This is a genomic window from Hymenobacter sp. AT01-02 (assembly GCF_000961955.2).
Classification (GTDB): Bacteria; Bacteroidota; Bacteroidia; order Cytophagales; family Hymenobacteraceae; genus Hymenobacter; species Hymenobacter mucosus.
The window spans coordinates 57,672-115,150 of the sequence record NZ_JZIR02000025.1; the positions used below are offsets into that span (position 1 = coordinate 57,672).

Here is a 57,479-nt window from a genome sequence, read left to right on the forward strand (position 1 = left end):
GCCTTCTGGTAGGTGCAGTGAATCACGGCTCCGTCTTGAATGTTGGTCTGCTCTCCAATCCGGATGCTGTTCACGTCGCCCCTAATGACGGCATTGAACCACACCGTGCACTTGGCGCTGAGGGTCACATCACCTACAACGGTAGCATTATCAGCCAGAAAACAGTTGGGGCCTATTTGTGGGTAGTGGCCTTGAACAGACAGGATAAGAGCGGGCATATGAGTAAAAGTAAGCTGAGTTATGTATAGGTACTCGAACGGCACCTTGCGGGCCACTGCCCTTTGGACCGTATCAGCCGGTCAACATTCGTTTCCAAGTACCCTTTTCCCAGTTGTATTTCAGCGTACTAGGAAGGGCCTGCCAAAAGTACTTGCTGGTTTCTACCGCAAAGCTGGGCTGCATATAACAATTGATGGTACAACCCTCGCACTGCGGTAGGCGACCTTCTAACGCAGCTAGTTGCTGCACTTCTGCGGAGTTATATAGCTCGCGGAGGTTACCTGCAATGGGAAACTTACGTTCACCTAGGTGATAACAGGGTAGCACCAACTCATTGCTGGGCGAAATAACCAAGGTAGTACTAGCCGCCCGGCACACGGGAGCGGCCACGTGGTTGCCACCGTCGCGACGTAATTGAATGAAGGCTTCGTTGAGGTATACGCCGGGGCGCTTACCGAAGGCCGATAAGTAGTCGAGTTCCTCGGCCGTGAGTTGCTCCCCAGTTTCTACTGTATTGTACTCAAAGGCCGGGTTAAGGATTAGTACCAACTTATTGGGTTGGGTGATATCACGATACACGGCCTCCAGGTCTTTAAGATTTTCCCGAAAGACGGTGAACAAGATATCAGGTCGCTCGCCCAGTTCCCGGGCTACCCGGATGCTTTCCAGCACAAAATCGTAGCAGGCCACGCCCCGTCCCTTATCGTGCACTTCCTTTTCCGAAGCATCTAGGGAGAAGTGCAGCATATCTACTTTGCCCCGCAGCTTGGTAGCGTATTTGGGATACAGCAGGCAGTTGGTTGTAAGGGTCGTGATGAAACCCATATCGTGCGCCAAGCCTACAAACTCGTGAATCTGCCGGTGCAATAATGGTTCGCCACCCGTAAAATCAACTACCGATACGCCTAATCGTTTCAGGTCGCGCAGGTTCTGCTCCACATCAGCTAGCTGAATGTAGGGCGAAGGTTTTTCCCAGATGTCGCAAAACGAGCAGCGCGCATTACACCGGTACGTCACGTAGTAATTGCACAGAACCGGATGACGAACAAGGCGCATAACGTAGCGGGGTAAAGCAGATCGGACGGTTAACCCAGTCTAGAAGTTCGGGGCAAAGGTACGGCCCACCGCCGAGAGCTAACTACTTGCCTTTTCCTATGCCAAGAACTAGTGTGGCAAGGCACCCCAAGCCGTGTCCCACTTCTCGGGTGTGGCGGCAATGGCTTCGGCTGTGGCAGGGCCATAGTGCTCCAAATAATAGTTGCAGATGCCCTTTAGTGGACACTTGGCGCAATCGGGTTTGGTATACAGGCACACACGCTGCCCGTGCCAATAGTTGTGCTTATGAAAGTTGAGTAGCGCCAGCGAATCTTTCGGCAACTGTTCCAATAGCACCTGATGGGCTTTGTCGGCGGATGCTTTCGGTCCAATGAGTCCTACGCGCTGAGCAATACGGTGCACGTGTGTGTCAACGGGCAGCACCGGCTTGCGAAAGTTGAAGAGTAGTACCAGGGAGGCCGTTTTCAGTCCAATCCCAGGCATATCGTTCAGCCACTGCATTCCTTTTTCCGTTGGCCACTCCTCCAAAAAGTCGAGGCTGAATTCTCCTCGCTCGGCCTGAATGCGGCGCAGAATTTCCTGGATGCGCGGTGCTTGAGTATCGGGCCAGCGCGTCGTCCGAATAGCGTGGGCCAACTCAGCCGTGGGAGCAGCCAATACGCCCGCCCAGTCCCCAAACGCCTCCAGCATCCGGTCGTAGGCCAGTTCCTCGTCGGCGTGGGTAGTACGGTGAGAAAGTACCGTGGAAATCAGTTCCCGCATAGGTGAGCGGCGCGGCACATCTTGAGTAAGCGGCGGATAAAAACGGTTGAGAAGCAGGTGGTCCTGCCAGGTTTTTTGGGCGGCAGGCAGGTCGTATACTATGGGCAGGTCGGTCATGTGCGGTTGTACCGCCTGCGGCAGCGGCGGGTTGCACACTGCCGAGCAAAGAATGCGGGCACAAAAAAGCCGGCGGCACCTAGTGGTACCGCCGGCTTGCTATACAGGGCTAGCGCTGGGCGCCGTTTCCTTAGATGGTGCCTTTTTCAGCAGCCTTCTTCAGCTTCTCGTTGGCGAAAATGGCAACCTCTACGCGACGGTTGGCAGCGCGGCCAGCTTCCGTAGTGTTGTCAGCAATGGGCTGACGTGAGCCGTAGCCCGTTACGGTAAAGCGCGAAGCATCTACCCTTGCTGCTGAGCATAGTTAGCTACAGCCTGAGCACGGCGCTGCGAAAGCGGATTGTTGATGGCGTCGTTGCCGCTGGTATCGGTATGGCCTTCTACTACTACGTTGGTGTCACCGTATTTCACCAGGGTTTTAGCAAGCTCCTGAATATTTTCCTGAGCTGAAGCCGTCAGAGCCGAGGAGTTTTTCGTGAAGAGCAGGCCCGAATCGAACGTGATTTTAATGCCTTCCCCTACGCGCTCTACTTTGGCACCAGCCATCTCCTTGCGCAACTCAGCTGCCTGCTTGTCCATACGACGGCCGATAAGAGCGCCACCAGCACCACCCACGGCGGCACCAATGATAGCACCACCCGCAGTGCTGTTCTTACCACCAATTACGCGGCCCAGTACGCCACCTACTACGGCGCCACCACCTGCCCCAATCAGACCACCTTTAGCGGTTTTGCTCCAAGGCTTCTTAGCAGTGGTAGTAGTGGTTTGCGCTTCGGCGTAGTTGCTACCCAACAGCAGCACGGCCAGGAGTAATGCAAATAATGAACGAAGAGATTTCATGGGAAGAAATTTGGGTGTTGGTGTGTTGAACGTGTGAAGAGAATCTCGCTGGATTTCGGTGCAAATCTATACCGAATGTTCCAACCGTATTAGGCATTTTGCAACCACCTTGCCAAAAACGAAAGGAAGCGGAAAAAATTGTTTAAAATTCACTTTCTAGCTGACTAAGCCACTATTGGCCTTGGGCGAAAATAGATTTAACCCCCCAGTAGGCCATCACCTACCATCTATGCCGTCTTGTTAGTAGCTCGGTATAATCCTTTTTAACCCGACCAGAATACCCGAAAAACTGTGTATCCGTAGCACACCTTTACCAGCTTTTACTCTGAGTTTACTGATAGGCTTCCACCCAAACAAAAAGGGCGACCTAGTGGGTCGCCCTTTTTGTTTGCTTGAAACAAGTCGATTACAGCGTGCCGTTTTCAGCAGCCTTCTTCATTTTTTCGTTGGCGAAGATGGCAACCTCTACGCGACGGTTAGCCTGCTTGCCTTCCATGGTAGTGTTGTCAGCAATAGGCTGAGTAGAGCCATAGCCTTTGGTCGTTACGCGCGCAGCATCTACTCCTTGCGAAATCGTGTAGGTAGCTACTGACTGAGCGCGGCGCTCCGACAAGGGTTGGTTGATAGCATCCGAACCGGTATTATCGGTGTGGCCTTCTACCAATACGTTGGTGTCGGGGTACTTTTTCAGTACGTCAGCCATTTTCTGAATTTCGGTCATCGAAGCCTGACGTAGGTCAGCCTTGTTGGTGTCGAAGAGGATACCCGAGTCGAAGGTGATTTTTATACCCTCGCCTACGCGCTCTACCCGAGCGTTCTGCATGTCTTTCTGCAGTTCCTCGGCCTGCTTGTCCATTTTACGGCCAATCAGAGCACCACCGGCACCGCCCACGGTAGCACCAATAATAGCACCGGCTGCCGTGCCCGACTTGCCACCAATTACGCGACCTAGTACGGCACCGGCTACGGCACCACCGCCAGCACCCAGCAAACCTCCTTTAGTGGTTTTGCTCATGCCCGTTTTGCGCGGACCGGTGCCGTTTGTATCAGCTTCGGGGATATTGGGGTTACGTGTGCTAGTGCTGGCACAGGAGCTCATGAACAGCACCAAGGCCATGAATAGAGACAGAAGAGAGTTGCGAGATGTCATTGGAATGGAACTTAGTGGAAGGGTGAAACAGAATAGGGAGTAAGCGTCTGTTGATGGGCTTTACTGCACTTTCGGGAAAAATGTTTGCACAGATAGACCAAGCGCTATATCTATCCGAGGCACGTTGTTTGTCCTCGCTCGGTGGCAATAAGAAAAGCCCGTCAAACGCGCCGAATGCACGTCTAACGGGCTTTTTTCAAAAAGCTTGCCGAAAATATTAGGTATTTCTTTTAGTGCGCTGCCGTGCGCGACGTAGTCTTTTCAGTAGCAGGTACTTCGGCAGGACGTAGCATAGTAAGCAGATCCGTGAGCTTTTGCTTCAATTCCTTCCGATCCACAATGAAGTCGAGGAACCCATGCTCCTGCACAAACTCCGCGCTCTGGAAGCCTTTGGGCAGGTCTTTTCCAATTGTTTCTTTGATAACCCGCGGACCGGCAAAGCCAATAAGTGCGCCAGGCTCGGCAATGTTAAAGTCACCGAGCATAGCGAAAGATGCCGTAACGCCGCCCGTGGTGGGGTCCGTCAGCAGGGAAATGTAGGGAATACCTGCCTCTGAAAGCAGTGCCAGCTTAGCCGATGTTTTGGCCATTTGCATCAGAGAATAGCCGGCTTCCATCATGCGGGCACCACCAGAGCGCGAAATCATGAGGAAAGGCACCCGGTGCTGACGGGCGTAGTCAATAGCACGGGCAATCTTCTCCCCTACTACTGAGCCCATAGAGCCCCCAATAAACTTAAAGTCCATAGCGGCTACTACCAGTTCCACCCCATTCATGTGGCCGTGGGCCGAGCGCACTGCGTCCTTCAGGCCCGTATTTTTCTCGGTAGCGGCTACGCGCTGGGGGTAGGCTTTGGTATCTACAAAGCTGAGTGGATCGGCGGACCGCAAGTCGGCGTCCAGCTCCTGATACTCGTGGTTGTCGAATAGGAAGTCGAAGTAGTCGGCGGCATCAATCCGGTCGTGGTGGTTGCACTTGCCGCAAGTAGATAGCAGGCGCTTGTGCTCCGCCATCGTAGCTACCGTCTTGCACTCAGGACACTTGTACCACAAGCCGTCGGGCGTCTCTTTCTTCTGCTCCGTCGGCGTGACGATGCCTTTCTCTACGCGCTTAAACCAGGACATAATATATACTTAGAGGGGTCGTGAGAGGAGTTGAAAAGCAGGCACCGGCCAGACAAAGAAGGAGGCGGTTGCGCTTTTCTATGATGCAAGTTAGCGCAGAATACAGAAGTGCGAAATGGAAAGCCACCGAACTCAAACCGGAAGTATACGGCCGGGACCTACTTATAGTGCACGAAACGCTGCTCTGGGCATGCTATATCAAGCTGAATGGAGTAGCTCTTAAGGCACTCGTGCTACTGTTCAGTTAGCCTTTGCTACCAGATTGCAGGCCTCTCGTTGCTGGCGTGGCTGTTTTTACGCTTTTTAGTACACCAACCCTACTCACAGCCACCGCTTAGCCAATGTAATGCCATTTTAGTTTTGCCATCAAAAAGTATGGGGAGCAGCAAGCAGAAGAAAAGAACGGCAGGTAAGCACTACTTTAATAGACAGACGGTGCGGCTTAGGAAGGCAGCAGTAGCAATGCAAGATCCGGCTTGAGGCCGTACCTTACCGCCGGGAAGTTAGGTTCTTCACTTAACTTCTCAAATGTGGTACTCCAACGTGTCTTTTTTGTGAAAAACCTTTCTGCACTAGCTTTCTGCGCATTGCTAGCAGCCACGGCACTACCGGGCTGCGTGGCCTCCAAAAAATACGATGACCTGAAAGCCCGCCAAGCGGCCACCGAACAAGCCCGCGCCGACATAGAGCGCCAGCAGCGCCAAGCGGTAGCCGAGCTTAAGAAAGCCTCGGATGAACTGGCCCAACTACGTCTGGAAACCCGCCGCCTCATCGACGACTCCACCGAAACTGGCCGCAGCCTGCGCCGTACTCGTCAGCTCAACACCCAACTCACCGACAGCTACGATAAGCTTTTGAAGAACTCCGACCGCGCGATGTCGGACAAGAATGCTGATTACAATAAGGTAGCCAAGGACTTGGCCCGCCGCGAAGCTGAACTAGGAGAGCTGGATACCAACCTGAAAAAGAGCCGGGCCGATATCGACAAGCTTACTGCCGACCTTACGGCCCGCGAAGCCCGCATGGCCGAGTTGCAGAAAGCCCTGGCTCAGAAGGACAAGGCCGTGAATGACTTGAGAAACAGCGTAAGCAACGCCTTGCGCGGCTTCAAAGGCACTGATCTGGAAGTAAAGACGAAGGATGGAAAGGTGTACGTTTCGCTCTCGGAGCAACTCCTTTTCAAGACGGGTTCCACCAAAGTAGACCCCAAAGGCCAGGAGGCCCTGAAACAGCTAGCTGCCGCGCTTCAAAATCAGCCCGACGTGAATGTAGTGGTAGAAGGCCACACCGACAATGTAGCCTTCACAAGGCCTACGGCAGCAATGCAAGACAATTGGGACTTGAGTGTACTGCGTGCTACAGAAATTGCGCGGTTGCTTACCACTGGTGGTATTCAGCCCCAACGGGTAACGGCATCGGGCCGCTCTCAGTATGTGCCCGTGGCCCCCAACGATTCGCCAGCCAACAAAGCCTTGAACCGCCGCACGGAAATCATCTTGACCCCAAAGCTCGACGAGCTATTCAAGATTCTGGACACGAACTCATCAGGCGGCCAGTAAGCATTTGAATAGCAAATTTTTACCAAGCCCTCTTTAAGTGCTACGTTGACTTGCTCGACGTAGCACTTTTAGTGTCTTCCCATCGCAGCACTTCATGCTATGTACTTATGAAAAAATTAATATTTTACGCTACACCTTTTTACTCGGCTGGCTATTGATAACGGCTGATAATGATTGTCCTATTAATGCTAGCGAAGTTCGCACCATTACCTTTTTAGTTACCAACCAAGTACTAGCTACTTCCCAGCGGCGGCCGCTCTATCTACCTGCCAGCCCTAATCCATTCCGCGAGGAAGCATCATTCCGGTTAGCTTCGCCCCAGTCTGTCCTGATAATAGATGGCCTGGGCCGAACAGTGGAACACCTCACTAGCCACCCCGATGGTACCGTGACGTGGAAGCCTGCCGCTACTGTATCCCCTGGCCTATACGTTGGGCGCACCGCCGACGGCCGCCAACTCATACGCTTAGTTCGCGAATAACCAAGCCAGGTAACACAAAGGGCCGCTCCATCAGGAGCCGGCCCTTTGTGTTGGGATACTACTTCCAATTAGTTGGATGAAGTAGGCAGGTCGAGCACAAGACGAGCGAAGTAAAAGCCCCCATTGTAGCCAAACTGGTTAGGGTTATACACGATGCGTCCGCGGTTAGTATTGTCGAGCGAAGAGCTAAAGCTCAGGTTTGGATCGACGGAGAAGTTATTGGGGTTATTGCGCGGATTTGTGCGAAACCGATCCGGATACACGTCGAAGATGTTGTTGACGCCAACAAAAACAGTGGCAAATTTAGCTACCTGAGCACTCAGCGTCAGGTCGGTTACCCACTTAGCCGAGAAGGTCTGGTCGATAAAGGAACGCGTGGGGTCAGCATCCTTATACTGCACCTGGCCAAACCGAACCGTACGAACCTCCACGTTGAAGATACGGTAGCCGTAGTTGGCCGTCAGGTTAATCTTGCTGCGAGGTTGCCCGGCCTCAATGCGGGCCCGCTGTTGGCGGTCAAAGAGGGTATTTTGCAGGCTAGGGTCGTTTTCGATAGTAGGGGCCGTGTTGATCTGGCGTACCTTGGTCTCGTTGAAGTTGGCGGCCACAGTTAGGCCTAGGCGGCTTTCGCCTACGGATAGGCGCTCGTTCACCACAATGTCGATACCACGCGTGCGGGTGTCAATGGCATTGGCAAAAAACTGTACCCGGCCAATTTCAGGGTAGGAAGCAAGAATTTGGTCTACCGTGCCGGTAGCCACACCGCTCCGCGCGAACTGCGACGTGAGCACAATCCGGTCTCGGATGTCAATCTGGTAGGCGTCTACCGTCACCGTCATCGTTTTCAGCACGCGGCCGGTTACGCCCACGCTATAGTTAGTCGATTTCTCCTGCTTTAGTGAGGGCACGCCAAACCCTTTCACGGCATCGGTGAACTGGTTGCGCACAATAGGGTTGTCGTTGTTGACGGTGAGCACCTGCTGGGGCACTCCACTCACAAACTGGGTGCTGGTGTTAGTGAAGTAGCGCTGCTGCAAGGACGGCGCCCGGAACCCGTTGCCAATGGTGCCACGCACTGCTACATCTTCCAGAATGCTATAGCGGGCGGCTAGCTGGCCGCTCACGTTGTTTCCGAAGTCGCTGTAGCGCTCGGCCCGACCGGCGGCCCGCACAAGCAGCTTTTCCGTCAAGTCGCTTTCCAGGTCTAGATAGCCCGCCGTGTTGGTGCGGGAGCGGTTTAGTTCGTCGGTAGGACGATACCCTGGGAATACCTGCGCACCTGAGGCCGTGGGCGCGCCGGCCGCGGTTGTACGCCCGAAGTTGTCCCAAGAGCCTCGTTCGCCAGCCGCAATGCTGTAGTTGTCGCGCCGGTACTCGCCCCCAAAAGCTACGTTCAGAGTAGCGAGGCCCAGTATATCAGTAAAATGACGCGAGAAGTTGAGGTTGCTGGTGTTTTGCTGGAAGGCAATCGTGCCCGCATAAAACTCCCGTGGGCTAAGACCTAGGGGGTAAGATGCGTTCAACGTATTGGTAATATCGAAACGAATGTCGTTGCGGCCGAAGGTATTACTTAAATCAGCCTCGAAGCCCAGCACCTTGGCTCGCACTCCCGCTAGTACCGACTGGTCATTAATTGTGGTATTGATGAATGGTAGAAAGCCATTGGGGTAAATAGTTAGGTCGCTCTGAGTGAGCTGGTTGGGCAGACGATAAAAACCGGCGGCTTTGCCCGTGCGGTGCGTCACCCCCGCCGTTACGTAGGCCTCAAGCCCGATGCTGGGTGCCAGCGTGAAGCCACTGTTGAGGAAGCCCCCAATGTTGCGCGACTCCGATTGCCCTACGCGCATGTTCCGGCGGTCGAAGCCATTTTGAGCTACTAGTGCATCATCCTGGGCTTTCAACTCGCGGCGCCGTTGTTCGGTATTGGCGGCAGCAGGATAGTTGCCGCTATTGCTGCCTAAGTACATTAGGGGCGCGGTGTCGTCGCCGCTACGGTTAGTATAGGCGCGGTTCTGAAATTGTCCGCTTAGGTTGAGAAAGCCACGCCCGCCAAGCCCAATGCCCACGCTGGCGTCGGCTTGGTAGGTGTCGCCGTCGCCCTCGTAGGTTTGGCCCACGGTGCTGCTGGCTTGCACGCCGGTAGTGTCGTCTTTTAGCTGGATGTTGATAACACCGGCAATGGCGTCGGAGCCATACTGGGCTGCCGCGCCTTCCCGCAGCACCTCAATGCGCTTGATGGAAGCATTGGGAATGGTGTTCAGATCGGTACCCACTGAGCCACGGCCTACCGTACCGTTGATGTTTACGAGAGCGGAGCTATGACGCCGCTTGCCGTTCACCAGCACCAGCACTTGGTCGGGGCCCAGGCCACGCAGAGAGGCGGGGTCTACGTGGTCAGTACCATCGGAAACGGCCTGCCGCGACGACTGAAATGAAGGCGCCGCGTACGTCAGGATCTGAGCAACATCTACCTGCGCAAACGCTTTAATTTCACGGGGCGAAATCACGTCCACGGGCGAGGTAGTAAGGATGTTGGACCGTCCCTCGGTAGCGCGTGAGCCCGTTACTACCACTTCATTCAGGTCGGTAGCGGCATCCTGCATACGCACTTCCAAGGTAGTGCGGCCGTTCAGCGGAATCTGTTGGGTAGCAGCTCCAATGGCCGATACAACCAGCGTAGCCGTTGGCGATACACTGAGAGTAAAGCGGCCACTGGCATCGGTGCTGGTACCATTGGAGGTGCCCCGTTCTAGCACTGTAACGCCCGGCTGGGCAATGCCTTTACTGTCGAGCACTCGGCCCGAAACGGAAACGGTTTGGGCCCAGGCGTGCGCCGGCACTAGCAAGGCAACGAGAGGAACAAGTAGTAGTTTTTTCATGCGTGCGCAGTAAACTGGTTATATAAAAGAGGGGAAAGCAAGCTCTACTCATTCAAACCGCTGTAGCCAGATCCGCCGGCGCAAGTCAACTACATAGTTGAGGTAATATAGATACAGAAATACAATATCAATTATGTAATTTGTTATAGGCTTATTCCTTGTCTGTCAACAAGCAATCTACTGGTAAGCAAAACAGTACTGCACAATACTTCCATTTGTGCTTCAACATCTAAGCGTTTCTGAGGTTAGCACTTGCTAGCGCCCCGCAACGGTGCGCCTCGGAGCCCGTCTTTCTCGTACTACCACTCTCTTCGCCTTTCCTTTTCTACTATGAATACTGAACCTGACAAGCCCACCGGCCACGACGAGGCCCGTCGGAATTTCCTTAAGCAGTCGTCGCTGCTCACGGCCTTTACATTCGTACCCGGCCCCGTAGTGCAAGCCGCCTCCGGCGAGCTAGACGAGAAGGTAGCGGCTGCCTTTGAGAAAGTCACGCTTAAGCTGGACGTAAACGGTGTGAAGCACAAGCTTTCCGTGGAGCCCCGCACCACCCTACTGGACCTACTACGCGAGCAGTTGCACCTCACGGGCACCAAAAAAGGCTGCGACTATGGCCAGTGTGGCGCCTGCACCGTGCACGTGGATGGACAGCGCGTAAATAGCTGCCTCAGCTTTGCGGTGATGCACGAAGGCAAGAAAATCACCACCATTGAGGGCTTAGCCGACGGGGACAAACTCCACCCCATGCAAGAGGCCTTCGTGAAACACGACGGCTTTCAGTGTGGCTACTGCACCCCCGGCCAGATTATGTCGGCGGTAGCGTGCGTGCGCGAGGGCCACGCCGGCTCCGAAGCAGAAATCCGGGAGTATATGAGCGGTAATATCTGCCGTTGCGGAGCCTACTCCAACATTGTAGCCGCCATTCAGGAGGTGAAAGACGGGGGACAAAAAGTATAAGTAGGAAGCCATGAACCAGTTCCAATACGTCCGCCCTACCAAACGACAGGCTGCCATTGATGCAGTAGCCAAGGATACCACGGCCAAGTTTATTGCCGGCGGTACCAACCTCGTTGACCTGATGAAGCGGGGCATCATGACCCCACAGAAGCTAGTTGACATCAACCGCCTGCCGCTCACCAAAATTGAGCGTGAAAATAACGGCCTGCGCATTGGTGCGCTGGCTCTGAACTCGACCGTAGCTGACGACAAGCAAGTGCGCGAAAAGCAGCCCTTGCTGTCCTTGGCGCTGAATGCCGGGGCCTCGGCGCAGTTGCGCAACATGGCTACAGTAGGCGGCAACATGTTGCAGCGCACCCGCTGCAGCTATTTCTACGACCTGGCCATGCCGTGCAACAAGCGGGAGCCAGGTACTGGCTGCGGCGCGCTGGAAGGCGTAAACCGCATGCACGCCATTTTCGGGTTTAGCGACAAGTGCATTGCCGTGCATCCTTCCGATATGAGCGTGGCCCTAGTAGCCCTAGATGCCACAGTACAAGTAAGCGGCCCTAGAGGCAACCGGAGCATTCCCTTTGCCGACTTTCACCGCTTACCCGGCGACACGCCGGAAAAAGATACTAACCTGGAGCCCGGCGAGCTAATTACGGCCGTAGTTGTACCCGATGGCCCCTTTACCAAGCACGTGCACTACCAAAAAGTACGCGAGCGAGCCAGCTACGCCTTCGCCCTATTATCGGTGGCGGCGGCGCTAGACATTGATGGTAACAACACCATTAAGGCGGCGCGGCTGGCTATGGGTGGCGTGGCGCACAAGCCCTGGCGCCTGACCGCCGCCGAGCAGGCCCTGGTGGGCAAGCCCGCCACCGAAGACACCTTCCGCCAAGCGGCTATCGTGGCCATGCAGGGCGCCAAAGCCTTCAAGTACAACGCGTACAAGCTCAAGCTCGGTCCCAACACCATTGTGCAAGCCCTTAAAACCGCTGCGGCGGCTTAATTCCCGACTTTGTTATGAAAGAGCAAGCACAAGACAAGCAAATCGGGGCGCCCATGAACCGGGTAGATGGCCGCCTGAAAGTAACTGGCGCGGCCAAGTACTCGGCCGAGTATGAGATACCCGGTATTACCTACGCCGTACTGGTTGGCAGCACTATTACCAAGGGGCGCCTTACTAGCATTGATACGCGCGCGGCCGAACGGGCTCCGGGCGTGCTGGCTGTTATCACCCACTTCAACTCGCCCAAGGTTCCGGGTTTCGACACGGCCGGCAAGGACCCCTCTCAGCCCGCTACCGTGGGTGGCCCGTTGAAGATCTTTAAAGATGATCTGATTCGCTTTAATGACCAACCTATTGCGCTGGTAGTAGCCGACAGCTGGGAGCGGGCCCGCTTTGCAGCGCGGCTGGTAAAGGCGCAGTACGCAAAGGAAAAGCATCAAACCAACTTGGAGGCCAACGCGGCGCAGGCGTTTCTACCGACCTCAGCTAAGAAGAACCCGAAGTCGCCGATGGCTGACTACCAGCGGGGTCAGGTGGATGCCTACAAAACCGGCGCTATCAAGCTGGAAAGCGAGTACGTGATTCCCACGGAGGTGCACCACCCCATGGAATTACAGTCGATTACGGCCCACTGGGAAGCGCCCGACCGCCTCACGCTCTACGACAAAACCCAGGGCACCCTGGCTACCCGCCGCGACTTTGCCCGGGAGTGGAATCTGCCGGAAGAAAATGTGAAGGTGATTGCCACCTTCGTAGGAGGCGCCTTCGGTAACGCCCTGCACAGTTGGCCGCATGAGTCGGCAGCCATTATTGCCGCCAAGGTGGTAAACCGCCCCGTAAAGCTCATGCTCACCCGAGAGCAGATGTTTACCATGGTGGGCTACCGGCCTTATACGTGGCAGAAGCTGGGCATGAGTGCCACGCCCGACGGTAAAATCACGGCTATTACGCACGAGAGTATCGGGCAGACTTCTACCTACGAGGAGTTTACCGAATCGACGCTGGCCCAGACGCGCATGATGTACCAGTCGCCGAACGTGACGACGCGCTACCGCCTGGCAGCCCTCGACATTGGCTCGCCTATATGGATGCGCGGTCCTGGCGAAGCTACCGGCGCCTTTGCCTTGGAATCGGCCATGGACGAAATGGCCCACTTGCTGAACCTGGACCCGCTGGAGTTTCGCCTTCGCAACTATACCGATCAGGACCCCGAGAAAAATAAGCCTTGGTCAACTAAGTTTCTGAAGGAATGCTACCAACTGGGTGCCGAACGCGTTGGCTGGAACAAGCGTCAGCTAAAGCCCGGCTCCCTCCGCGACGGTGACTGGCTTATTGGCTACGGCATGGGCGTAGGCACCTTTGGGGCCCACCGGGGGGCAGCCACCGTGGGCGCCCAGTTGCTACCCAACGGCACCGTGTTGCTTCAGTGTGCTACCACCGATATTGGACCAGGCACTGGCACGGTCATGACTCAAATTGCGGCCGAAACGCTGGGCCTTTCGCCTCAGAAAATCACGTTCGATCTGGGCAAATCCAGCTATCCTAAAGCGGGTACCAAGGTGGCTCCTCTACGGTAAACAGCGTAGGGCCAGCCGTACAGGAGGCCTGCCTGGCTCTGAAAGACAAGCTGCGCGGCATAGCCGCCAGCAGTAACGCCGCCTTTGCCTCGGCTAAGAAGGAAGACGTGACCCTCACGGATGGTTACCTCACGGTGGGCGGCAATGCGGCTACCCGCGTGGCCTACGCCGACCTGCTGCGCCAACCCGAGGCGGCAACTGCCGTGACGGTGGAAGCCAAGCCTGGTCCCGAGGGCCAGAAGTATTCCATGTACTCGTTTTCGGTACACTTTGCTGAGGTGCACGTGCACCAGCTAACGGGCGAGGTGCGCGTGAGCAAGCTGGTTTCTTGCGCCGATGCCGGTACCATTGTGAATGAGAAAACGGCCGGCAACCAGATGAAGGGCGGCGCCGTGGGAGGTATTGGTATGGCCCTGATGGAGCATGCTACCATCGACGACCGGTTTGGCCGCTACGTGACCAAGGACTTTGCCGACTACCACGTACCCGTGCATGCCGACTCGCCCGACGTGCAGGTAGCCTTTGTCAACCAGCCCGACCCCCACGTGAATGCACTAGGCACGAAAGGCATCGGCGAAATTGCCATTATTGGCGTGGCGCCAGCCATTGCCAACGCCGTATTCAACGCCACGGGTAAGCGCATTCGGGAGTTACCCATCACCCCGGACAAGTTGATTTAAGCATGTCATACAAAAAGGGCGGCACCTCAGGTGGAGCGAGGTGCCGCCCTTTTTTGTGCTCGTTCCGGCCATGGCAGCCTAGGCTTGCCCGCAAGTAATAACGACGCTATTTCCTACCAGACTGGTACAGGCCTAGGTGTTCAAGAACGGGTCGTGAAACTTCTCGGCAAAAAGTGAACGAAGAACTTCTGAGCTGGGCGCCGAGAAAATCATCTACTTTAGGTCAGCTACCCATCACCTCTTCACAACTTGCATGAAGAAACTTCTTCCCTTTATCTGCGTGCTGCTCCTACTGCTGGGAGGCTTTGCTCTTACCAGTTACCGCTCGGCGCCTACTCCGCATAGCCCATCGAAGCCCAAAGCGTTTCAGGTGGTTGAGACTACCATTGCCGACGTACACCAAGCCTTCAAGCAAGGCGACTGCAACTGCGAGCAGCTAGTAACGGCGTACTTGCAGCGCATTGAGGCCTACGACCAGCCGACCAAGCTGAACGCCATTGTGCTCACAAACCCGCAGGCCCTGGAAATTGCGCGCCAGCTAGATGCGGAATACCGCAGCACCAAGAAGCTGCGGCCCTTGCACTGCATCCCGCTCATTGTCAAGGACAATTACAACACCGCTGGTTTGCAAACCACTGCGGGCTCCTTAGCCCTTAAAGGGTTTGTGCCCCTGGAAGATGCTACCACAGTGAAAGCCCTGAAGGCAGCCGGCGCCATTGTACTGGCTAAGTCGAATATGGCGGAATGGGCGTTTAGCCCAATGGTTTCCATTAGCTCTTTAGCGGGGGAAACGCTGAACCCCTACAACTTGCTGCACGTGCCAGCAGGCTCTAGTGGCGGCACGGCCGCAGCCGTAGCAGCCAACCTTGGCACGGCGGGCCTGGGCACCGACACGGGTAACTCTATTCGCGGGCCCTCGTCGCACACGGCGCTGGTTGGGTTTCGGCCTACCTTAGGGCTAGTGAGCCGAGCAGGCATTGCGCCCCTCTACCTGCGCAACGATACCGGTGGCCCCATGACGCGCACCGTAGCCGATGCTACGCGCCTCCTGGAAGTGATGGCTGGCTTCGACCCCGCCGATCCGCTGACGAAGTACAGCGAAGGCAAAATCCCGAAAAGCTACCAGCAATTTCTTGATAAGAACGGCCTTAAAGGTGCCCGCATCGGGGTGCTCCGCACGCTTAGTGAGCGAAAGCCCGACCCACAAGTAAAGGCCCTGTTTGAGCGGGCTATTGCTGATTTGCAGAAGGCGGGAGCCATCATCGTTGACCCCGTAGAGATACCCAACTTCGCCAGCGTCAGCAAAGACCAGTGGTGCTCCGTATTTCAACACGACATCAACGACTACCTGGCGGCGCTGGGCCCCCAAGCCCCGGTAAAGAGTCTGAACGACATTGTGGCGTCCGGCAAGTTCGCGCCCTACATCGCCGAGAACCTTACGTATCACCAACAGCATACGGAAGGGGCCCAGGGTACTACCTGTACCGATGCCTACACCGATACCAAGCGCATTGCTTTTCGCAAAGCTATTACCGACGTGATGGACCGCTACCAAGTAAGCGCCCTTATCTACCCAACCTGGAACAACCCGCCCGCTAAGGTAGGCGACTTCAAGGGCTACAAAGGCGACAATAGCCAATTGATTGCCCCACACACCGGGCAGCCGGCCTTCACCGTTCCTATGGGTTTCACTTACGACAACCTACCCGCGGGCCTTCAATTCCTGGGCCGCCCCTTCGACGAGCCTACCCTTATTAAGTACACTTACGCCTACGAGCAAGCTACCAAGCACCGTAAAGCACCTGCGCTTTTCCCAGCATTACCAGCTAGCAAATAGCTGTCCTTATCCTGGCTCCTACTATCTAGAGCAAGTAGCCACTTTCAGCTTGGCAATACAGTAGCTAGGATGAGAAACTAACTGCATAGACTCCGGCTGACAACAGAAAACGCCACCTGCTCTCTGTAGAACGGATGGCGTTTTCTGTTGTCAGGCTGAGAATTTACACCGCGGCTACGGAATTATCTTTTCAGCTTTTAGTTGTTCAAACTGATTGCGGAAGGATTCGAAGCTGTCTACGTGCATTTCGTGAAAGCCCGCGCGGCGCAGCTTATTCACATCGAAAAAGGCGTCGGCTTCCACATTGAAGATGAAGTCGCCAAAGGGCCATTGCACTAGCTCGTCCAGGGTGTGCGACTTCAAGCCGTGTTTCTCAACCATGTGCTGCCACAGTTCGGCTTTATCGGCCATATAGTCTTGCAGCGGAAACGTGATGGGCTCGGCATAGGCTACCCCGAAATACTCGGCAAAGCGCGGCCACAACTGGCTCCACCGGAAAACGTCGCCGTTTGTGACGTTGTAAATCTCTTGACTACACTCCGGGCGCGTCGATACGTACTCCATGCCTTTCGCCAGAAGTGTGGCGTCCGTCACGTTTACCAGCACATCGTAGGCTTTCAAGCTGCCAGGGAAGCGGAAAGGCACATGCAGTTCTTTGCACAGGCTTGCGTACACAGCAATCAGGTTGGCCAAGTTCATGGGGTTGCCCACGGCAAAGCCTACCACAATATCGGGGCGCACGGCTGTCCACGTCCAGTTCTTGCCGGCGGAGTGCTCCCGTAGGAAATCTTCTTGGCTGTAGTAAAAGTTGGGCGGAAAGTGGCGCGGGTCGGTTTCCAGGGCAGGCGTTTTGTAGCGGCCCAAGTGAGCTCCGTAGGCCTTCCCACCCTGAATAAAGGTGAGGTGCTGAAAATTGGGCGCCACCTGCTCCAGCCCTACCACCAAGTTGCGAAGCAAGTCCAGGTTCACGTGCGTTTGGGCCGCCAGCGTTTTCCCTTCGATGTAAGCAGCGTACAGAACGTGGGTTACCTCGCGCAACTGCTCCGCCTGCTGGACCACAGCTTGGTTGTCAAGCAAGTTCAGTTGCACGTACTGGGCTGGGGTATCATAGTCCAGCTCCGACGCGAGGTGACTAGAACATTCCAGTTGCCAGTAGATTGAAGATAATCGGTAGCATTGCGGCCAATGATACCATTGCCACCTACCACCAGAATCGTGTTTGTGGACATAAGTTGAAGTAAAAAGCGCGGGTAGGCAGCTGTTACCACAACCACTTACCCGCGCGTGAAAAAAAGTGATGCTACCCAGCAGCCAGCAGAATTTCCAGACTCACAAACTTGCCCTCCTGAAAGGAGTACACCAGTTGGCTACCCGCCGGCCCTAGCACCAATTTGTCATCAGGCTGCACGGTTAGGGTAGTAATGCCGGGCTCCCCGTCCTGAGTTTGACAGGGCACCTGCAAGTCGTCGCGTAGCAATGCTTGAAGTTTTTCTAAGTCCGTCATGGAGCTGTGTTTTACCAGTTTCTCAAAGAAGAGCATCCTAGTTTGCCGCAGGTTCTTGCCCTAGAGCCTCCCACCTAGCAAGCCAGGGTAGCTCGCTGCTTATTCGTCGTCGGTGGTGGTATGGGTGGCGGGGTAGCCAGCGCGCTTCAACGCGTCCTTGATGGCTTCCCAGTCGGGCACCGAACCGGTAGCCGATGTTACCACGGCCTCCCCCGGTACTAGCCGGTCAACAATCAGGTTGTGGTCCATCAACTGGGCACGCACTTGCTCTAGGCTATCAGCATCCTGCATGGCTGGCAGTTGGATGTTGTAGCGCACAATTTGCGTGGCATTAGCGCCGAGGTTGGGGATAGGATTAGACATAACAGAAAGAACTACGTGGGTGTAATCGGAAAGAGCGTTACCTGTGCATACGCGAAATTCAGCGTGCAGGCCTAGTTCCGGCGTCGATACTCGCAGAAAATCCCCCAATTAGAAGGACACGTTCACGCGGCCAAAGTAGAAACCTCCACTGTAGCCAAACTGGTTGGAGCTATAAGGGAAGCGGCCCCGGTTGGTGGCGTCTAGCGTGGTATAGTTCAGGCTCTGCTCGTTGTTGTTGGGGTCTTGGTAAAGGCGGTCGGGGTACACGTCGAACAGGTTGTTTACGCCAATGCTCACGCCCACTTGCTTCAGTACCTGGGCGCTCAGCACCAGATCCGTCACCCACTTAGCCGAGAAGGTTTGGTCGATGTACGAACGGTCGGGGTTGGCATCTTTGGTTTGGATTTCCCCAAAGCGCACGGTGCGTAGGTTCACGCTAAAGATTTTGTAGCCGTAATCAGCACTCAGGTTGATTTTGCTGCGGGGCTGCCCGTTTTCAAGGCGGGCACGCTGGGCTCGGTCAAAGAGCGTATTCTGCAAGCTGGCGTTGTTGTCGATGAACTGTGAGCTGTTGAAGCTCCGCACGTTCGTCTCGTTGAAGTTGGCCGCGGCCGTCAGCGTCAGGCGGCTGTCAGCGCCCAAGGTTAGGCGCTCATTCGCTACTATATCTACGCCGCGGGTGCGGGTATTCACGGCATTGGCAAAAAATTGCACACCCTGCACCGGGTTTTGGTTGGGGCGCTGGTTGGCGTTGAGGATGTCGGCCACGGCAGCCGTACCCCGGCTGAACTGAGAGCTAAGCACAATCCGGTCATCAATATCAATCTGGTAGGCGTCTACCGTCAACGTGATGCTCCGCAATACTCGCGCCGTGAGGCCTAGGCTGTAGTTGTTCGAGGTTTCTTGCTTAAGCGAGCCAATACCGAAAGCCCGCGTAATGGGGTCGTCGTTGTTGGTAGTAAGCACGTCGCGCAGCTCACCGCTGGTAAACTGGGTGCTAGAGTTGGTGAAGTAGCGCTGCTGTAAGGATGGGGCCCGGAAACCGTTGCTGATGGCACCGCGCAGGGCTACGTCGGGTGTAAGGCTATAGCGAGCTGCTAGCTTGCCGCTCACATTGGAGCCAAAATCAGAGTAGCGCTCGGCGCGGCCAGCCACGCTTACCAGCAACTTCTCGGTAATGTCGCTTTCGAGGTCGATGTACCCAGCCACGTTGGTACGGGTGCGGTCGGTAGCATCGGCAGGCCGGTAGCCAGGAAAGCCCTGCGCCCCGAAGGCTGCCCGGGCACCGTTGACGGTGCGCGTTCCGGCGGCATACGACCCTTCTTCGCCAGCCTTAATCTGGAAGTTATCGGCCCGGAATTCACCCCCAAAGGCCACGTTCAGGGTGCTGATGACGGGTACGCTCAGGAATTTGCGCGAAAAGCCCAAGTTCACCGTGTTCTGCTGAAACACCAGCGTGCCAGCGTAGAACGAGGTAGGACTGTTTTGTAGAGAAGCATTCAGGGTGTTCTCCAGCTCGTAACGTAGGCTGTTGCGGCCATAGGTATTGCTCAAGTCAGCCGCAAAGCCCAATACCTTACCCCGGATGCCCGTGATGATGGAAGCATCGTCAACGGTGCTGTTGATGAAGGGCAGGAAGCCATTGGGGTAAATGCTGGGGTCGTTTTGGGTTGCTTGGCTGGGTAGGCGGTAGAGTGCCCCGGCGCGGCCAGTACGGCGCGTGAGTCCGCCGGCTACGTACGCTTCCAAGCCAATACTGGGCGCTAGTGTGTAGCCCGCATTCAGGAAGCTGCCGTAGGTGCGCACGTCGGAGCTACCCACCCGAATGTCGCGGCGGTTGAAGCCACGCTCTGCTACTAAAGCATCGTCCTGAGCTTTCAAGGCACGTTTTCGGTCATCAGACAAACCACTGGGGTAGTTGCCAGTACTGGTACCCAGGTAAATAAGCGGGGCCGTATCGAGGCCGCTCCGGTCTACGTAGGAGCGGTTACTAAACTGTCCGCTCAGGTCCAGAAAGCCACGCCCGCCAAGCCCAATGCCCACGTTGGCATCGGCCTGCACCAACTCACCATCGCCCTCGTAGGTTTGGCCTACCGTGCTGCTGGCCTGCACGCCGGTGGTGTCGTCTTTTAGCTGAATGTTGATAACACCGGCAATGGCGTCGGAGCCATACTGGGCTGCCGCGCCTTCCCGCAGCACCTCAATGCGCTTAATAGCGGCCGGCGGTATCACGTTCATATCGGTACCTACCGAGCCGCGGCCCGGTGTACCGTTGATGTTTACCAGCGCCGAAGTATGGCGGCGCTTGCCGTTCACCAGCACCAGCACTTGGTCGGGACCCAAGCCGCGCAACGTAGCGGGGTCCACAAAGTCGGTACCATCGGTTACGGTTTGGCGCGTGCTCTGAAACGAGGGGGCAATGTAGGTGAGGATCTGGGTGACGTCGGTTTGGGCGTAGGCTTTGATTTCGCGGGCCGAAATCACGTCTACCGGCGAGGTAGTAAGGATATTGGATCGGCCTTCAGCGGCCCGGGAGCCCGTTACTACTACCTCGTTCAGCGCCGTTTCATTGTCGGCCAAACGTACCTCCAAGGTGGTACGGCCGTTCAGCGGAATCTGCTGGGTAGTGGCTCCAATGGCCGATACAACCAGCGTAGCCGTTGGCGATACACTAAGGCTAAAACGCCCGTCGGCGTCGGTGCTGGTACCATTGGAGGTACCCCGTTCTAGCACTGTAACGCCCGGCTGGGTTTGGCCGGCGGCATTGGTCACGCGGCCCGTTACCGTAATATTTTGCGCAATGGCGGCTAGGCTAGTCAGCCACAGTGCCGCAGCCAACCCTACTTGAACAGAGAATACGTTCTTCATATAGACGAGAAAAAAGCTCAAAACAGCACCGACGCCGGGCTTCGTAGCCAGGTAGCGCTTCGGTGCGAAGCAGTGAAAAATGATGACCGTCCCGCCACCTTCCGCACCGGAAGGCAGGCAGGTCAGCCGGAGAAAATACTAGGATGCAAAACAGCTGGGGCAGCGCATTTCTGGCGCATACGCACGACGGAACCCTAACAGCTATTAGTGTTCAGCTACGCAAGCGTTTTACTAGGTAGCTACTCTCTTGTGTGACCATCCCAGGAGGTAGCCTACTGGCCTCAACAACAGCAACAACACCCACGACCGGCAGCAACTGCAGCTACCAGTGGGCGCGGGGTGGGCAAGGGAACGTAGACGGTAGTCAGCCGACTTTGCAAGGCAAGAGAAGCGGCTGAAGAAAAATAAGTCACGCGGCAAAAAGTAAGTAACGCACCAGACGAACTACTAGCGCTTCGTCCTGAAAGCACGAGCTTCCGCCACTTTGCGGGCACTTTTGCTTTCGGAAAATTCTGCTGGCACTACAAGCAACTAGGCTATTTGTTTTCAGCGGTGGGCGGGGCCACTGAGGTAAGCGTGCCACCAATACCCCGGCTGGGGGCCGGCAGCTACATCTATCCGCTGACCTGGAGCAGGTAGCAGTAACGGCACATCGGGGGCGGCGGCAGCCACCAGCCGGTCGGCAGGCTCGTGCCAGCTATGGAAAGCCAGGTTAAAAGTGGCCCAATGCAAGGGCAGAAAAGCACCGCCACCCAGTGCCCGGTGCGCGGCTAAGGCATGGTCGGGGCCCATGTGAATATCGGCCCACAGTTCATCGGAGGCGCCCACTTCCAGCATTACCAAGTCAAACGGCCCGTACGCCGCGCCTATTTCCTGAAAGCCCGCCTCAAATGGCCCAGAGTCGCCGCCGAAAAAGGCGCGGTGGGTAGGCCCGAGCACACACCAGGAAGCCCACAGCGTCGCGTCGCGGGTGAGGCCGCGGCCCGTGAAGTGGCGCGCTGGGGTAGCTACCAAGGTGTGCGTCTCTCCTACCTGCACTTCTTGCCACCAATCGAGCTCCGTAATTTGGGCGGCAGCAATGCCCCAGCGGCGCAGGTGCCCTCCTACCCCCAGCGGACAGAAAAACGCTACCCCCGTGCGGCCCAAGTTTCGGATGGCCTCTTTGTCAAGGTGGTCGTAGTGGTCATGGGAAAGCAGAACGCCATCAAGCATGGGTAGCTCGGCCAGCGGTAGCGGGGGAGCAAAGAAGCGCTTGGGCCCCAAGGCTACCGGCGAAGCTCGCAACCGCCACACTGGGTCAGTCAGGAAGCGCTTGCCATCTATTTCGATTAAGGTAGTAGAGTGCCCAAACCACGTAACGCGCAGGGCAGCGCTAGGTACTGGCTCGGCCAATACTGCCGCATCGGCCCGAAAGGCCCTAGCGGACGGCGCGGATTTCGCTCTTCTTTACCCAGCAGCCAGTTGCGCAACATACGCCCATAATTCCCCGACATGCTGGTGGGAATGCTATTAAGGTACTTTTTACCGTCGAAGCGGGAGGGAGTTTTCATAGAAATCTGATGCCTAGGATACGTGAGCCTAGGCTGACTGACGATGTTCCCTCACTTTTACTTTAACACGGCCGCGGAAATCTACTGACCAGGGGCTTTGCCGCCCGCTTCTACCTCACTCTAGCACTATTGGAGCAACTGCCGCATGATGGGCAAGGTCCGCAGGGCCCACTGCTGGCCCGAGTAGCGCAGGCCGTCGTTGGCAAACGGAGTAGGCTCGGCGGCGCGGGTCCGGTCGGTTATGTTCACGAAGGACACGGCGGCCAGTTGGCATTCTTCCTGAGCCACGGTATTGCACTGGTCAATTTTGGTGGCAATGCGGGCTGGGTCGTAGTTGCGGGCGTAGGGCGACTGTCCCCAGGCGGGAGTGGGAAGCATCACCACTCGCCCTGCACGCCCACCAGCAGAGGGCACGGCTAGGCGCAGCAGTTCGCGCAACTCGGGGCGGTAGGTGGCCAGTGGCAGGCCCTGGCACTGGTTGTTGACGCCAATCAGCAGAGACACTAGCTCATGGGTGCGAATATTGTTGCTAGCCTCAATGGCTCAGAGCAACTGGGTGGTGATGGAGTAACCGCAGTGGTACGTGGGGCTGGCTCGGCAGCAGGTTGGGCACGCCCATGCTCAGAAGTAGCAAAAAAAGAAGCAGAACCCGCATTAACCAGGCGACTTGCAATGAATGGAGCTGCCATGTAATGCTACTTAGACAACCGCAGATGGTGCCACCGCAGTCTACTCTAATTAGCACTATGGTAGTCACCGACACGACAACGCCGCCCGGCCTTCTCGGCCGGGCGGCGTTGTCGTGTCGGCAAGCACTTACTACGCTGACTGTAGCGCGTCGGCTAGGGACTGACCGTCAGCAAGCCGAAGAGTTGTGACTTGAACCCGTTAGCCAATGGCTTGCTGCAAGTCCTCCAGCAAGTCGTCAGCATCCTCAATGCCCACGCTCAAACGAATCAGCGAGTCGGAGAGGCCGGCTTTACGACGCTCCTCGGCCGGAATGCTGGCGTGCGTCATGGTAGCGGGGTGGCCAGAGAGGCTTTCCACGCCTCCTAAGCTTTCAGCCAGGGAGAAAAGCTGAAATTTCTCCAGGGTAGCAATGGCATCCTCCTTTCGGTCGCCTTTCAGCACGAAGGAAATCATAGCACCAAAGTCGCGCATCTGTTTGGCGGCAATGGCATGGTTTGGATGATCCTCGAAGCCAGGCCAGTACACTTTCTCCACTTTGGGATGCGCCTTGAGGAATTCGGCTACTTTGCGGCCATTTTCGCAGTGGCGTTGCATGCGCACGTGCAGGGTTTTGAGGCCGCGTAGTACTAGGAAGCAGTCTTGAGGGCCAGGCGTACCACCGCAGGCATTCTGGTAGAAGCTCAAGCGCTGGTGCAGCTCGTCGTCGTTTACAATGACAGCCCCCATCACAGTGTCGGAGTGGCCGCCCATGTACTTGGTCAGGGAGTACATTACCATATCAGCACCCAGCTCCAGCGGCGTTTGCAGGTAAGGCGTGGAGAAGGTATTGTCTACCACCAGCAGCGCGCCCGCCTTTTTAGCCACGGCCGAAGCCGCCGCAATGTCAATGACGTTCAGCAACGGGTTGGTAGGCGTTTCTACCCAAATCAGCTTGGTGCGCTCCGTTACGGCAGCCTCCACGGCCGTCATATCGTGCATGGGCACAAAGTGAAATTTGATGCCGTATGTGGCGTACACTTTTGTGAAGAGGCGGTAAGAGCCTCCGTACAGGTCGTTAGTGCTGATAACCTCGTCGCCGGGCTGCAGCAGCTTCACAATGCAGTCAATGGCAGCCATTCCGGTGGCGAAGGCCAGGCCATGCTTCCCGTTATCTAGCGCCGCTAGGGCATCTTGCAGTTGGGAGCGAGTTGGGTTATGGGTGCGCGAATACTCAAAGCCTTTGTGGTCGCCAGGAGAGCGTTGCACGTAGGTTGAGGTTTGATAAATGGGCGTCATGATGGCCCCGGTAGTGGGGTCAGGATGGACGCCAGCGTGGATAGCTTTGGTTCCGAATTTCATGCGAGAAACGGGTGATGTAGAAACGTGGGTAGGCCCCGCAAAGGTAGGAATGTAGGCGAAGCTTCACGGGTACCGCTGCATCAACCCTCCAACCGGAGAAAAGGGTTAGCAGCCAGCTATTTATTTTTTTGACCAGGCTTGATTGGGTGCAGTAGGTGGTTGGAAATGAGTCTATCTTAGCAACAAAATACTATTCATCATCTTTTCTTTATACGCTTGAAAAAACTTCTACTGCTTCTGACCTTCGCCTGGGCTCCTGTATTCAGCTATGCCGCTACCCCCGTTGATTCGGCGGCCCTCCGCAAAGCCCGAATCGACTCCGTTCATGCTACTCTGCATTACCAAACCGGGCGCGTTTCCCTACCCGACGGCGTGGGTGAAATCACCGTACCAACTGGCTTCCGCTACCTCAATGCCGAACAAAGCACCCGCGTGCTCACCACCTTCTGGGGCAACCCCGAGGGAGAATCACTGGGCATGCTCTTCCCCGCTACCAAAGGCCCCCTCGATGTAGATGGCTGGGCCTTTGTGGTGGAGTATGAGAAGATGGCTACGTAAAAGACGATGACGCCGAAGACATCGACTATAACGACCTACTCAAGGACATGCAGTCGGACATGCAGGAGTCGAACCAGGAACGCATCGATGCGGGCTATGACCCCGTCACCCTGGTAGGATGGGCTGCCAAGCCCTACTACGACAAAAACCTAAACGTGCTTCACTGGGCCAAGGAACTTAAGTTTGGCAATTCACCCGAAAACACGCTCAACTACAACGTGCGCCTGTTGGGCCGCAAAGGCGTGCTCAACCTCAATGCCGTGGGCTCGGTAGGCCAACTGGCCGAGGTGCGCACTACCATTCCGGCGGTTATCAAAAGCGTGAGCTTTAGCAAAGGCTTGCAATATGCCGACTTCGACCCAAAGCTAGACGACGTGGCGGCCTATGGCATTGGCGGCTTGATTGCGGGGAAGGTACTGGCGAAGGTGGGCTTCTTTGCGCTCATCCTCAAATTCTGGAAGATTCTCCTTGCTCTCGGTGCGGCCGCCTGGACGGCCGTGCGCCGCTTTTTTGGAGTCAAGACTACGGAGGAGCCGGCTATAGTGGGTGGCCCCTCCCCCGACCCCGAGCCGGAAGCGTAGCCTTCTGGGCTGCTTTTACGTTCTACCTTCGGGCCGGCCATAGAAGGCCGGCCCGTTTGTTTGCTGCGTATGGCGTTTCTCAAAGAGCTGTTTCATCAGAACACTTCCACCCTAGTTTCCTTACTGCTCCTCACGCTGCTGCCCCTAGCCGGCGACAGTTTGCTCGCGTGGGGATTACACGAAAACGCAAGCTGGCTGGAAAATCCCACGCTGCCCCAAATGCTGCTGTACTTCGCAGTGGTGGCCTTCACCATGACGTTTTCGCTGACGCATACGACCGTGGTGGTACTGGTCACTGCCTTTTTCTTCGATTGGGCCGGTTTTCCTGGCATGCTGCTTACCTATATCCTGGCCGCCCTGTTTGGTCACATGCTCGCAACATCCCTCGACCAAGGCAAACTTATTCGGCTCCTGGAGCGCTTCCCTAAGGCTCACGCCGTGATGCACGAGCTACGCGGCGACAGTTGGCGCCTAGTTTTGCTCACGCGCCTTTCGCCGGTATTGCCTTTCGCCCTCATCACGTTTATCCTAGCCGTAGTGGGCGTGCCGAGGCGGCAGTTTCTCACCGCCTCGGTAGTAGGTATGCTGCCGCGCACATTGTTTTTTTACTGGCTGGGCACAAAAGCGCAAGATGTGCTCGCCCTCATTCAAGACCCCGACACTGGCACTGCCGGCAAAGTACTCGTGGTGGTGCTGGTAGCAGTATCCATGTTCGGATTATACTTCCTTTTTACACGAGCTATGAAGCGAGCATTGCGTCGGGGCATCCAAGAGGAAGAAAAAATTTAGCTGAAATTCAGCCTCTTGCGTTTTTTTCAAGAAAAAACAGGCAGTAAATAGTTCTCGGGGCTTGCAAGAGCAGAAATTATGCTGCTATCTTTGCACAACCAAAACGGAGAAACGCTCCGCACACGGTAACAAAATGGTTGCGTAGCTCAATTGGATAGAGCATCTGACTACGAATCAGAAGGTTTGGGGTTCGACTCCCTACGTGACCACAAAAAGCCTCCCCGCACCTTGCGAGGAGGCTTTTTTATTTTCTATTGCCTTCTTAAAGATGCTGGGGCGCTATAGGTTTCCCCTAGCGCCCCAGCCGTGCTACTCTATTCAAAATTTAAAGCTAAGCAGTAGTACCACCGCAACTGGAACCGCTACCCGCCGTGCACCCGTAGCAGTGCTGATTGAGCACCACTTTTCGTTGGTTGAGGGTAGCTAGGTTGAAGTCGCGAATGTGCCGTACGGGACTAGCCACGTGCAAGTCTAGCATCTGGTTGAAGTCGCAGTCGTAGAGGCCGCCTTCCCAGCTCACCGATATTGTATTGCGGCACATTACTCCTTCAGCCGCCGCCGGATTGAAAGCCGTCACCAGCTTTTCCATGTAGCCCGCGTAGTTCCCCGATTCGATAAGGTAGTCGAGGTAACGGCTCACGGGGATGTTGGTAATGGCGTAGAGTTCATTGAAAACAATACCAAAATCCTTGTGTAGAGCCCGCTTAAACTGGTCTTGCAAGCCCTTCTGTGAGCCCGGCAGGAAGGCTCCGTTCGGGTTATACACCAAGTTCAGGCGCAAGCCCGTGCCTTCTTGGCCGTAGCCCACGGCGTTTAGCATCTTCAAGGCCTGTACCGAGTCCTCAAATACTCCATCTCCCCGCTGCCGGTCGGTGGTTTTGGCATTGTAGAAGGGTAACGAGCTAACCACTTCTACCCCATGCCGACGGAAGAATTCGGGCAGGTCGTAGTATTTCTTGTTGGCTACAATGATGGTTAGGTTGCAGCGCACAATGATATGGCGCCCCAGCTGGTGTATTTGCTCTACAAACCAGCGGAAATCGGGGTTCATCTCCGGAGCTCCGCCCGTTAGGTCCACGGTTCCAATCGACGTTTGAGCCAGCGCGTTCAGGCATAGCTGCATAGTTTCGCGGGTCATGATTTCCTTCCGGTCCGGACCAGCATCTACGTGGCAATGGCGGCATACCTGGTTGCACATTTTACCCACGTTGATTTGCAGCACAGTGGGCTCCAGCGGCGCCAGGGGAAACAAGCCCGCCGTAGACATCTTCTCGTGAAACAGCGGCAGATGCAGCGTATCGGCTACCTCCCGGCGCAATACGGTGAGTTGAAAGGCCGAGTCTGCAAAATCATGCCCGGTCGCTTTGAGGGATTTCATTGTATGCGCGGTAGTAAAGAGGGTAGGATAAAGAGAGCAGAACCACGTAGCCCAATGGCTTACACATAAACCACTAGCCTCTCCTTTTGGCCTTGCAGGCGCGAGATAGACTTACGAAAATATCCGTTGAGTCGATTTAGTTCACTATGAAAGTAGGCCCGACTGGTGAGCGGCACTAATAATAGACGGCGCGTTCTTGAGAGTGGCCAGCACAAAACGCTTGGCTGATTCCTTTACCTCGTCCCGGCTTACTTCCTTGGACTCTTCCTGCACAAACTCCGCCATGAGCATAAAGGCGTGGCTGATGGCTTGGCGCTTTGGCTGGTCGGAGTGCAACTGCGCCTGCACAATAGCTAACTGCGCCCGAATCTTGTCGCGCCGGGAGCTAAAAACAGAGTCGTTGGCTACGTGGGGCTTTATCCTTTCAATCAGTTCCAACAGAGGAAGCAGCTTGGTCGCCGTCGAGACGATAGTGCCGCTTAGCCTATCTCGCTTACTACCTCGGTGCGAGGAGCTTGGTTCATAAGGTCGGGGAAGCGAGTAGTTCTCGCTTGCTACGTGGCCCCGCAGGTTGTCTTCCACTAGTTCGTTTTGCTATAGTCCCGTGGCTTAGCTATATCCATCCAAGCTGAGCCTTTGCCAAGATACTTACAAACGCAACATATCTGCTAGTACCCGTGCCCTTACTGCTCATCGCCAAGGCCCCGACAGCTTAGGCCCACAAGTTGTTGCTTGGATAGCTTGACGCGGGCAACGTATGCAGCAATAGCTGCAGGCCGGTGCGCCCCATTTGCTCAAGCACGGCAGCAGAGAAACCACACCAATACAACCGTATTCGGGCCCGACGCGCCTCATTTTGCACTTCCAGAATTGCCCGTTGCCCGTGCCACGACAGTGATTCTAGCAGAAAACAGTTGACCCACAGAATGGGAACTTGCGTGGCAACAGCCTGCCGGATACTACGCTTTAACTCCTCGGCTTCGGTAGGCCCCGCGCAGCATCCCCGCAGCTGAATACCAGCTCCCTCACGGCAAGTCTCTATCTCGATAACCAGTTGTGATTCAGCCTCTGACACTTGAGAAAGTACACTTAGTAGTATCCTGCTAGCAAAACTACTTGTTGAGCTTACGGTTCGATCAGTAAGAAAACGGATTTCCTGTGGGTATTTATACTGAGTTTCTCCATCTGGGACAGCAGGCTGGTGCCTTACCGCAGGTTAGAAGGGTAGGAATAGGAGCTTTCCATCCTGAATCAAGTGTCTATTTATCAACTAATTATAGCTTACACAAACGAAGTACTAGGGTGCAGCTAGACTGTGCAGTATCTTCGGGGTCTGATGAATGATCCTGCTATCCGTGCCTTGTTGTATCCGCTGCTAACGGAAGGCGTGTACGTGGATGAGTTGCCTACCGGAACTACCCGCGCCGATGTAGTGCACATCACGCCAGCCTTCATGCATGGCTACGAAGTAAAGGGCGACGGCGACACTCTACAGCGGGTAGAAAACCAACTGCGCTGCTATGGTGGGGCCTACGATTTTGTAACCTTCGTGGTGACGGAAAAACACGTGCCGCGCCTGCTAGAGCTAGTACCGAATGGGTGGGCGTACTCGTTGCCTCGGAGCAAGGCCTTCACCCGCACCGCCCGGCCCAGTACAATGCTACCGTCGACCGGGCCGCGGTGGCAAGCTTGCTGCGGCTCGACGAAATCAAGGAGTTTCTAACGGCGAATGGTTTGGTGGGGCTAAGCAGCCTGCGGCGGCGGGAAGTGCTACAGTTCCTGCGTCAGGCCCACGCCGTGCCGCTTTCCCGCCTGGCCGCCTACGTGCGGGAGCGACTCACAAACCGCCTACCCCAGCGCTTACTCGACCGGGCCATGCGCAAAGCCGAACGGCAACAACGGCCCGCTCGCAAGCGCCGGAAGAAGCCCAGCACCCGCCGCCGCAAGCGAAGCAGCCGGCTGGGTGCCTAGCCGATTGTTTGTCTTGCTTCAGAAGCCTAGAACTAGCTGCTGACCTACCTTTTCCTCCCCGGTATCTAGGTTGGAAATGGCTACGCCCAACAGCCGCACTCCTTTCTCCAGCGGCTCTAAAGAGGCTACCAACTCTTGGCAGACTTGCAGCAACATCTCTTGCGTATGAATGTAGGCCCACCCTGTTCGGCTGCGCGTAATCTGTTGGAAGTCGCCGTATTTCACCTTCAGCGTAACGGTGCGGCCTTGCACCCGCGTCCGTTGGCTAGCCTCCCACACCGATGTAGCAATGGGCACCAAGGCGGTGGCAACTTCAGCCAGGGTTAGCAAGTCCCGGTCAAACGTAGTTTCCGACCCTAAGGATTTCCGTACCCGATCGGCCACCACGGGGCGGTGGTCCTGGGCTCGGGCAATGGCGTAGTAGTAGCCGCCGGCCTTGCCAAAGTGCTGACGCAGGAACGCTTCCGTTTGGTGGCGCAAATCGAGCCCGGTGAAAATACCGAGCTGGTTCATCTTAGCTGCCGTCACGTGCCCAATGCCGTGAAACTGGCCTACAGCAAGCCCCGCCACAAACTCTAGCCCTTGGTGAGGCTTAATCACAAACTGCCCGTTGGGCTTGCGGTAGTCGGAAGCTAGTTTAGCTAAGAACTTATTGTAGGAAATACCGGCGGAAGCCGTGAGCTGGGTTTGGTTGAAAATAGCTGACCGGATTTCCTCAGCAATTTGAGTAGCCGTAGCAATCTGCTTCAGATTAGTGGTCACGTCGAGGTAAGCCTCATCCAATGAGACAGGCTCGATCAGGGGCGTATGCTCGGCAAAGATGGCCCGGATCTGCCGCGACACTGCCTTATACACCTCAAAGCGTGGCTTCACAAAAACCAGGTCCGGGCACTTGCGCAGCGCTACCGTAGCGGCCATTGCCGAGCGCACTCCAAATTGCCGGGCTTCATAGCTAGCTGCCGCTACCACGCCGCGCTGCCGCGACCCTCCCACGGCCACGGGCCGCCCCCGCAACGCAGGATGGTCGCGCTGTTCTACGGAGGCATAAAAGGCATCCATGTCGAGGTGTATGATCTTCCGCTGTACGTCCGGCTCCACGGTTGCTACCCAGTAGTGGCCTACGAAGATACGCTCCCGTTCTCATTAGCCCACCTTCTGTCGTCGCAATGAGCCAACCTACATGACGACGCGCGACCGCGCGGTGGCGGCACCGAACATGGCGCCCAAGCTTAACAGTAGATGAACTGTGCCAAGGGCAGGCTGTGCCCTCCCAACCAGAGACTTCTGAATCTCAAGCAGGGACTTTTTTCCTAAACCGTACTGTTTACTTATCACGCCCCACCTTCTGCTATCCTATTGCACACCATCATCCATGCAACTTCTTGCCTATCGGCCTGAGTATCGAATTTACCTTGACCGCGTGCACAACCACATTGTTTATGAGCGCTTAGAGGTACAAACCTTAGTGCACCACATGCCGCACTTCCTACCCGACTGGCAACGGGTATTGGCCCAAGTAGAGCCGGGCTTTACTATGCTGCTCGACGTTACCAATACGTTAGGTCCCAATTTGCAACTGGTGCCGTTGTATTTGCGGCTGCGCCAACTGTTCCGGCAGGCCGGAGTAGGGGTCATTGCCGAGGTATTACCCACCAACCATAACATGGGCCAGCTTAGTAAGCTGCTCAATCAGTTGCAGTTTCTGCCCGTGTACCGTTTTGCGGAGCGCGCGGCAGCCGAGCAATTTTTGGCTTCTTATTCTCGTCCGTACATCGCTGCGGCTTGCTAGTGACCCGCCCGTGCGGAGTAGGGTGGGCTGGCTAGCGTTGCGTGCCTATCTTTGCGCCCGCAAGTAAGACCGGGTCCAACGTTTCAGGGGCCGGGCTGTTATGTCAGTAGGCCCTTGCCGCTGTTTGTCTGTTTTCACTTTTCGCTGATGAATTCTATTTCCACCGATATCTGCATTATCGGGGCCGGCCCAGTAGGCCTGTTCGCTGTATTCGAAGCTGGCCTGCTCAAATTGCGCTGCCACGTAGTTGACGCCCTACCCCAAGTAGGTGGGCAGCTTTCTGAAATCTATCCCAAGAAGCCTATCTACGACATTCCGGGCTACCCGGAAGTGTTGGCCGGCGACCTGGTACGCAACCTCATGCGTCAGATTGAGCCCTTCCACCCCACCTTCACGCTGGGCGAACGAGTAGAAGGTTACCAGAAGCTAGAAGACGGTTCTTTCCGTGTAACGACCATCGACGGCACCGAAATCCTGTGCAAGGCTATTGCTATTGCCGGCGGCCTGGGGTCGTTTGAGCCCCGCAAGCCTGCCATCGAAAGCCTTGAGTCGTTTGAATCGGGTAAGGGTGTGTACTATATGGTGCGCGACCCCGAAACCTTCCGCGACCAGCGCCTCGTCATTGCCGGTGGTGGCGACTCGGCTCTCGATTGGACTATCTTCTTGGCCGAAGTGGCGAAGGAAGTAACCCTGGTGCACCGTGGTACTACCTTCCGCGGCGCCGCCGACTCGGCGGAGAAAGTGAAGGACCTGCACGAGGCGGGCAAAGTGAACTTGGTGCTGAGCAGCAACGTGACCCACGTGCACGGCAACGGGCAGCTCAACGCTGTCACCATCACTGCCAACGATGGTACTGCAAACCAAGTAGAAGTCGATTCGTTTATTCCGCTGTTCGGCCTCACGCCTAAGCTCGGTCCTATCGGCGAGTGGGGACTGGAAATTGAGAACGACGCCGTGAAAGTGAATACGGTGGACTACTCTACTTCCGAGCCCGGCATCTACGCCATCGGCGACATCAACACGTATCCTGGCAAGCTGAAGCTAATCTTGTGTGGCTTCCATGAGGCAGCCCTCATGTGCCAGGGCGCCTACAAGTACATTTATCCCGATAAAAAGTACGTGCTCAAGTACACCACGGTGAACGGAGTGCCTACCCTATAATAGGAGCCCCGTACAGGCTGATTCTACCGGCGACAAGTGGGTAGGATCAGCCTGTATGGGGCAACTAGTAACTGCCTAGCATAATGACTGAAGAAGTACGCGTATACGTAGAGGAAGCGCCCGGCCAACGGCGCGAGATTGTGGCCCCCACCGACATGGGCCTGAGCATGATGGAAATCATGAAAGCCGATGGCTACGATATTCAGGCAACCTGCGGCGGTATGGCCCTGTGTGGCACCTGCCACGTAGAGGTGCTGGCGGGCCCCGAACTACCCGAACCTAGCGACGATGAGTTAGCCATGCTGGAAAGCTTACCCGTAATGACCCAGGGTAGCCGCCTGTCCTGCCAGATTCGGCTCACGCCCCGCATTGATGGACTCGTGGTGCGCCTGATGCCCCAAGACGCCTAATTTTCCTAGGAACACTAACTGCGCTGCGTACAGCTGCCTATGCGGCTGGGCCAAGTGTACTTGGTATTACTACAAACGCCACGGGCGGGCCAATATGGTCCGCCCGTGGCGTTTACTATTTCTAGACTTCTAGCGCCGATGGCGGCGGGTTGTCTTCTTTTTCTTAGCGGTTGACTTCTTACGGCTAGTAGCTGCGTGCTTACGCGACCGACGGCGGGATGAACTGTGGCGCCGGTAGCTCGTATGGTGGCGCACGGTGGCTGTAGCAGCATTGGCTTCTAGGCCCTCCACTACTGGCTTAGCAGCATCGGCTCCTTCTAAGTTGCGGGCGGTTACTTCAATAGCAGGCTGGCTAGCTATTTCCTCACGGGCCGTGGCGCGCAATGTGGCGGCCTGCTTACGGCGAACGGGCATAAGAAAGTCCCGCTCGGCCCGCTCCTGCGCCGATAGCTTCTCTTCGCCGGGTAGGGCCGTGGGCGTAGTCTTCGCGCTAGGTCCGTGTTTGTCTCCTTGCGCCACTGCCGGAGCGCTACCCAACAGTAGGCAGCTTACCAGCAACACATATAACTTCTGCATCATCGTCATTCTGAAGGACAAAGGGGCTGCAAAGCTACGCCCCAACTTTATCAGACTCAACCCCCGGCTGCTTTCTGACCGGTGAGAACGGGTATTCAGCCCTGCACACGGCGTTTTCGGCGGCAAAAAAACTTTTCGAGCTGAGGGCCAAATCTGACACTGTATCAGCAGAATACCGCTACTCATTCCCTTAATCCTATCTGCTTCCGAATGCTATCAGTCCGCTTGCAGTAGGTGCGTTTCCTCGCATGGCTTACTACGGTAGCGCTGCTATCTGCACCCGCGTACCGGCCGAATGGGTTGTAAACTCCGGAGCATACAAGCACTGCAGTTGTGAAAGGCCGCCCGAGAAGTTGCCCGCCTGCGCAGCCCGCAAACGGTACTCAAAGGTGTGCGTGCCCTTGGGGAAGTAGCTCATGAAAAAGTTGGTAGCAGCATCGCGAGGGCTCTCATAGTACCCCAATCCACCTTGGTAGCGGTAGCCAGAGGTTTGGCCGATGAGTTCTAGGCCGGCAGCGCGCTGGTCCTTAAGGTGCACATATTCCAGGTCTCGGTCGGAGCGTAGTACTAGGCGCACTACCAGCACGTCGCCCACCCGCAAGGGGGTAGCAGCGGTGAGGCGCTCCAGCGTGGGGCCGCCCGTGGTGCGCTGCTCACGGTAGAGCTGGCGCTCCAGCTGCAAGGGGGTAGCGGCGGGCGTAATTTTATCCAGTTGCTCGAAGTACTGCCAGTAGAGGGCGCCCCAGGCCACGCCGGCGTCCGTTTTCTTTACGGTAACCTTGCCTTGGGTTGGCTTGATGCTAGCGTTGGGGAAGGTGGTTTTGAAGTAGCCGGTGCCGGCCTGCTGGGTAGTTGGCTTAACGGCCTCCCCTCCTACGGTTACCTGAATTGGCTGCACGGGCTGGAGCCAGTCGGAGCCGCGCAGCAGCAGGGCGTAGCAGGCATCGGCGGTAGCGCGGGTGCTTTCCCAATTTTGGGTTTGCTTCTGCTTGAGCAGCCAGAGCTTCATTTCATCTACTGCCTTCTGGTCATTCCGCACTTCGTCGAAGGCTTCGATGAGGGTAGCCTGGGTTTCGGTAGGTGCTTCGCGCCAGTAGTAGCCACCGCGCACTTCCTTCCAGTACATGCCTAGCTCGTCGCTGTGCAGGGCATTCTCGCCTAGGGCCGTGAGGATGTCTTTGATAGCGGCGGGCTGGGTTTTCTCGCGGTGCAGGGCTAGCGCAATCTGGGCCTGGAGGTAGCGGGTTTGGTCTTTCCAGTAGGTAGCGGCTTGCTGCTGGTAGTAGGCTAGCGCCGATTGTGCGCCCTTAGCCACTGGCTGGCTTGGCCAGAAGCTGCGGGCGTACAGAGCCTGAATGTGCAAGTCTGCCAGGTGTTGTTTCTTCAGATCGACTCTCGGTTGCTTTTGCAGAGTAGCATAGTCGCGTTGCAACCCGGCATCAAGGTAGGCAAGGGCGCGTTGCAGAATCTGGCGAGCCTGCTCATCCTGGGTTGCATCGAAGGCGCCTAGCTTTCGGAGCTTGCCAAATCCAGCCACGATCAACTGGGTGATATACTGATCGTCGGGCATGCGCTCAAACCAGGGGAAGGCTCCGTTCGGCTGCTGCATTTTGGCTAGCTTGGTGAGGGCCCGGGCCGTTTCGGCCTTTAGGCGGGGCTCATCAAACAGCTCGGTGAGGCGGCGCATCCGCTCCGTTTCTGATTGGGCATCGCGCACCCAGGGCGTTTCCTGGAGCAGCAGGTTTTTCAGCTCCTGGTTTTGCTCTAGCTTGCTGGTTAGGGCTACTTTGTCGCCGGCCTGGGCGGCGCGCTTCCACTCTTCCAGCATGGTCCGGAAACGCGGGGTGCTCTGCAGAATTTTAGCGGCCAACAAGTTAGCGTAGAGGCGGCTGAATACCTGCTCGGAGCACTCGTAGGGGTACTCCATAAGGTAGGGCAGCGCCTGCACGGCATACCAGGCCGGGTTCTGGGTCATTTCCAGCGTGAGCGAGTAGTTGCGGCGCGTGGGCGAGGTAGTACTCGTCAGCTTTTTCAGCTCAAACTCCCGCGTTGCCGGCCCCACGATAGGTAGCGGCAGGCTTTCCGTGATGAGCAGACGGTTGGGTAGTACGGGCAGGGTATTCTCCTCCCCATCGGAAAAGACTTCGGCTTGCTGCTGGGCTTTGCGCTTGGCCTTTTTGGGTGCAGCTGTTTGAGCCACTACGCGGTAGGTAATAGCTTCCAAGGGCACTTGTCCTTCGGCGGTTTCTGGCAGGGCAAGGTCCCAGCCGAGGGCACTGCTTTGGTTGGCTTTTACGTCGAACTTGAGGGTTGCAGCACTTTTCAGCAGGCGGCTTTCCAGGGGCTGCTGGGTGCGGGCATCAAAGAAGAACAGTTGAGCAGTGCCTTGCAGGGGCTGGTCGGTGAGGTTGCTGAGCTTGGCAGTGAAGCGTAGCCGGTCGCCTTCTCGGAAGAAGCGCGGGGCGTTAGGCGTTACCTGCAGTTGCTTTTGCGTCACCAGTTCCCGGCGCAGCAGGCCGGTGTGCAACTGCTGATCATGGGCGAGGGCTAGCAGCTGCCAGCGTGTCACGGCTTCGGGCATTTGGAACTCCAGCACGGTTTCACCCTGGGCATTGGTGCGCAGCTCAGGCATCCAGAAAGCCGTTTCGCGGAAGTCCTTCCTGGCCTGAACAGCAGCTAGGCTAGGATCAACTTTATCGCGCAGTTCTTCTTCATCTGGAATCTCATTTGACTTCCCAGGCGCTGGAGGTGCGCTAGGTGGCGGTGGCGGCGGCGGGACCATACGCATCATAGCCATGCGCTGTGGTCGTGTTGATTTATCCTTTAGTTCTTCTTGATCTGCAACGGCACCCGTTGCGTCCTCCAGACCTGCTAAATCAGCGGAAGTATTACCTTTTATTGTTTGCGTGGCAACAACTCTTCGTTTCTTATTTCTTGCGAAATAGTCATTATCCTCGCCGTTAAAGCCCCACATATTAATCCGAGGATACTCAAGGTCACGCTCGTAACCATCGGATACCGGGCTGCTAGATAGCTCATCCGAATATGCTGTACCAAACTGGCCTTGCCAAGCCAGAGCGGGCTGGTAGTACGACTTCGGAAACTCCAGCTCCATAAATGCATGAGGCCGGAAGGTATCCAGTGATTTATCGTAGAGCGAGGCGAGCAGCTCTGCTTGGGCAGGTTTGCCGCCGGTTTGGTGAATGGTGACGCGCCAGGTTTCCTTCTGGCCGGGCTGGAGCTTGTCGCGGAAGGTGGCAATGCTGATGACTAGCGGCGCGGGCGGGGTAGCCACTTGCACCGGGGCCGTATGGGTATACAGGCGGTTGTCGCGCACCTGCGTGGTATGCACGTACAGCTGCGTTTCGCCCAGGGTGGCAGATACTGGAATTTCTATGAGGCGCTGTTCTCCAGCGGCTAGCGTCAGCCATTCGTGGCGGATGGTTTCGCCTTTGGCTTCGGCTTCCAGCAGGATGCGTGCCCCGGCTTCGGAGCTACCTACCAGGAACCGAGCGGGCTGGCCCGGCACTACACTATCCTGGAGGCTTACAAACCAATCAGGGGTAGGAACCGGCAGTGTAGTAACAGAGGGAGAGTACAGGGTGAACCGCTGTTCCGTTTTGGCAGGCTGAGCGTTGGCCGGTACGGTAGCCGTGGCTTCGAGCACGTAGCGGCCGGGAGCCTGCTGAGCCAGCGGGGCAGCTAGCCCCGGCAGGAGCGGCGACTTTTCGGTATCGAACTCCTGCGTAAGCACGAGGGTTCGGGCCCAGGTACTGTCGTTGTCTTCCTTGGTGTAGGCATCCAGCGGAAACAGTCGCTTGAATTCTTCCAAGCTCAGGGCTTCACGTTCAGGCTGCTCCCAGGCACGGGGTCGCAGGGCGCGGCTAGGAGGCGTGAGGCGGTAAAGCCGGAGCGTGCCTTTTGCCGGCAGTGCCTCGCCAGTTGCATTTGTACTGAGCAAGCGCAGAGTTGGGAGCTTTTCGCGGTTCAATAGTTCGGGCATTTCCAGGCGCAGCGTCAAAGCATCGATACCCAGGCTCACGCGCTGCTCACCGGTGCGCGTTTCGCCGGCGGCGTCGGTTACATCAGCCGTCACCTCGAACACGTAGCCAGGCTGCCAGGGGCCGCGCTTGTTGCGGGCGGGGGTTTCCTCTCCTTTTGCCGTAAACTTTACCGTAAAACCGCCTACCGAATCGGTTTGAGCCGTGCCGTTCAGGATTTCCATTTCGGGCCGGCCTCCGCCAACGCCGCGGCCAAACATAGGCCACAGGGTACGGCGCACTACCCGGTAGTTTACCGTGGCCCCATCAATGGGCTGGCCGGCGTAGGCGGTGGCTTTGCCGCGCAAGGTCACTTCCTGCCCGAGCACGGGCGTGCCTTGCACTGGCTCAAACGTTACCTGGAAGGTAGGGCGCTTGTAGTCCTCCACGGCGAAGCTCACATTACCATACTCGGTTTGCAGGCTCATTTCGCCGTTGAGTAGCCCGGTAGGCAGCACCATAGAGCCGTGAAAAGACCCAAAATCAGAGGTAGTGAACGACAGGGTTTGGACCGTTTGGCCATTCACATCTTCTAGCCGCAGCACTACGGGCAGCTTGGTCAGCAGGCGGGATTTGTCAGCTAGCGTTTCGGTCAGGATGCCCTTAAAGTACAGCGTTTGGCCAGGGCGGTAGATGGCGCGGTCAGTGTACAGAAACGTGCGACGCTGGGGCTGTTCTTTTTCTTGCGTGCGTGCCCGGCGTGGGAAATAATAGCCACCCTCCGATACCAGTAAGGAATCGGCACCTTTGGAAAGCAACACCGTTTCAAGCAGCGTGTTTTCGCCAGATACTACCCCTAGTGGTATTTGCGCTAACCCTTTTGCGGAGGTAGCTAGAGCTGCACCACGTCGGCTTTTATAGTGCTGGGCTTTCTGATCATAGTACTGCATAAAAGGCAACACCTGCACACCTGCCAGCGCCTCCCCACTCTGACGGTGCAACACTAGCAGCTCTGGCCCTTCCTGGGTAGCAGCACTGCGCCGGACCTGGCTTAGCTCACTTACTCCCAACTCAGCATAGGCGGTAGTAACACCAGCACGCTCTTTCGTCGGGGCTCCTGCTGTCGTACTTACCACGATAAGGTAATGGCCCAACGGTAGAGCCGGCCCGGCCTGTTGCACGCTATGGCTCTTGTAATCAGCGGGGCCGGGCACAGTCAGCTTCCAGGCCGCGGTGGGGGTAGCCGCCAATGCACGGGCATAGCGTTTTTGAATTGTCTGATTCTGGTAGAACTCGGGGCGTTCCTGTTGGCGCAACACCAGAGCGCTGCTCACCCGGTAGGCCTTAGCATAGAGGGTAGCGGCATTGCGCACTTGCAGCTTCAGCAACCATGGCTGGTTTGGCAGCACTACTTCCTCGGTAGTGAAGGACAGCTCCACCGCTTCTAGTTGGCGGCGCAACGCCAGGGCTCTTTCTGCTCCGCGCGACTTGGGGTAGCGCTTTTCAGCTTCCAGGGCTAGCTCACGGGCTTTAGCTGGTTGCTCCTCTGATAGGCTTTCGGCTTGGGCAAAAAGAAACTCAGCGGCATTCGGCAGGTTCTTGAACGTTTCGGCGGTGCGAGCTAGGGCGGTGCGGTACAATTCTTCTTTGCCAGCTAGCTCCGAGTGCTGCTGCACGAAGCGCAGGCGCTTAAGCTCTACATCAGCCAAGGCAGCCAGGTTTTTCTTGTCCTGCAACCGAAAAGCGGTGAGCTGTTGCAGCACTTGCAGGGCGTGGAACTGCCCGTTTAATGAATCAGCCAGAGGGGCAGTCAGCTTCAGGCGCACAAAGTTCTCAGCGGCCCCAAACAGGGCTTTGTCCTGTAGCTCAAACTGCTGGGCTGGGGTTGTAACGTAGTATTCGTCGTTTCCTAAGCCATCTATGGCGCGATGAGCTAGCAGGTCATAGAGAGTAGGTCGCAGGATTTGGCCTTCGGTATCTCCTAGGCGCACAGCGTACCCTAGCTCCTGTATGGCCAACTGCTGCAGGCGCTGGGAATTTTCAGCCAAGGAGGCGCGGTAGTGCCGGACCACCGCACTGCCCAGGCGAGTTGCATCCCAGGTGCGCACATCGGCCCCATTAAGGTCTGCCGAATCAGCGTGGGCGGTAGTAGTTCGGTCGTAGAGCGCGTAGCGATGCTCTTCGTAGTACATGGCGTAGAGTTGGGCCAACAGGCTATGCAAAACGGCCCGCGCTGGAAACTTGGCAGTTTTCAGGTCGGCTTCTACCAAGGCAATAGACTTCTCTCCCGACTCTTCCTCCCTTGCTTCTAATAGGCGCAGTTTATACAGCAAGGCCCGCAGATACTCTGGGGTATCTTGCCGCTGGCGGGCTTGCTGGTACAGAGGCTCAAGTAGCTTGGCCGCCGAGGTAGTCTGTCTTTTGGCCAGAAGCTGGTCGATCTTCTTCCACGCGGCTGGGTTGGAACCACCACCGCCGCGCGGGGCCGTTTGGGATGAACCGGAGAAAAAGAGCATGAGCAGGGCAAGTAAGCTAAACAGGAAGGGGCGCATAGCCGAACAACGGGTGGAAGAGGGTGACCTGATACAGCGCAGATGCACAAAGCTGCTTAATTCCACATCAAGCCAATTTATTTTTCCACCTGCCAGGGCTTCTAGCTATCCTGCACAGCACAATAAAGCCTTGTTCTACCCAAACACGCCCTTAATTCTGGGTTTGATTTGGGTAAAGCAAGGCTCCCCTTGGTTTGCGTATGCCCTCTTGCCTTTGCTACTCGCCGGTAAGCTGCCGGGTATCAAGTACGCGCTCCGCTTGCCCGATATGGCGCTTCATGTGCTCTACTAGCAGTTCCAGCGCATCGGTCAGGCGGGGTAGCAAGAGCGGAATAATAGGGTTCGGAATCCGGATGGTGTTGGCATTGACAGTGCGCGTCTGCTCAATTAGACTTAGCAACTCGTCTACTTGGCGGCCAAACACTTCCAGCACCGTACGGGGTAGGCGCATACCGCTGGGCGCGTACTGCTGGGGCGTTTTCATGGGTTTTTCGCTGGCAGGCACGCGCATGGCGTCGGTCATTTTCTTGCCGATGTACCCGTGTACTACCGTTTCAGCCGGGGTACTACCGCGTTGCTGGGCAGCTTTGATCTTGCGGCTAATAGTAGGCAAGTAAAGGCCTCCCACAATGTTGAGATGTTCCAAGCACTGCCCTACGCTCCACTTGCCGGGGCCTGGTCCGCGGTTCAGCTGGTCGTCGGTGAGGGGACGAAAGCGCTGATTCACAACCTCCCGAATAGCGTGTAAGTCGGCGGTAAGGGAATCCAGAAACTCGGAGGTGCGGCGGGTAGGTTGGCTCATAACAGATACCGTCGGGCGGGGGCGAAAGTAGAAGTAGGTGTAATGATACGCCCCCCTTGCGGTTTCGGCAAAGCCCTACTCGGTTTATCCTTAAATTCACCGGATTTTACGCCCTACCACGTACTCTGCGAATGCCGCTTTTTCATCGTACCATCTGGGGCTGGGGCCTGCTGGTGCTACTCTGGGGGCTACTCCCAACACCTACCGCACACGCCCAGGCCGCACCTAACCCCGGCGAGAACATTGCTTTTCTGGTCACCTTCGGCGCGAAGGCCGACGCGAGTTGGGGCGACGATGACCACACCGAAACGTTCTTTTTCCTCGTACCCAAGCAGAACCGGCAGCCCGTGTACATCCGGGTGTTCGACCCCGACTGCGGTGGGCAGCACGACGAAGCTAAATTTGGCTGGAATACGACCACTGAGTTTAGCCTTTACGGCGGCGCGGGTACCCACTCCGGCCCCGATGCGCGCGGCACCGATCCGAAGGGGCAGTTCCGGTCTGGCACCTTGCTTAGCACCAAGACATTTGGGGCCGAAAAGACCTATGATAACCAGTGGTATACCTTGGGGCCGCTGAACCCGCTGACGGGTGAATTTGTACCCGACTTTGATGGCTTCGTGTTCAAGGTAATCGTACAAGGAAAAACCGGCGACGATGGCAACTTGTACCGCTATTTCCTTAGCTCGTCGCCTACTGAGAATATACCCGTGGAGGGCGGCAACGCCTTCACCTACGAATACTCGTTTCGCCTTTCGCCCCAGCGCCGAACTATTACCCATCTCTACCCCTTTGTCAACGACCGGGTAGTAAGCATCAAGCAAAGTAACTTTGACTTAGATGGCGACGTGAGCCTGAAAGTATTCAGCGTGGCTAAAAACGGGCATACGGCTACCGTAAGTGGCGACAACGTGTGGACTAGCAGCACGCACCGCATCAGTGAGAAGGAGCACGGTTTGTCTCTGGACCTGCAAATCACCTCCCTTACCAAAGCAAGCAACGACCTCGTATTCTACGTCACTGATCAGTACGACGTGGCCCTGCCCTTCTTTGCCGTGCCCCTCGGCGGCCCACCCCGCTACCGATATGAGGTAGACGTGAAAATCAGAAAGTAGCCCGCAGCCTCAATCAGTACCTTTTACAGCAGATAGCTAGTAGCATATTCTACTGTTTGTCTTGCCCGTTTCGCGCAGGGTTGTACACGCACTTGTGCAGCTTTTAGCTTAGGAGGTGGGGCGTAGTAACCTCTGCTGCTGAGCTCACTACCTTCTTGCTATATTTTTATTTATCACGATTTACTCCTATACTCAACATCTCATTCTAGCTAGTATACATTCGTGCTATTCCCGTGTCTGCTCCTAATCCTACTCGGCCGCGACCTGCTACGGTAACTTCGCCTCGCAAGCAATCTTTGGTAGCCCCCTTGCAGCGCAGCTTGCGCCGCTATTTTGGTTTTTCTCGACGCGAAACCTCGGGCTTTGTAATTCTGCTGGTTCTTTTGGTGATGTGGCTTTTCCTGCCAGCCGTGGTAAGACCCAGACTTACTGAGTACAACCCTGCCGCCGACCAAGCCCAACTCAATGCCTGGGCCACCGAGCTTGCAGCCCAGCGCCAGGTGCGGCCTACATTTGCTAGTCGCTACCCGAGGCGTAGCTATAGCGCCCGGCCGCACGTACCCCAGGTCGCGCTAGCTCCCTTCGACCCCAATCAACTAACAGCAACCGACTGGGAGGCGCGCGGCTTACCCTATTACGTTGCCCAGCGAATCGTACGCTTCCGTGAGGTACTAGGAGGCTTCAAGGCCAAGGAGCAAATCCGCCGAACCTATGGTTTGCCCGATTCTGTGTATACCCGTCTCGCCCCCTTCATTCAGCTCCCCGACCAACTGCCACCGCGTGAAGCCCGGCAGTATGCTAATCGCTACCCTACTGCTGAGTCCAACAAGGCCGGCTTTCCGGCCACGGGTGCGGCCCGCCCGGCTCGTAAGCCAGCTCACCTGGCAGCCTTCGACCTCAATCAGGCGGACACTACGCAGCTCATGCAAATCCGCGGCATTGGGCGTGGCTACGCACGGCGGGTAGTAGAATATCGGCAGCGCCTGGGTGGCTTTCTACAGGAAGATCAACTAGGTGAAATTTACAGCTTGCGCGACGCGCCCGACCTGGTAGACAGCTCCGCAAGTACACGTTTGTAGCGCCAAGCTATGCACCCGCTGCGGTGGCTATCAATACCTCGTCTTTCGAGCTACTACAGGGCCATCCTTACATTGGCAAGCGGCTAGCCCGGGTAATTGTGGCCTTCCGCCAGCAGCACGGCCCGTTCAAGCAAGCCGCCGACTTACGCCAGATTCGGATTCTGGATGCTACTACCCTTGAAAAGCTCCAGCCCTATCTCCGCTTTGAATAAGCTGGCCGCTCCTGAGGCTTTACTGCCAGCGTAAAGCCTACGGCGCCGCCCGGCACGTAGGTGGGCATCAGCAACAGCTTCTCTTCTAAATGGCCGGGAAGCAGGCGCGCCGCCGCCGGATACAGGCGCCACACCGTTTCGGCCGATAAAAACCCGATGCTGGCGCCAGCTACCACATCCGTTATCCAGTGTCGGTTGTTTAGCATGCGCATGGCTCCTGTGGCGGCAGCTACCGTGTAGCCTCCCGCCGCCAGCCACGGCCGCGTGTGCCCAAACTGCTCGTACAATAAGGTAGCCGTCATGAAAGCTTCGGCGGTGTGGGCCGAAGGAAACGAGCTGAAATCGGCCGGATCATCGGGGCGGCGGGTGCCCCCAACATGTTTCAGCCCACTGACGACACCCGAACTCAGCGCATGCGAGAGGCCATAAATGGCCGTGAATGGCACTACTCCCCGCTGCCCGTGCATACCTAGGGCGTACAAACCGTAGGCGGCCCACACGGGTGCATGGCGCGAGTAGTTATCGAGGGAAGTATGGAAATGCGGAAAGTGCTCGTGGGTTTCTTCGTGCACTACCTCCTTCATCTCATCCAGCACATTCTCGTTGCGGCTGAGGTAGCCCAGCCCCACAAACACCACCGGAATGGCTGTGCGCCACACGACGGGCCGCTTCAGGAAGGGCACACGCGCTGGCTGACTAAGCGAAGCCAGTGTATCAGCAGACAAGTGGATAGGTGTTTGGGCTAGCCCGCGAGCCGCTGTCATTCCGCTCAGGGCTAGGGCAACTAAGGCAATGCGCATTCTTTGCTAAAAAGGAGGGCTAATTGATAGCCAACAAGATACTCCTTTGCTTTTCCTTCTAATAGCCTTTTCAACCCGAGTACCGTATTAAATTTGGTGGTAGTTCAGGTATGCCAGCCGGCAATTTGTACCAATTGACTAGGTTGGTAGCTTGGAGTACGTTCACTTTCCTGCCTATGCTTTTTTTACTTCGGGACAAGCTGTTTCCGATTCTCGTGTTTTTGCAGTCCGTAATCTGCGGCTGTAGCCCCGACCAAGGGCGGGGCGAATTTGCCCTGGTTGCTGACCAGTATGAGATTACAACCACCGGAAAGCTCCAGCGTAAGCAGGTAGCGGAAAGCTCGGGGCTGGAAATAGCCGATGCGGAGGGCGACCTGTGGACTCACGCTGATGGGGGCAACACGGCCCGCCTGTATAAAATAACCCCGCAGGGCGACCGACTGCATACCGTAGACCTGGCCCCGCTCATGAATGTAGACTGGGAAGACTTGGCTCAGGACGACGAGAAACGACTGTACATCGGCGACTTCGGCAACAATCAGAATAAACGCCGCAACCTCGCCATCTACCGCCTAGCCGGCCCTGACTACTCGCAGGTAGATACCATCAGCTTTACGTATCCCGATCAGCACGACTTCCCGCCGAAGAAGCCCTACCGAAATTTCGACTGTGAGGCCTTCTACTACTACCAAGATAGCCTTTACCTGTTCACCAAAAACCGCGGCGAAGGCCACTGGGTAAAGCAGTATGTACTTCCTGCCCAACCTGGTAACTACACCGCCCGCCTTGCCGATAGCCTTCAGATCAACACGTGGATTACAGCCGCCGATATCAGCCCGGACGGGCGCCGAGTAGCCCTGCTCGGCTACGGGCACGTCTATTTATTTGAGCGCCTGCCTGGCCGACGTCTCTTCGATGGTCTCAAACAATGCTTGCCGGTACCCACCTCAGGCCAAGCTGAGGCACTGGTTTTTACCAACAACCAGGATTTCATTTTCAGCAACGAGAAAGGCAAGCTCTTTCGAGCCAAGCGTAAATAAGCAGTCCGCAAAAAGAGGGCTTGGGTTATATACCTCAAGCTCTTTCTGCGGACTGCTCTTTGATATGGTGGGGCTAGTTGTCAGGAGTGCCCGCGGCCCGGCGTGGCGCGGCGCCATAATCGGGAGCATCCTCCTGGTTCGTTCGGTCGTCGGAGGCACCGCCGTAGTTAGGGGCCGCGTCTTGCTTGTCGTAGTCGCCGCGAGATGGTGAGCTGTCGGCCTGCTTAGGGTTCTGGCTATCGTACTCATCGTTATACGAGCCGCCCTTCGAGCCGAAGCCTTTTTGCGCGCCCCCCTGCGAGTCAGGAGAACCCGCTGCTTGGTAGCCGCTGCGCGAGCCCGTGGTGGGCGTGGCATCTGCCTCGCCAGTGCCTTGGTCAGTATTGGTAGGAGCGACGCCGGTGAGTAGCCCCTCTGGGCCACCCTCCGGGTGGTTTGGCGTGTAGTCTTCTTCCTGGTTGCGATGGGCTTTATCGGGCTGGGCATTGCCGGCGAGGCTTCCACCCAAGGAAGAAGTGCCATAGTTTTCCGCAAACCCGGAATCGACGCCTTTGGGAGCTGCATTGTCATTGGCAAACTGAGCGCCCACAGCCGAACCACTGGGCACTTCCGCGCCCGCGGGCTGGGTACCGAAGCTACCGTTCTCACCCGATACGAAGTCATCGGGTTGCTGGCGCCGCTCGCCAATGTAGCCAGTAGTAGCAGCGGGCCGCTCTACAGTTCCTGCGTAGGTGGCGTCGCCGCGGCTCAGTTCGTTGCCATAGCCACCCTGCGTAACACCCTGCGCCGACTGCCGGCCAAACTCACCGCGGCTGGGGCTAGCTACTTCGTTTTCCTCATGGTTGGGGTCGTTGGCGAAGGCCTGCTGACCAGTAGTATTCTCGGGGGCCTCCAACTCCTGCGGTAATCCCCCGGCAGCGGGAGGCTGCGAGTTAGGGGTGGTCCGTGACGCTGCGCTACCCTGCTCAGCGCTTGGTTCTGAGGTAGCCAATGGCTCGGGAGAAACACTAGTTCCTGGAGCCGATTGCTGGGGTGCAGATGAAGGCGTGTCACCGGCAGAACTGGCTAGCTGATTGGGGGTAGTGGGCTGTTCGGGCATGGAGTAGGGAGGTTAGTAGCGTCTAGATACGCATACGCACAGCTGAGCCACGTGTTTTTGCCGCCTCGCTAGTTTTCGCAGTTTCAAAATACCCATTAGTTTTACTGCATTCTTTCACCCCCAACATCTATTACCAGCTATGAAAACTGGCAAAGTGAAATTTTTTAACGAGTCTAAAGGCTATGGCTTCATCGTGCAGGACGAGAATGGCCAAGAGATTTTCGTGCACCAAACTGGTCTGGTTCACGAAATCCGCGAGAATGACCGGGTATCGTTTGATGTTATTGACGGCAAGAAGGGCCAGAACGCTGTAAAAGTAGAGCGCATCTAAGTACCTCCCTCGCCAGAACCGCTGCGCAGAAACCTCCCGTGTGAGGTTCAATGACCTCCTTTCCTTATTTTCTTAGCTACTCGTTGGCTTTGCTCAAAACACAACGGGCGCCCGCCTACCCTTGCGGTAAGCGGGCGCCCGTTGTTATAGGCGGTAAGCGGTGCCCGGCTTATTTTCCGGCCGAATGCTTAGCCACGCGCACTCCCACTGCCATAATGCCGGGCAGCTGATCTTGGCGCATATACTGCTCCAGCATGATTTTATACTGCCCGGCCAACGGAAAGCGCTGATTGGGCAGGGCCAGAAATTGGTGGTCGTAAATATCACCCGTGCCATTGCCGCGAGGCTCCCCTGTTTGCGGATCCAACAGCAACATCTGGTGCAGCAGCCGGGACATGGGCTTGCCATCGGGGCCCAGGAGGGTGTGCTTCACGTACAAGTTATAGTACTCGTAGGCTGAGGCATTGCGCACGTTGAAGTACACATCGTAGCGTTGCGTTGTGTCCTGAATCTCGAACTCGAAGGTCGGCTTGTCTTGCACCGCCCACACATACGGGTCGCCGGCAGGCGACTTGAGGTCGGTGTTTTTTTCGTACACCTGGTTCGGGTCGCAAGCCGTGAGCAAGCCCACCAACGCTAGAGGCAGCAATCGAAGGATAGCTCGCATAAACTAAGAGGCCGGGGGTGTAGGAGTAGAACCACCAGTTGCCTCTCCGCCACCAGCACGGAACGGGCGCCCTCCACGACGTGTAGCGTTGCGGCCGCGCCGCTCACCTCCATCCGCACTTGAAGAGGGTGCGCTATCAGTTCCGGGGCCAGGGGTAGCGCCCCGCGGAGGACGGCCCTCAGTAGAGCGGGGAGGCCGCGGCTCGGCACCCGTTGGTGCCTCGCCAGTGCGCGGGCCTTCTGAACGCTTACTACCATCTCCCCTACCCCGACCACGCCGGTTTAAGGGGCGAGCGGCCGCTCCACGCGGACGGCGTGCTTCCTCTGGTTGGCCTTCGGGAGCACCGGCTGGTGCAGTCGATACGCTGTCCGCAGGACCGTCCAGAGGAGCAGGCTTGGGAGAACCAGGGCGGGGCGGCTTAGCCGTTGCTACGGGTGCTACGGCAGCGGCACCCGGCTTCTCCTTGGACTTCTTACGCTTGCTGCGTTTGGATGCCTTGATTTTATCGTCGAGGCGTTCCAGTGAGCCTTCCACAATAGCGGTTACTTCGGGGGCCTTTTCCTCTTCGCGTACGGGCGGCAGCAGGCTCTCCGGCTTTTCGCCGCGCTTGTTCATTTCTAGCACCTCGCGCACCCGCTCGGTGGGGAGCACTACCCAGTTGTTGTCGCCACGCACGGCAAACCACATTTTCTTCTTGAAGATGTCGGTCTTCTGTAAGGTGTAGTCGCCCTTCTCTGTAAGCAAGGGGCGCTGCACCTGAGGAATGTCCTTGAGGGCGTCGAGGTAGGTGTCTAGCTCGTAGTTGAGGCAGCACTTCAAACGGCCGCATTGCCCCGAGAGCTTCGCGGGGTTGAGGCTCAGATTCTGGTAGCGGGCAGCGGTAGTGCTTACGCTTTTAAAGTCAGAAAGCCACGTGGAGCAGCACAGCTCACGCCCGCACGAGCCAATGCCACCCAAGCGACCAGCCTCGTGGCGGAGCGAAATCTGGCGCATCTCCACGCGCACCCGAAATTCGTCGGCGAGGCGTTTGATTAGGTCGCGAAAGTCCACCCGGTCGTCGGCAGAGTAGAAGAACGTAGCCCGGGTACGGTCGGCTTGGTATTCTACGTCGGAGAGTTTCATCTTCAAACGCAGTTCTTCTACCACCGAGCGGGCCTTAAACATGGTACCCGTTTCCAGGTCACGCACGGCGTTCCAACGCTCCACGTCTTGCTCGGTGGCTACTCGCATGATGTTGCGGATATCCTTAGAGTCTAAGGGCACCTTTTTCTTTTTCATTTGCAGGCGCACCAACTCCCCCTTCAGGGAAACGTGCCCCAAATGCCAGCCATTGCCAGCAGCTTCTACTGCTACCGGGTCGCCGGTGATAAGGGGTAGGCGGCTTGTATTACGAAAAAAGTCTTTGCGGCCGCCTTTGAAGCGGATTTCGACGATGTCAAATTCTTTAAAGTCACTGGGCAGGTCGAGGTCCTGAAGCCAGTCGAATACGTTGAGGCGGGTACAGCCACTGCTGCAACTACCTTTTGAGCCGCAGCCCTTGGTAGATGAAGTTGAGCAGCCTCCGCCGGAGGAGCAGGATGTGCAAGCCACGGCTTGAAAGATCTATAGGTAAAGCGGAAGAAAGGATTCCGCGAAAAAAAGGGTCTTGTACAAAGATACAGATTTAGGCGGGGCCTTGCCGGACCGAGGCTCGGCCCATCATTCTTCCGAATTGAAGGAATAATGCCTCCTTAACTTCTTACACGTGAGAAGACATTCGTTGGCTTATAACATCTTTAGCTATCTAAGAATCTTTCCACACTAAAAAGTTATATTTCATCATAAATTCATCTTATTAACAAACTAAACAAGCAGAATAACCTATGTATAGAATTATGGCAATTCACCACGCTTTATTTTGATAATTCCTTAATAAAAGCATACCTTTTACCCGTTCTTTTATCCACCACAACCAAAACACATGAAAATTTCAAAACTCTTCGCACCCGCTGCGATGCTTGCAGTGTCGGCCCTGTCACTGTCGTCGTGCCAGGAAAAAGCCAATGTTGAAGTAAAAAATGAGGTCTCCGAAACGGCCGTCAACCAAATTAAAGCGCTCGGCTTTACGGCCGCCGGTGCACAAAAAGTTGCAGGCGGTGTCATGGTAGAAGGCGACATCATGCTAACCGACGAAATGTTGGCTAGCACGCCCGACTATAAGATGGTACGTGTAGGGGAAGACGAGCAATACCGCACCACCAACTTGGTGACGGGTCTGCCCCGCACCATCACGATTCGCGTGTCTACGTCGCTGCCCTCGGCCTACGTTACGGCTACCGATGAGGCTATCCGTCGCTACAACGCTGAAGGTCTGCAACTACGTTTTTCCCGTGTAACTTCAGGTGGTAGCATTGTGCTGAACCCTGCGCCGGCTGGCTCTTCGTACTTGGCTTCTGCTGGCTTCCCTTCGGGCGGTAACCCTTACAACCAAGTGCTAGTAAACTCTGGCGCGCTGGGTACCAACTACGCTACTACGACTATTGCCTCGGTGCTAGCGCACGAAATTGGTCACTGCATTGGCTTCCGTCACACCGACTACATGAGCCGTCAGTATAGCTGCGGTGGTTCGGCGGTAAACGAAGGTGCTAGCACTGTGGGCGCCATCCTCATCCCCGGTACTCCTTCCGGTCCCGATCCGAACTCGTGGATGCTGGCTTGCATCGGTGGTGGTCAGAACCGTCCGTTCAACACGAACGACCGTACGGCTCTGAATTACCTGTACTAAGGACGTAGCTTACGAGCTCATCCTCCTATAAAAAAGGCTCCTAGCATGCGCCAGGAGCCTTTTTGCATTCATATATTCACCCACTTTAGTAACGCAGTCTTCGTGAATGTAGCATAGTCCTGCTACCAGCTACCAAGGCAGTACGCACCAGTTGTTGCCCAACCAGTGGGCTCTGGCTTACTAGGCTCTCACGTTCACAACTCCCTGCTCGTACCAGTACAGGCGAGCAGGGAGATAAATTCAGTAGACGAAATACCCGATTACAGCACGAGGATGCGGCGAGTTATCTCGGCTCCCCCACCAGCGCTAATCCGCAGAAGAAAGGTGCCTTTACCCAAGGCAGGCAGCACCACCGAGTTAACGGTGCCTTCCGTGCTGACTTCGCTGCGTAAACGGCCTAGTACATCATATACCCGCACGCGCAACGGTTGATCTTTCGGCCCGACTAGAGTCAGCGGCTCGCCTGCTACTACCGGCACTGGGTATACCAACACTTCGTTGCGCGGCACAAAAAAGGCTTCCTCTACACTGCTGTATAACGTGCGAGGCACGTCTACATCTACGCGGGCGCGGTACTCGGCGCGGCCAACGACGGGGTGAGGATCGGTGAGCACCAGGGAGAGAGCCGGCGCGGCCGTTTGTACCGTGCGAAATACGCCCTCCGAGTCGCGGCGCTCTAGGGCTACGGTTTTTACCCGGTAGGTAGTACCTAATACAAGTTGAAACTGCACCGTATCGGCCACTACCTGCCGCGACAGAAAGGAGCGAATGTAGCAGCCGTACGTAGCATCCGTTACGTTGGGGGACGAGCCTCGCTCCCCTACCTTACCTCTTATGATAGGCGCCACAGCAAAGTAGCGTGCCCTAGCTTCGCTGGCGGTCAGTAGTATAGCGGTGTCGGTGAGAAGGCGGAAGGGTTCTAGATGAGTGGCACCGAGTGCGTAGACTTGGTAGTGCGTGGCCCCCGGTACTCGGCGCCAGTTCAGCAGGGTTTCATCCGTACACGCGTAGGCGACTTCAAGCGTGAGGGGCCGGGCCACGAAAAACGTATCAGACTCGATACTACCAATACCCGTGCGCATCCGAACCTGCATTGGTGCAGTCGTGTCGGGTGCAGTCCAGAGGTAATTTTGGGCAGCTACATCAACCGAAGCAGCAATGGTTTTCCATGTGGTTTGTCCTACTGCTTTATATTCTAGGCGGCCGGCAGCGGCTGGTCCGCGCCAGTGCCACCGTAGCCGCGTGGCCTCCGCTACGCGCAGGTTACGCGCCTGGGTAGGGTGCGTCCACTGAAACCCTTGCTCGAACTCGTAGGCTACACTAAAGGGTTGGGGGGCCTGCTGCACCTGGTACCCGCGCACTCGCAACTGGTAGAGACCAGGCGTGGGAGTTTCTATAGTAATTTGCTCGGTATTGTTGAGGTGGTCGGGGCGCCTCCGCGCGGGCAAGGCCAGTGAGTCGAGGTGGGGATAGGCGCTGAGCACCCACGGCAGCCAGCGCTGCCCGGTAGCCGCCTGCACCAATGTAATATCTAAGTCGTTGACGAGGGCCTGGGCCGCGTTTTCAGTGGCTTCTAGATCAGACCACGTTAGGGTCACCTTCACTCGGTGCGTACCCGAGGGCACCGTAAGAGAAATAAGCTGCTCCTGGCCTTGCGCCACGGTCCCCTGCCGGTAACGACCATCCACTACGGTTTGCACGGCCCCTAGCGCATCAACCTGTCCGTAACCCGACACAAAATCCACGGCGGGGCGCCCCGTATCATCGGCACTATTGAGCAGCACTGCTTTTACCAGCGCAGCCGGGGGCAAGGCATTGTGCTGATTACGGTAGGCCTGCTGCACCAGTAAGCCAACACCCGACACTAGCGCCGCAGCTTCGGACGAGCCACCGTCGCCGTAGGCTACTAGCTCTGGTTTTACGCGCCCATCGTACGCGGGGCCACGTGAGCTCAGCGCAGCTACATTGCCCACAGCATCAGTAGCGCCTACACTCAGCGTGTTCTTCGACATTTTGAACTGCCCAGTCAGGTTGGCTACGTTGGCTAAGCCCATGTACGGACCAGCAGTACTGGCTTGATTGCCGGAGTTGCCAGAGGAAAAGACGTGCAGCAGCCCCGGGTACTGCCGCGTTTGCTGGTCGTAGGCACGGGCTTCTAAGCCGTAGTAGTTTTCAATAGCGACGCCGTAGGAATGGTTTTGCACTGATACCCCCTGCCGAGCAAGTAACGTCCCATCATCGGGTAGCAGATTGTCGTAGCTGGATTGCGCTATACGGGCCTGCCATGCTACGCCTTTTCCGTTGGGGGACGAATTGCCAGCGCCCGCCATAATAGTGGCCATAATGGTGGAGTGCGAAGACAGAAGCACAGCCTGCGGGTCAGGATTCACCAGTCGCCCCTTGAAATCAATATCATTGATATCCAGCGGATTTTCCTTGACAGAAGCGGTAAGCCCTTGTCCTGCGAGCTGTGGGTAGCGGGCGTGCACCGGCGCTACGGTATTCAAGGTAAAATCGGCACCGTTGAGTTGGCGCTCCTCCCGAGCCGTACGGGCAGCCACATCCACGTAAGCTACCCAAGGGCAGCGGGCCAATGCGGCAGGCGCAGCTCCACGCACTTGAAGCAAGCCCGAGTGATGGGGCTCCGCAAGGACCTTGGCCGCTGGCAACTCGCGGTATAGCCACGCCCGAAACGCCGCCATATCAGTCACCCGCACTCGCAGGGCCGAAACCGCTGAGGTAGCGCGAAGTTGGGGAGCTAGCTTAGCTACCGCTGCCGGGGTAGCCGGCTGCTGGCCTAAGGTAGCATGAGAGGTAGCAAGCCCAACTAAAAAACTGACTGCACGCCAATACAAACCCCAACGGACACGAGCAGCAATAAACATAGAAAACTTGGTTGTGGTAGGAGCAGAAAGGAGCGGCGAATGGTCGGAACCGTTCTGTTCAAATGTAGGCATAAAACCCTCACTCCTCCAGCGCCGCGGCTCAGCTCATTCAGCTCATTCACCGCCTATCAAGGGGCACAAAAAAGGCCAGCATAGCGCTGGCTTTTTTGTGTGTAATAGAGTCAGCTGAGGCTAGGGCTTCAGCACCACTTTTACGCAGTTATCTTTCTTGTTGCGGAAGATGTCGTACCCATGAGCCGCCTCAGCCAAGGGCAAGCGGTGGGTGATGATATCATCCAGAACCACTTTCCCATCAAGTACATATTGCAGCAGTTTGTCGATGTGCTTTTGGGCTGGGGCTTGGCCGCCTACTAGTTTAATACCTTTGTCGAAGAACTGATGCAGGGGAAAGTTGTCGAAGGGTGAGCTGTACACGCCTAGCACCGATACGATTCCTCCGCGACGCACTGCGCTCATGCAAGCTTCTAATACCTTGGGCGAGCCTTTCTCAAAGTTAATAACGGCCTTAGCGCGGTCTAGCAAGTCGCGGTCGGGTTCAAAGCCGACGCACTCTACGCACACATCGGCACCCCGGCCGCCACTCAAAGCGCGAATTTGTTCTACCGTGGACTTGGCATCCTCCCACAGAATAGTCTCTACATTGGCTGAAGCCTTCGCCTTATCGAGACGGTACTGCACGGTATCTACCACCACCACGCGGGCTGCGCCGCGCAGCCACGCTGATTTGGCCGCCATAATACCTACCGGGCCCGAGCCAAAAATGGCCACAATTTCACCGCCCTTTACCTCGCCCCAATCGATACCGGAATAGCCAGTAGGAAAGATGTCTGTTAGAAACAGGGCTTGCTCGTCGGTTAGGCTATCTGGAATTACGCGGGGGCCGAAGTCGGCGTAGGGTACGCGCACGTACTCGGCCTGCCCTCCGTTGTAACCGCCGTAAATATCAGTATAGCCAAACAGAGATCCTCCTTTTTCGGTCATTAGGCCACCTTCGGGGCCGTAGTGGTCGGGGTTAGAATTTTCGCAGTGGCCTGGCAGGTCGTGGTTGCAGAAGTAGCAGGTACCGCAGGCAATGGGAAATGGCACCACTACCCGGTCGCCTACCTTTAGCTTGCTTCCCACCCCTTTTCCTACTTCCTCCACAATGCCCATAAACTCGTGCCCTAGTACCATGGGCCGGGGCTGCGGAATGCTACCATTGTAAATGTGCAGGTCGGAGCCACAAATGGCAGTACTCGTTACGCGGATAATAGCGTCGCGGGCGTCTTCAATCTTCGGATCATCTACGGTATCGACGCGCACGTCTTTCATCCCGTGATACACGAGTGCTTTCATAGCGGTAACAGGTCTTATAGAGTGGAAGGAAAACAGGTGAGGCAGCTCACTTCTCTCTTAACGCCCAGCTCCACAGCAGGTTACCAACAAGCCGCTAGCACAGCGTGCTAATAAGCAAAGTAACGATATTTTACTACTTGATAATCACAACCTTACACTCATAAACGCAACAGCACTTCTACTAATTTGCCCTACATTTTGTACACCTGTAAGCCGGCAGTTGTCAGTAGGTAGGCGTACTGCTCGCCCAGCAAAATCTGCTGTAGTGGCGTGGCTACAGGAGGTAGCGGCACTACGCGGTCAGTGAGGTGGTAGAGGTGGAAAAAATGGATACCATCGGGGGCAATGTAATACAGCTCGTCGCCGCGAAAACCTAGGGAGGTTAAGCCAGTAAAGGGTAGTTTTTTACGATAGTTGCCGAGGTTATCGAATACGTACACGCCATTGTTGTGGTCGAGCAAGTAGATATTATTCTGATACTCGCGCAGAAACCGAAAGTCGGGTCGGCTCCGGCCAATCAGCAAATCCAACGGGGTAGTAATCGTGAAGCGAGCCGCAGCCAGATCCAACTGGCGCAGAGTCAGGTCCGATTCGTTGAGCAGCCAATACCGGTCGTCGGGGGCTAATGTGGCTACCCGCACTATACCGTCGAAGTAGTCGAGCAGGGTAAGTTTGGTGATAGGAGCCATGAACCGGTCAAGGAGCAAGATTTCCTGTCGGTCGTCGTAAAACACGAGCACTTTGGTGGTATTCCAAGCTTCTACCTGGGCAGTATGGCCTGGCAATGGCGGCGAATAGGTATTGAGTGCCTGCCCATCAGGGCCATACTGGTGCAGAGTATTGCGGACGTCGGTCACGTACACATTGCCGCGCCGATCAAGTGAGGCCGGCCCAGGGGTAGGCAAGGCAATAGTGCGTACTAGCTGCCATACGCCCACTCGGTTCTTCGTATCGGCAGGAACAGTGGCAAGTGGCGCCGACTGGGCAGCCGGTGCCACTGAGCCAGCAGCAGGTGCGGTTGTTTGGGCCTGAGCTGGTAGTCTCCCCCAGCATGCGCTGAGCACCATGAGCAAGGCTACCCCACCCTTTCGGCTAGTGGGTGTGGTACTCAGAGGGTGGTCCTTTTTCAAAATGCTGCAAGGCCAGTTCGGTGCCATCATACACGCCGTAAGAGCAATAATTGACCCATTCGCCCAAATTCACGTAGCGGCTGCCCGGTACTACCTCTACGTCAAGCGGCAAGTGACGATGCCCAAATACGTAGTACTCGTGCGCAAACTCGCGCTGCACTTCACGGCAATAAGTCAGCAGCCATTCTTCTTCTCCAAAATACTGCTCATCGGCCGCGCCATTTTGCAGGCGGCTCCGCTGGCTCCACCGGTTAGCAATGCCAATACCCAGGTTAGGATGAACCCTAGCAAACAACCACTGAGCTACTGGCGAGGCAAAAATCTGCTTAAGTACTTTGTACGTGTGGTCGCCGGGACCGAGGCCATCCCCGTGCCCGATGTGAAATTGGTGCCCGCCAATCCGCTGGCTTACAGGGTTGCGCAGAATTGGTATGTTGAGCTCTTTGGTAAAGTAGTCGAACATCCACATATCGTGGTTGCCGGTGAAAAATGTCACTGGCAGCCCCGCATCGGTAAGCTCAGCCAACTTGCCCTGCAACCGAATAAAGCCGCGTGGAATGGCATGGCGGTATTCAAACCAAAAGTCGAAGATGTCGCCCAGCAGGTAGATAGCCGCAGCATCTTGAGCGGCCTGATCTAGCCAGCGCACAATACGTTGCTCCCGCTCTTTAGAGCGGGCGGCATCAGGGGCACCCAAGTGAAAATCAGAAGCGAAATACACCTTCCGGCCAGCCGGCAGGGCGAGATCAGGTAGTTGCGGCGGGCGCGTCATCCAGCAAAAACAACACAATACTGCGGGGACCATGCGCCCCAAGCACCAGTGTCTTTTCAATATCGGCCGTCCGGCTCGGCCCGGTAGTGAGAGAAATCATGGATGGCAGCCGGTCTGCTCCGTACTTCTGCTGCATCATCTGCAAGGCGTCGCCAATGTCGGCCACTACCTGAGACGTGCGCGCTAAGATAAGGTGCTGATCGGGATAGATACTGAGGCGGCGGCCGCTACCCGTAGCACCGCTCACTAGCACACTACCCGTGCGAGCCACCAAAGCCTCACAGGTAGTAAGGCCCGCATCGGCGTGTGCTACAAACTCCGTCTCGTCTCCCTGAAACACTATTTCACCTTCGTGCAGCAGCTTCTTAAGCTCTGGCTCCCATACGTACAGGTGTTCCAAGGCTTTCTCCTTCTTGTAGGCAAATAGCTGATCGTAGAAATGCTCTACCGAATCGCAATAGAAAAAGACACCTCCTACTCGTACAAAGCTCTGGGCAAAAGCCACGGCTAAGTCATCGGCAGTGGCAGAACGCGGATGCAATGGAGCAGTGAAATCAGGCCGGGTAGGTTGCGGAGCCGACTGCTGCAACGACTCGCGGATGCGGCGTAGAATTATGTCGCGGGAAGTATCAGCCATGAGCACAAAGATACGGGGTTTCTACGGGGCCACTACATTGCCCGTTGAACAGCCAAACTACAACTGCCATTTTTAATAATTTCAATATGGGAATACTTTTCCCGGTATTATTCTTTGAGCCTGCAATAGCTACTACTAACCATACAACAAGTCTTTCTCGTACTAAGTAACAAAAATGGCTTATTGTAGCGCTAGAGTATTTTTGTATTTATCCAGCATATATGAAAAGCAAAAAACAATGATTTGGCATCTTTTTGGTAAAACAGGTTAGCAAACCCACTTATTATGAATAACCACACGCGCCTTACTATCTCGTCTATTGCCTCGCGGCCTCCCTCTATTCAGCCGACAGAAGCAGAGTTTGAACAATGGCTAGGTGAGCTAACTCCTAGTATACGAGCTGCCATTGCGCAGCAGGGCTTTGTAAAGGGCAGATCCCTACCTGCCTTTCGTGCTTACCTTCAAAATCGACTACAATCGGAATAACCAATACTATCCAA

The 57,479-nt window shown here is 56.2% G+C and carries 51 protein-coding genes, 1 tRNA gene and 1 pseudogene (1 of these 53 only partly in view); 22 read left to right on the forward strand and 31 right to left on the reverse strand.

Features of this window, described 5'->3' with window-relative positions:
• From VI25_RS10035 to accD, 6 genes are all read right to left on the reverse strand, one after another.
• A protein-coding gene (locus VI25_RS10035; RefSeq protein WP_045688929.1) for a gamma carbonic anhydrase family protein crosses the window boundary here: on the reverse strand, nucleotides 1-218 show its 5' portion. It extends 301 nt beyond the left edge of the window; only the first 218 of its 519 coding nucleotides appear in the window; the start codon lies at nucleotides 216-218; its stop codon lies off the left edge, out of view.
• A 73-nt stretch (nucleotides 219-291) separates the two neighbouring features.
• A complete protein-coding gene (locus tag VI25_RS10040; protein ID WP_045688928.1) occupies nucleotides 292-1,275 on the reverse strand; it encodes a radical SAM protein in 984 nt (327 codons plus the stop codon).
• 108 nt (nucleotides 1,276-1,383) lie between these two features.
• Complete coding sequence (locus VI25_RS10045; protein WP_045688927.1) at nucleotides 1,384-2,154, reverse strand: endonuclease III domain-containing protein; 771 nt, start codon at nucleotides 2,152-2,154, stop codon at nucleotides 1,384-1,386.
• 282 nt (nucleotides 2,155-2,436) lie between these two features.
• Nucleotides 2,437-2,994 (reverse strand): OmpA family protein, encoded by a 558-nt coding sequence (locus VI25_RS10050; RefSeq protein ID WP_316934299.1) that lies wholly within the window; start codon nucleotides 2,992-2,994, stop codon nucleotides 2,437-2,439.
• Nucleotides 2,995-3,400: 406 nt separating this feature from the next.
• Nucleotides 3,401-4,144 (reverse strand): OmpA family protein, encoded by a 744-nt coding sequence (locus VI25_RS10055; protein WP_236705000.1) that lies wholly within the window; start codon nucleotides 4,142-4,144, stop codon nucleotides 3,401-3,403.
• A gap of 230 nt (nucleotides 4,145-4,374) precedes the next feature.
• The gene (accD, locus tag VI25_RS10060) at nucleotides 4,375-5,268 is read right to left on the reverse strand and encodes an acetyl-CoA carboxylase, carboxyltransferase subunit beta (RefSeq protein WP_045688926.1); all 894 of its coding nucleotides are present in this window, start codon (nucleotides 5,266-5,268) and stop codon (nucleotides 4,375-4,377) included.
• 554 nt (nucleotides 5,269-5,822) lie between these two features.
• Between accD and VI25_RS10065 the strand changes: the two genes are divergently transcribed.
• Nucleotides 5,823-6,827, forward strand: a complete 1,005-nt coding sequence (locus tag VI25_RS10065; RefSeq protein ID WP_045688925.1) for an OmpA family protein — start codon at nucleotides 5,823-5,825, stop codon at nucleotides 6,825-6,827.
• A gap of 94 nt (nucleotides 6,828-6,921) precedes the next feature.
• Nucleotides 6,922-7,308, forward strand: coding sequence for a hypothetical protein (locus tag VI25_RS10070; protein WP_045688924.1), 387 nt, complete (start codon nucleotides 6,922-6,924; stop codon nucleotides 7,306-7,308).
• 68 nt (nucleotides 7,309-7,376) lie between these two features.
• On the opposite strand, the gene VI25_RS10075 is transcribed toward VI25_RS10070, so the two are convergent.
• Nucleotides 7,377-10,187, reverse strand: a complete 2,811-nt coding sequence (locus tag VI25_RS10075) for a TonB-dependent receptor (RefSeq protein ID WP_055562466.1) — start codon at nucleotides 10,185-10,187, stop codon at nucleotides 7,377-7,379.
• A 330-nt stretch (nucleotides 10,188-10,517) separates the two neighbouring features.
• Between VI25_RS10075 and VI25_RS10080 the strand changes: the two genes are divergently transcribed.
• From VI25_RS10080 to VI25_RS10095, 5 genes are all read left to right on the forward strand, one after another.
• Entirely contained in the window at nucleotides 10,518-11,144 is a 627-nt protein-coding gene (locus tag VI25_RS10080; RefSeq protein ID WP_045689583.1) for a (2Fe-2S)-binding protein, read from the forward strand.
• Between the two features lie 10 nt (nucleotides 11,145-11,154).
• Nucleotides 11,155-12,138 carry an FAD binding domain-containing protein gene (locus tag VI25_RS10085; RefSeq protein ID WP_045689582.1) on the forward strand — a complete coding sequence of 328 codons (984 nt, stop codon included), beginning with the start codon at nucleotides 11,155-11,157 and terminating at the stop codon, nucleotides 12,136-12,138.
• Nucleotides 12,139-12,152: 14 nt separating this feature from the next.
• A complete protein-coding gene (locus tag VI25_RS10090) occupies nucleotides 12,153-13,715 on the forward strand; it encodes a xanthine dehydrogenase family protein molybdopterin-binding subunit (protein WP_316934300.1) in 1,563 nt (520 codons plus the stop codon).
• Between the two features lie 38 nt (nucleotides 13,716-13,753).
• Nucleotides 13,754-14,395, forward strand: a complete 642-nt coding sequence (locus tag VI25_RS28450) for a xanthine dehydrogenase family protein molybdopterin-binding subunit (protein WP_316934301.1) — start codon at nucleotides 13,754-13,756, stop codon at nucleotides 14,393-14,395.
• 253 nt (nucleotides 14,396-14,648) lie between these two features.
• On the forward strand, nucleotides 14,649-16,232 hold the full coding sequence (locus VI25_RS10095) for an amidase family protein (protein ID WP_055562467.1): 1,584 nt from the start codon (nucleotides 14,649-14,651) through the stop codon (nucleotides 16,230-16,232).
• A gap of 174 nt (nucleotides 16,233-16,406) precedes the next feature.
• Here VI25_RS10095 and VI25_RS10100 read toward each other — a convergent pair whose 3' ends face one another.
• The 8 genes from VI25_RS10100 to VI25_RS10125 form a co-directional block, all read right to left on the reverse strand.
• Nucleotides 16,407-17,321, reverse strand: a complete 915-nt coding sequence (locus VI25_RS10100; protein WP_082455473.1) for an SDR family oxidoreductase — start codon at nucleotides 17,319-17,321, stop codon at nucleotides 16,407-16,409.
• Nucleotides 17,312-17,461 (reverse strand): NAD-dependent epimerase/dehydratase family protein, encoded by a 150-nt coding sequence (locus VI25_RS25120; protein ID WP_161806910.1) that lies wholly within the window; start codon nucleotides 17,459-17,461, stop codon nucleotides 17,312-17,314. Before VI25_RS25120 ends, VI25_RS10100 begins: the two co-directional genes overlap by 10 nt.
• 71 nt (nucleotides 17,462-17,532) lie before the next feature.
• Nucleotides 17,533-17,736 (reverse strand): hypothetical protein, encoded by a 204-nt coding sequence (locus VI25_RS10105; RefSeq protein ID WP_045688721.1) that lies wholly within the window; start codon nucleotides 17,734-17,736, stop codon nucleotides 17,533-17,535.
• A 99-nt stretch (nucleotides 17,737-17,835) separates the two neighbouring features.
• Nucleotides 17,836-18,099, reverse strand: a complete 264-nt coding sequence (locus tag VI25_RS10110; protein ID WP_045688722.1) for a hypothetical protein — start codon at nucleotides 18,097-18,099, stop codon at nucleotides 17,836-17,838.
• Nucleotides 18,100-18,207: 108 nt separating this feature from the next.
• Nucleotides 18,208-20,967: a TonB-dependent receptor gene (locus VI25_RS10115; RefSeq protein ID WP_045688723.1), complete on the reverse strand. Its 2,760-nt coding sequence runs from the start codon at nucleotides 20,965-20,967 to the stop codon at nucleotides 18,208-18,210.
• 546 nt (nucleotides 20,968-21,513) lie between these two features.
• Nucleotides 21,514-22,359: an MBL fold metallo-hydrolase gene (locus VI25_RS10120; protein WP_052695236.1), complete on the reverse strand. Its 846-nt coding sequence runs from the start codon at nucleotides 22,357-22,359 to the stop codon at nucleotides 21,514-21,516.
• Complete coding sequence (locus VI25_RS25810) at nucleotides 22,296-22,517, reverse strand: hypothetical protein (protein ID WP_201783279.1); 222 nt, start codon at nucleotides 22,515-22,517, stop codon at nucleotides 22,296-22,298. The genes VI25_RS10120 and VI25_RS25810 overlap by 64 nt, the downstream gene beginning before the upstream one ends.
• A gap of 126 nt (nucleotides 22,518-22,643) precedes the next feature.
• Nucleotides 22,644-23,021 (reverse strand): hypothetical protein, encoded by a 378-nt coding sequence (locus tag VI25_RS10125; RefSeq protein ID WP_052695237.1) that lies wholly within the window; start codon nucleotides 23,019-23,021, stop codon nucleotides 22,644-22,646.
• A 242-nt stretch (nucleotides 23,022-23,263) separates the two neighbouring features.
• Between VI25_RS10125 and VI25_RS27725 the strand changes: the two genes are divergently transcribed.
• Nucleotides 23,264-23,395, forward strand: coding sequence for a hypothetical protein (locus tag VI25_RS27725; RefSeq protein ID WP_262489941.1), 132 nt, complete (start codon nucleotides 23,264-23,266; stop codon nucleotides 23,393-23,395).
• 10 nt (nucleotides 23,396-23,405) lie between these two features.
• On the opposite strand, the gene VI25_RS10130 is transcribed toward VI25_RS27725, so the two are convergent.
• Nucleotides 23,406-24,545 (reverse strand): cystathionine gamma-synthase, encoded by a 1,140-nt coding sequence (locus VI25_RS10130; RefSeq protein WP_045688724.1) that lies wholly within the window; start codon nucleotides 24,543-24,545, stop codon nucleotides 23,406-23,408.
• 372 nt (nucleotides 24,546-24,917) lie between these two features.
• Here VI25_RS10130 and VI25_RS24670 point away from each other — a divergent pair.
• The 3 genes and pseudogenes from VI25_RS24670 to VI25_RS10150 all read left to right on the forward strand — a co-directional run bounded on the left by VI25_RS24670 (nucleotide 24,918) and on the right by VI25_RS10150 (nucleotide 26,682).
• Nucleotides 24,918-25,684, forward strand: a pseudogene (locus VI25_RS24670) (DUF2167 domain-containing protein).
• Between the two features lie 69 nt (nucleotides 25,685-25,753).
• Nucleotides 25,754-26,473, forward strand: coding sequence for a TVP38/TMEM64 family protein (locus VI25_RS10145; protein WP_052695239.1), 720 nt, complete (start codon nucleotides 25,754-25,756; stop codon nucleotides 26,471-26,473).
• Nucleotides 26,474-26,608: 135 nt separating this feature from the next.
• A tRNA-Arg gene (locus VI25_RS10150) sits at nucleotides 26,609-26,682 on the forward strand.
• 122 nt (nucleotides 26,683-26,804) lie between these two features.
• On the opposite strand, the gene arsS is transcribed toward VI25_RS10150, so the two are convergent.
• Nucleotides 26,805-27,851, reverse strand: a complete 1,047-nt coding sequence (arsS, locus tag VI25_RS10155) for an arsenosugar biosynthesis radical SAM (seleno)protein ArsS (protein WP_045688726.1) — start codon at nucleotides 27,849-27,851, stop codon at nucleotides 26,805-26,807.
• Between the two features lie 144 nt (nucleotides 27,852-27,995).
• Nucleotides 27,996-28,289: a hypothetical protein gene (locus VI25_RS10160; RefSeq protein ID WP_045688727.1), complete on the reverse strand. Its 294-nt coding sequence runs from the start codon at nucleotides 28,287-28,289 to the stop codon at nucleotides 27,996-27,998.
• A gap of 898 nt (nucleotides 28,290-29,187) precedes the next feature.
• Between VI25_RS10160 and VI25_RS10170 the strand changes: the two genes are divergently transcribed.
• Nucleotides 29,188-29,574: a hypothetical protein gene (locus VI25_RS10170; protein WP_055562471.1), complete on the forward strand. Its 387-nt coding sequence runs from the start codon at nucleotides 29,188-29,190 to the stop codon at nucleotides 29,572-29,574.
• Nucleotides 29,532-29,822, forward strand: a complete 291-nt coding sequence (locus VI25_RS10175; protein ID WP_152981564.1) for a hypothetical protein — start codon at nucleotides 29,532-29,534, stop codon at nucleotides 29,820-29,822. The genes VI25_RS10170 and VI25_RS10175 overlap by 43 nt, the downstream gene beginning before the upstream one ends.
• A gap of 18 nt (nucleotides 29,823-29,840) precedes the next feature.
• Here the strand turns inward: VI25_RS10175 and dinB are convergent, their stop codons facing one another.
• Nucleotides 29,841-30,920 (reverse strand): DNA polymerase IV, encoded by a 1,080-nt coding sequence (dinB, locus tag VI25_RS10180; RefSeq protein WP_072144792.1) that lies wholly within the window; start codon nucleotides 30,918-30,920, stop codon nucleotides 29,841-29,843.
• A gap of 274 nt (nucleotides 30,921-31,194) precedes the next feature.
• On the opposite strand from dinB, the gene VI25_RS10185 reads away from it, so the two are divergent.
• The 3 genes from VI25_RS10185 (at nucleotide 31,195) to VI25_RS10195 (ending at nucleotide 33,182) form a co-directional block, all read left to right on the forward strand.
• Nucleotides 31,195-31,611, forward strand: a complete 417-nt coding sequence (locus VI25_RS10185; protein ID WP_045688730.1) for a hypothetical protein — start codon at nucleotides 31,195-31,197, stop codon at nucleotides 31,609-31,611.
• A gap of 147 nt (nucleotides 31,612-31,758) precedes the next feature.
• Complete coding sequence (locus tag VI25_RS10190; RefSeq protein ID WP_045688731.1) at nucleotides 31,759-32,772, forward strand: NAD(P)/FAD-dependent oxidoreductase; 1,014 nt, start codon at nucleotides 31,759-31,761, stop codon at nucleotides 32,770-32,772.
• An 83-nt stretch (nucleotides 32,773-32,855) separates the two neighbouring features.
• On the forward strand, nucleotides 32,856-33,182 hold the full coding sequence (locus VI25_RS10195) for a 2Fe-2S iron-sulfur cluster-binding protein (protein WP_045688732.1): 327 nt from the start codon (nucleotides 32,856-32,858) through the stop codon (nucleotides 33,180-33,182).
• Nucleotides 33,183-33,311: 129 nt separating this feature from the next.
• Here the strand turns inward: VI25_RS10195 and VI25_RS10200 are convergent, their stop codons facing one another.
• From VI25_RS10200 to VI25_RS10210, 3 genes are all read right to left on the reverse strand, one after another.
• Nucleotides 33,312-33,761, reverse strand: coding sequence for a hypothetical protein (locus VI25_RS10200; protein ID WP_045688733.1), 450 nt, complete (start codon nucleotides 33,759-33,761; stop codon nucleotides 33,312-33,314).
• A 253-nt stretch (nucleotides 33,762-34,014) separates the two neighbouring features.
• Nucleotides 34,015-40,290 (reverse strand): MG2 domain-containing protein, encoded by a 6,276-nt coding sequence (locus VI25_RS10205; RefSeq protein ID WP_045688734.1) that lies wholly within the window; start codon nucleotides 40,288-40,290, stop codon nucleotides 34,015-34,017.
• A gap of 217 nt (nucleotides 40,291-40,507) precedes the next feature.
• Complete coding sequence (locus tag VI25_RS10210) at nucleotides 40,508-41,092, reverse strand: DinB family protein (RefSeq protein WP_055562473.1); 585 nt, start codon at nucleotides 41,090-41,092, stop codon at nucleotides 40,508-40,510.
• Between the two features lie 131 nt (nucleotides 41,093-41,223).
• Between VI25_RS10210 and VI25_RS10215 the strand changes: the two genes are divergently transcribed.
• The 3 genes from VI25_RS10215 (at nucleotide 41,224) to VI25_RS10225 (ending at nucleotide 43,498) form a co-directional block, all read left to right on the forward strand.
• Nucleotides 41,224-42,207 (forward strand): hypothetical protein, encoded by a 984-nt coding sequence (locus VI25_RS10215; RefSeq protein ID WP_045688851.1) that lies wholly within the window; start codon nucleotides 41,224-41,226, stop codon nucleotides 42,205-42,207.
• 233 nt (nucleotides 42,208-42,440) lie between these two features.
• Nucleotides 42,441-43,286 carry a ComEA family DNA-binding protein gene (locus VI25_RS10220; protein WP_152981565.1) on the forward strand — a complete coding sequence of 282 codons (846 nt, stop codon included), beginning with the start codon at nucleotides 42,441-42,443 and terminating at the stop codon, nucleotides 43,284-43,286.
• A 23-nt stretch (nucleotides 43,287-43,309) separates the two neighbouring features.
• A complete protein-coding gene (locus VI25_RS10225) occupies nucleotides 43,310-43,498 on the forward strand; it encodes a ComEA family DNA-binding protein (RefSeq protein WP_045688853.1) in 189 nt (62 codons plus the stop codon).
• Here VI25_RS10225 and VI25_RS10230 read toward each other — a convergent pair.
• A complete protein-coding gene (locus VI25_RS10230; RefSeq protein ID WP_052695257.1) occupies nucleotides 43,480-44,298 on the reverse strand; it encodes a phosphatase PAP2 family protein in 819 nt (272 codons plus the stop codon). The genes VI25_RS10225 and VI25_RS10230 overlap by 19 nt on opposite strands.
• 176 nt (nucleotides 44,299-44,474) lie before the next feature.
• Here VI25_RS10230 and VI25_RS10235 point away from each other — a divergent pair, with 176 nt between their 5' ends.
• Nucleotides 44,475-45,338, forward strand: coding sequence for a hypothetical protein (locus VI25_RS10235; RefSeq protein WP_072144794.1), 864 nt, complete (start codon nucleotides 44,475-44,477; stop codon nucleotides 45,336-45,338).
• Between the two features lie 73 nt (nucleotides 45,339-45,411).
• Here the strand turns inward: VI25_RS10235 and VI25_RS10240 are convergent, their stop codons facing one another.
• A complete protein-coding gene (locus tag VI25_RS10240; RefSeq protein ID WP_045688854.1) occupies nucleotides 45,412-46,437 on the reverse strand; it encodes a hypothetical protein in 1,026 nt (341 codons plus the stop codon).
• A gap of 139 nt (nucleotides 46,438-46,576) precedes the next feature.
• On the opposite strand from VI25_RS10240, the gene VI25_RS10245 reads away from it, so the two are divergent.
• Nucleotides 46,577-46,768 carry a cold-shock protein gene (locus tag VI25_RS10245; protein WP_045688855.1) on the forward strand — a complete coding sequence of 64 codons (192 nt, stop codon included), beginning with the start codon at nucleotides 46,577-46,579 and terminating at the stop codon, nucleotides 46,766-46,768.
• A gap of 169 nt (nucleotides 46,769-46,937) precedes the next feature.
• Here VI25_RS10245 and VI25_RS10250 read toward each other — a convergent pair whose 3' ends face one another.
• Both VI25_RS10250 and ricT read right to left on the reverse strand, forming a co-directional pair.
• A complete protein-coding gene (locus VI25_RS10250; RefSeq protein ID WP_045688856.1) occupies nucleotides 46,938-47,435 on the reverse strand; it encodes a gliding motility lipoprotein GldH in 498 nt (165 codons plus the stop codon).
• A 3-nt stretch (nucleotides 47,436-47,438) separates the two neighbouring features.
• Nucleotides 47,439-49,025: a regulatory iron-sulfur-containing complex subunit RicT gene (ricT, locus tag VI25_RS10255; protein WP_173664787.1), complete on the reverse strand. Its 1,587-nt coding sequence runs from the start codon at nucleotides 49,023-49,025 to the stop codon at nucleotides 47,439-47,441.
• A 370-nt stretch (nucleotides 49,026-49,395) separates the two neighbouring features.
• Between ricT and VI25_RS10260 the strand changes: the two genes are divergently transcribed.
• Nucleotides 49,396-50,199, forward strand: coding sequence for a M57 family metalloprotease (locus VI25_RS10260; RefSeq protein ID WP_045688857.1), 804 nt, complete (start codon nucleotides 49,396-49,398; stop codon nucleotides 50,197-50,199).
• A 260-nt stretch (nucleotides 50,200-50,459) separates the two neighbouring features.
• On the opposite strand, the gene VI25_RS10265 is transcribed toward VI25_RS10260, so the two are convergent.
• The 5 genes from VI25_RS10265 to VI25_RS10285 form a co-directional block, all read right to left on the reverse strand.
• On the reverse strand, nucleotides 50,460-53,084 hold the full coding sequence (locus tag VI25_RS10265) for a S8 family serine peptidase (protein ID WP_045688858.1): 2,625 nt from the start codon (nucleotides 53,082-53,084) through the stop codon (nucleotides 50,460-50,462).
• Nucleotides 53,085-53,276: 192 nt separating this feature from the next.
• Nucleotides 53,277-54,440 (reverse strand): zinc-dependent alcohol dehydrogenase, encoded by a 1,164-nt coding sequence (locus VI25_RS10270; protein WP_045688859.1) that lies wholly within the window; start codon nucleotides 54,438-54,440, stop codon nucleotides 53,277-53,279.
• 191 nt (nucleotides 54,441-54,631) lie between these two features.
• Nucleotides 54,632-55,570: a hypothetical protein gene (locus VI25_RS10275; protein ID WP_152981566.1), complete on the reverse strand. Its 939-nt coding sequence runs from the start codon at nucleotides 55,568-55,570 to the stop codon at nucleotides 54,632-54,634.
• Nucleotides 55,533-56,342, reverse strand: coding sequence for a UDP-2,3-diacylglucosamine diphosphatase (locus VI25_RS10280; protein WP_045688860.1), 810 nt, complete (start codon nucleotides 56,340-56,342; stop codon nucleotides 55,533-55,535). The genes VI25_RS10275 and VI25_RS10280 overlap by 38 nt, the downstream gene beginning before the upstream one ends.
• Entirely contained in the window at nucleotides 56,317-56,979 is a 663-nt protein-coding gene (locus VI25_RS10285; protein WP_045688861.1) for a lactate utilization protein C, read from the reverse strand. Before VI25_RS10285 ends, VI25_RS10280 begins: the two co-directional genes overlap by 26 nt.
• Between the last annotated feature and the right edge of the window lie 500 nt (nucleotides 56,980-57,479).

Bases quoted from the DNA above. Each gene is read 5' to 3' on its own strand.
- VI25_RS10250 (WP_045688856.1), bottom strand. From the start codon at position 47,435: ATGCGAGCTATCCTTCGATTGCTGCCTCTAGCGTTGGTGGGCTTGCTC.
- VI25_RS10090 (WP_316934300.1), top strand. From the start codon at position 12,153: ATGAAAGAGCAAGCACAAGACAAGCAAATCGGGGCGCCCATGAACCGG.
- VI25_RS10185 (WP_045688730.1), top strand. From the start codon at position 31,195: ATGCAACTTCTTGCCTATCGGCCTGAGTATCGAATTTACCTTGACCGC.
- VI25_RS10210 (WP_055562473.1), bottom strand. From the start codon at position 41,092: ATGAGCCAACCTACCCGCCGCACCTCCGAGTTTCTGGATTCCCTTACC.
- VI25_RS27725 (WP_262489941.1), top strand. From the start codon at position 23,264: ATGGTAGTCACCGACACGACAACGCCGCCCGGCCTTCTCGGCCGGGCG.
- VI25_RS10115 (WP_045688723.1), bottom strand. From the start codon at position 20,967: ATGAAGAACGTATTCTCTGTTCAAGTAGGGTTGGCTGCGGCACTGTGG.
- VI25_RS10105 (WP_045688721.1), bottom strand. From the start codon at position 17,736: ATGACGGACTTAGAAAAACTTCAAGCATTGCTACGCGACGACTTGCAG.
- VI25_RS10080 (WP_045689583.1), top strand. From the start codon at position 10,518: ATGAATACTGAACCTGACAAGCCCACCGGCCACGACGAGGCCCGTCGG.
- VI25_RS10190 (WP_045688731.1), top strand. From the start codon at position 31,759: ATGAATTCTATTTCCACCGATATCTGCATTATCGGGGCCGGCCCAGTA.
- VI25_RS25120 (WP_161806910.1), bottom strand. From the start codon at position 17,461: ATGTCCACAAACACGATTCTGGTGGTAGGTGGCAATGGTATCATTGGC.
- arsS (WP_045688726.1), bottom strand. From the start codon at position 27,851: ATGAAATCCCTCAAAGCGACCGGGCATGATTTTGCAGACTCGGCCTTT.
- VI25_RS10110 (WP_045688722.1), bottom strand. From the start codon at position 18,099: ATGTCTAATCCTATCCCCAACCTCGGCGCTAATGCCACGCAAATTGTG.
- VI25_RS10270 (WP_045688859.1), bottom strand. From the start codon at position 54,440: ATGAAAGCACTCGTGTATCACGGGATGAAAGACGTGCGCGTCGATACC.
- VI25_RS10200 (WP_045688733.1), bottom strand. From the start codon at position 33,761: ATGATGCAGAAGTTATATGTGTTGCTGGTAAGCTGCCTACTGTTGGGT.
- VI25_RS10235 (WP_072144794.1), top strand. From the start codon at position 44,475: ATGCTTTTTTTACTTCGGGACAAGCTGTTTCCGATTCTCGTGTTTTTG.
- VI25_RS10230 (WP_052695257.1), bottom strand. From the start codon at position 44,298: ATGCGCATTGCCTTAGTTGCCCTAGCCCTGAGCGGAATGACAGCGGCT.
- VI25_RS10170 (WP_055562471.1), top strand. From the start codon at position 29,188: ATGAATGATCCTGCTATCCGTGCCTTGTTGTATCCGCTGCTAACGGAA.
- VI25_RS10240 (WP_045688854.1), bottom strand. From the start codon at position 46,437: ATGCCCGAACAGCCCACTACCCCCAATCAGCTAGCCAGTTCTGCCGGT.
- VI25_RS10085 (WP_045689582.1), top strand. From the start codon at position 11,155: ATGAACCAGTTCCAATACGTCCGCCCTACCAAACGACAGGCTGCCATT.
- VI25_RS10050 (WP_316934299.1), bottom strand. From the start codon at position 2,994: ATGAAATCTCTTCGTTCATTATTTGCATTACTCCTGGCCGTGCTGCTG.
- VI25_RS10260 (WP_045688857.1), top strand. From the start codon at position 49,396: ATGAAAATTTCAAAACTCTTCGCACCCGCTGCGATGCTTGCAGTGTCG.
- VI25_RS10265 (WP_045688858.1), bottom strand. From the start codon at position 53,084: ATGTTTATTGCTGCTCGTGTCCGTTGGGGTTTGTATTGGCGTGCAGTC.
- VI25_RS10285 (WP_045688861.1), bottom strand. From the start codon at position 56,979: ATGGCTGATACTTCCCGCGACATAATTCTACGCCGCATCCGCGAGTCG.
- VI25_RS25810 (WP_201783279.1), bottom strand. From the start codon at position 22,517: ATGAAAACTCCCTCCCGCTTCGACGGTAAAAAGTACCTTAATAGCATT.
- VI25_RS10145 (WP_052695239.1), top strand. From the start codon at position 25,754: ATGGCGTTTCTCAAAGAGCTGTTTCATCAGAACACTTCCACCCTAGTT.
- accD (WP_045688926.1), bottom strand. From the start codon at position 5,268: ATGTCCTGGTTTAAGCGCGTAGAGAAAGGCATCGTCACGCCGACGGAG.
- VI25_RS10055 (WP_236705000.1), bottom strand. From the start codon at position 4,144: ATGACATCTCGCAACTCTCTTCTGTCTCTATTCATGGCCTTGGTGCTG.
- VI25_RS10095 (WP_055562467.1), top strand. From the start codon at position 14,649: ATGAAGAAACTTCTTCCCTTTATCTGCGTGCTGCTCCTACTGCTGGGA.
- VI25_RS10070 (WP_045688924.1), top strand. From the start codon at position 6,922: ATGCTATGTACTTATGAAAAAATTAATATTTTACGCTACACCTTTTTA.
- VI25_RS10195 (WP_045688732.1), top strand. From the start codon at position 32,856: ATGACTGAAGAAGTACGCGTATACGTAGAGGAAGCGCCCGGCCAACGG.
- VI25_RS10040 (WP_045688928.1), bottom strand. From the start codon at position 1,275: ATGCGCCTTGTTCGTCATCCGGTTCTGTGCAATTACTACGTGACGTAC.
- VI25_RS10130 (WP_045688724.1), bottom strand. From the start codon at position 24,545: ATGAAATTCGGAACCAAAGCTATCCACGCTGGCGTCCATCCTGACCCC.
- VI25_RS10075 (WP_055562466.1), bottom strand. From the start codon at position 10,187: ATGAAAAAACTACTACTTGTTCCTCTCGTTGCCTTGCTAGTGCCGGCG.
- VI25_RS10205 (WP_045688734.1), bottom strand. From the start codon at position 40,290: ATGCGCCCCTTCCTGTTTAGCTTACTTGCCCTGCTCATGCTCTTTTTC.
- VI25_RS10215 (WP_045688851.1), top strand. From the start codon at position 41,224: ATGCCGCTTTTTCATCGTACCATCTGGGGCTGGGGCCTGCTGGTGCTA.
- VI25_RS10245 (WP_045688855.1), top strand. From the start codon at position 46,577: ATGAAAACTGGCAAAGTGAAATTTTTTAACGAGTCTAAAGGCTATGGC.
- VI25_RS10280 (WP_045688860.1), bottom strand. From the start codon at position 56,342: ATGACGCGCCCGCCGCAACTACCTGATCTCGCCCTGCCGGCTGGCCGG.
- VI25_RS10045 (WP_045688927.1), bottom strand. From the start codon at position 2,154: ATGACCGACCTGCCCATAGTATACGACCTGCCTGCCGCCCAAAAAACC.